The following is a 57,671-nucleotide window of genomic DNA, read 5'->3' as shown; positions in this document are numbered from 1 at the left end:
CATGGGCAAGATCGCGCGCGATCAGCATCTGCCGTCGATCGCGGGCAACCCCGAGTTCGAGTTCGTCGCCAGCGTCAGTCCGCGCGATCCGGGCGTCGAAGGAGTCGCCAACTTCAAGTCGTTGGATTCGTTGCTCGCCGACGGTCCGGCGATCGACGCGATCGCGCTCTGCACGCCGCCACAGGTGCGCTACGAGCTAGCCTCGATGGCGCTCGCCAAGCGCGTGCACGTCTTCCTCGAAAAGCCGCCCGGTGCGACGCTCGCCGAGGTCGATGCACTCGAAGCCCAGGCTGCCGAGACGGGAACGACGCTGTTCGCCGGCTGGCATTCGCGGTTCGCAGCGGGGGTCGCGCCGGCCAAGGCCTGGCTCGCCGAGCGTAAGATCGAGCGCGTATCGATTGTCTGGCGCGAGGACGTTCGCGTCTGGCATCCGGGGCAGGCGTGGATCTGGGAGCCGGGCGGTCTCGGCGTGTTCGATCCCGGCATCAACGCGCTCTCGATCGCGACCGAGATCCTGCCGCAGCCGTTCTTCCTGACGGCCGCGACGCTGTCGACGCCGGCCAACCGCGCCGCCCCGATCGCTGCCGACCTGACCTTCCGCAGCGCCTCGGGCACGCCGATCGACATGGATCTCGACTGGCGTCAGACCGGCCCGCAGAGCTGGGACATCACCGTCGAGACCGATGCCGGCACGCTCAGCCTCGCCAAGGGCGGCGCGGTGCTGACCTTGCCGAACGGCACCGTGCATAACGACGACGAGGAATATCCCGGCCTCTACACCCGCTTTGCGTCGCTGATCCGCGGTGGCCGCAGCGAAGTCGACACGACCCCGTTCACCCTCGTCGCCGACGCGTTCCTGCGCGGCACCCGCAATTCCGTGGAGGCTTTCGATGATTGAGGCAAAAATGGCCCGCACGCTGAAGGGCCTCGCCGCCGCGCTGCTGGTCTCGACCGCCGGCATCGGCACCGCGCAGACCGACGCGCCCGCCACCGCGCCCAGTTCGACCGGGGCAACTGTTACGGTCCACGCCGACACGCCCGGCCCGACCTATGATCGCCGCATCTTCACGCAGTTCGCGGAGCATCTCGGCACCGGCATCTATGGCGGGCTCTGGGTCGGTGAAAAGTCGAAGATCCCCAACGTCCGCGGTTTCCGTACCGATGTCGTCACCGCGCTGCGCGGGATCGGCGTGCCGGTCGTGCGCTGGCCGGGCGGCTGCTTCGCCGACGAATATCACTGGCGCGAAGGGATCGGTCCCAAGGCCAAGCGCCCGGTCAAGATCAACACGCATTGGGGCGGCGTGACCGAGCCCAACACGGTCGGCACGCACGAGTTCATGGATCTCGCCGGACAGCTCGGCGCCGAGCCCTATATCGCCGGCAACGTCGGCAACGGTACGCCGCAGGAAATGGCGGAGTGGGTCGAATACATGACCTCGCCCGCTGGCACGCTGGCGGACGAACGCGCGAAGAACGGCCACAAGGCGCCGTGGGCAGTGCCGTATTTCGGTGTCGGCAACGAGCTGTGGGGCTGTGGCGGCAACATGCGCGCGGAATATGCCGCCGACGTCACGCGGCGTTATGCCACCTTTATCAAGGCGCCCAAGGATACGCGCGTGATGAAGATCGCGAGCGGCGCCAACGTCGACGACTATCACTGGACCGAGACGATGGCGCGCGAGCTGGTCGGCAAGGTCGATGCGCTGTCGCTGCATTACTACACCGTCCCCGGTGGCTGGCCGCCGCGTGCGTCCGCGACCGTGTTCGACGAGCGCGGCTGGGCCGAGACGCTGTCCGAGACGCTCAAGATGGACGAGCTGATCACCAAGCATTCGGCGATCATGGACAAGGTCGATCCGAAGAAGACGATGTGGCTCGCGGTCGACGAATGGGGCACCTGGTATGCGGGCGATCCGGGCACCAACCCCGGTTTCCTGCGCCAGCAGAACACGCTGCGGGACGCGCTGGTCACCGCGATCAACCTCAACATCTTCGCCAAGCATGCCGACCGCGTGAAGATGACCGCGATCGCGCAGATGGTGAACGTGCTGCAGGCGATGATCCTGACCGACGGCAGCAAGATGGTGCTGACGCCGACCTATCACGTGTTCGCGATGTACAAGCCGTACATGGACGGCACGGTCCTGCCGATCGACATCAAGTCGCCCTGGTACAACAAGGACCAGTGGACGATGCCGTCGGTCAGCGCATCCGCCGTGCGCGGCAAGGACGGCGTGGTGCGGATCGCGCTGTCGAACCTCGATCCGAACAAGCCGACCAGCGTCGCGGCTGCGCTGCCCGGCGTGACCGCGCAAAGCGTCACCGGGCAGGTGCTCACCGCGCCGACGATGACTGCGCTCAACACCTTCGAGGCGCCCAACGCGGTCGCACCGAAGGCATTCAACGGCGCTAGCCTGAGCGGTGGAACGCTGTCGGTGACGTTGCCGCCGATGTCGGTGGTGATGCTCGAACTGAAGTGATCGTGACGCCCGCCGGAGCAACCGGCGGGCGCACCTACCGGGAGAGAGACGATGGCCGCACCGAAATGGGCGACCGGACTGATCGCGCTGACGCTCGCGAGTAGCGTGCTGGCGCAAACCGCCGATACGCCGCCTGCATTGAACGCCCGCCTGACCGGCGACATCGCCCCGGTCCACGACCCGGTGATGATCCGCGCGGGCGACACCTATTACGTCTACGGCACCGGGCTCGACGGCCAGATGCTGAGCGCACGGACGTCGCCGGATCTGGTCCACTGGACTGCCGGCACGCCGCCGTTCACGCGCCTGCCCGACTGGACGACCAAGGCGGTGCCGGGAACCAAGGGGATGTGGGCGCCGGACATTTCGCGCAGCGCAGACGGGCGGTACCGGCTCTATTATTCGGTCTCCACCTTCGGCTCGAACCGCTCGGCGATCGGCTTGGCGACCAGCCCGACGCTCGACCCCAAGGCCCCCGGCTATGGCTGGCGCGACGAGGGGCTGGTGGTGATGTCGACGCCCAAGGATGATTTCAATGCGATCGACCCGAACCACGTCCTCGATGCGCAGGGCCGCGAGTGGCTGTCGCTCGGCAGCTTCTGGACCGGTATCAAGCTGTTCGCGCTGGACCCCAAGACCGGCAAGCTGCTCGACCCCGCGGAGAAACCCCACGCGATCGCGCGCCGCCCCGCACCCGCCGGCGGACCAGCGCCGGTCGAGGCGCCGTTCATCATCGGCCATGGCGGCTATTACTGGCTGCTGGCGAGCTACGACTATTGCTGCAAGGGCGTGAACAGCACCTATTACACCGTCGTCGGCCGATCGAAGGCGATCACTGGGCCGTATCTCGGCAAGGACGGCAGCGCGATGATGCAGGGCGGGGGGACGATCTTCCTGCGCGCCGACCTGCAGGAAAAGCAGCGCTATCGCGGCCCCGGCCACCCCGGCGTGATGCACGACACCGACGGCAAGGACTATGTCGTCTACCATGCCTATGATTCCCAGACCAAAGGCACCCCGACGTTGCGCATCGCACCGATCGCCTGGGGTGCGGATGGCTGGCCAGTTGCGGAGAATCGACCATGACGATGGATTTCACACGACGGCTGTTCCTGGCCGGTGCTGGTGCTGCGACCGCTAGCGGTGCGCTCGCACGGGTCGCGGCCAAGGCGCCGGTGCCGGTCAACCCACTGGTCCGCCAGCGCGCCGATGCGCAGGTCTTCCTGCACACCGACGGCTATTATTACATGACCGGCTCGGTACCCGAATACGACCGGCTCGTGCTGCGCCGCTCGCGCACGCTGGCAGGGCTGTCGACCGCCAACGAGCGCGTGTTGTGGCGACACGAGAAGACCGGGCCGATGTCCGGCTTCCTCTGGGCACCCGAACTGCACTTGATCGACGGCCGCTGGATCATGTATTTCGCGGCAGGCCCCAGCGGCGGCGGCGAGGACGTGTTCCGCATCCGCACTTTCGCGGTGGTCTGCGACGGACCCGACGCCATGACCGGCACCTGGACCGTGCTGGGGCAATTGACGACGCCGTGGGACAGCTTCACGCTCGATTCCACCAGCTTCGTCCACCGCGGCACGCGCTATCTCGCCTGGGCACAGCGCGAGCCGGGGATCGAGACCAACAGCAACCTCTATCTCGCACCGCTCGCGACCCCGCTGACGCTGGCGGCGAAGCCCGCGCGGTTGGCGGTCCCGACGCTCGACTGGGAAATCCGCGGGTTCAAGGTCGCCGAGGCGCCTGCGCTGCTGGCGCGCAACGGCAAGCTGTTCATGACCTACTCGGCGAGCGCGACCGACGCGCGATACTGCATGGGCATGCTGACTGCGCGCGACGATGCCGACATCATGGACCCGGCAGCCTGGACGAAATCGCCGCAGCCGGTGTTCAAGTCGTCGCCCGCGCACAAGGTCTTCGGGCCCGGCCACAACAGCTTCACCGTCGACGAGCGCGGTCGCGACATCCTGGTCTATCACGCGCGCGACTATGAGGCGATCAAAGGCGATCCGCTGTTCGATCCCAACCGCCACACCCGCGTCCAGACCTTCAAGTACAAGCCCGACGGCACCCCTGACTTCGGCGAACCGGTTGCCAACGGCCCATTGCGGTGAGCGGCTTCGATCGCCGGACGTTCCTTGCCGCGGGGGCCGCAGCGGTACCCGCGGCCGCGATAGGCGCTGGCAGGAGCGCGAACTCGGAGCCGCTGGCCCCGACCCCGCCGATGGGCTGGAACAGCTGGAACAGCTTCGCGACGACGATCACCGAGGCGCAGGCGATCGAGACCGCGACGATCATGGCGGAAAAGCTGCTGCCATCGGGCTATGATATCTTCACCGTCGATATCCAGTGGTACGAGCCGGGGGCGACCAGCTACACCTACGCGACCAAGCCGACACCGGCGATGGACGGCTATGGCCGGTTGCTGCCCGCGCCAAACCGGTTTCCGTCGAGCGCCAGCGGCAAGGGCTTCCGCCCGCTCGCCGACCGGGTGCACGCGCTCGGCCTGCGGTTCGGCATCCACCTGATGCGCGGTATTCCGCGGCTGGCGGTGGAGCGCAACCTGCCCGTGTTCGGGACGAAATACCGCGCGCGCGACATCGCCGACACCGCCAGCATCTGTACCTGGAACCCGGACATGTACGGCGTCGACATGCGCAAGCCCGGCGCGCAGGCCTATTACGACAGCGTGTTCGCGCTCTACGCATCCTGGGGCGTCGACTTGGTCAAGATGGACGACATGAGCCGCCCCTATGACGCGCATGCCCCCGAGATCGAGGGCGCGCACGCCGCGATTGTCGCGACAGGCCGGCCGATCATCCTCAGCCTGTCGCCCGGCGAAACGCCGGTATCCCGCGCCGATCACGTCCGCCGCTTTGCGCAGATGTGGCGGATCAGCGACGATTTCTGGGACGAATGGCCGCTGCTCGAAGCGCAGTTCACCCGGCTGGAGAACTGGAACGCGCACCGCGTACCCGGCGGCTGGCCCGATGCGGACATGCTCCCGCTCGGGCGCCTCGCGCTCGGCGCGCGCGACACCAAGTTCACCCCCGACGAACAGCGAACGCTGATGACGCTGTGGTCGATCGCGCGCTCGCCACTGATCATGGGCGGTGATCTGCGGCACATCGATGCCGCCACGCTTGCGTTGTTGACCAATCCGGAGGTGATCGCGGTCAACCAGGCGAGCACAGACAACCAGCCCCATTTCGTCGAAGACGGCACGCGGGTCTGGTCGGCGCGCATACCCGGATCGGGTGATCGCTATGTGGCGCTGTTCAACACCGGCAAGGCGGCGAAGCCCGTCGGGATCGATCTGAGCCTGCTTGGCATCGCCGGCGAGGTGAGGGTCCGCGATCTATGGACCGGGCGTAAGCTTCCCGCGGTGGGCAGTCGTTTCGCACAACTATTGCCAGCTCATGGCGCCGGACTGTACCGGCTCGGCCGCTGATCCGCCAAGCCGCTCGGGCACAACTAGTAGGACTTATCTTGCCCGCTCATGCGAATGCTAATGGTCACGCTACCACGCTTACCCGAGCTTAAATGCGAGATATTCGCGATTATCACTTGCTGCATGTGCGCTCGCGCCATATGCAATGTCGGAGTAATAATCGCGGGTCGATAAGGCCGTGTTAGCGTTCAGGAGAGGGTTATGGCGTTGAAGCCAGTTGTCTTGTCGTCGGTGTCGGTCGTGGCCCTCGTGCTGTGCGGGCCGGCGTACAGCCAGGAAACGTCCGCCGCGGCGGCGCAGTCGCCCACCGAGCAGGGCGCGCCCGCTACCGTTGCACCCCCCGCTGAAGCAACGACCGATGCAACGATACCGTCGACCGGCGAAGACATCATCGTCACCGGCGTCCGCGCCAGCCTTTCCTCTGCACAGCAACGCAAGCAGCGGTCCGTGCAAATCGTCGACTCGATCGTCGCCGAAGATATCGGCAAGCTGCCCGACAACACCGTGTCCGATGCGTTGCAGCGCGTAACCGGCGTGCAGGTCACCCGCGGTGCCGGCGAAGCTGGCACGGTGCTGATCCGTGGCCTTCCGAACACGGCGACGCTGCTAAACGGGCGCGAGGCCTTCACCGGCACCGGCCGTGGTGTCGCACTGCAGGACATTCCGGCCGAGCTTCTGGCTGGCGTCGACGTCTACAAATCAAGCACGCCCGACCTGGTCGAGGGCGGCGTCGCCGGCGTCATCGACGTTCGACTGCGGCGTCCGTTCGACTTCAAGGGCCTCGAAGTCGCGGGCAGCGGTCGCGCGGTCTACAGCGACCAGTCGAAGAAATGGGGCTATATCGGCAGCGGGCTAATCGCCGACCGCTGGGACACGTCGATCGGTGAAATCGGCGCGATGGTCGGCGCGTCCTATAATCGTCGCAAATATCGGGATGATGTCGGCTTCAACTTCATTTCGAACCCCGGTGGCGCGAACGGTATCGGCATCCCCGACACGGTCGGCGGGCAGTATCAGAATGGCGATCGAAAGCGCACCGCATATAATGCGTCGTTGCAGTGGAAGCCGTCTTCCAACCTTGAATTCTACGCGGACGGGCTCTTTACCGAGTATAAGAACACTTCCGACACGAACTTCTTCATCGGTCTGCCTAAAGCGGGAGACGTCACCGCCACGCCGCGCGAGGACGCTCCCGGATTGGCGGGAAGCACGGTCACGCGGAACGCGTACACGCTGACCAGCAAGCAGGCGTACAAGAACAAGACGCAGACGTGGCAGGCCGATATCGGCACCAAATGGACCACCGGCAACGCGGTGCTTTCGACCGAACTGACGTACAACCACAGCCGCCTGACCGGCCGCAACGCGATCGTCGACACGTCGTTCAATGCGCCCGTGCTGAATATCGATTTCGACAATAACGGTACGCCGCTGATCGGCATCCCCGGCGTCGACCTGACCGATCCGTCGATCTACACGCTGCGGACGTTGTTCGACAATCACTCGGTCGCAACCAGCCGGCAATGGGCTTGGCGCAACGATCTGGTCTACAATATCGACGGCGGCGTCCTGTCCAACTTGAAGATCGGCACGCGCTACACCAGTCGTCGTGCCGAGTCTGAAGCGACGGCATCGATCCCGATCGCAATCGCCAATCCGGTTCTGCTCAGCAGCATCGCCGGGCTCGCGACGCTGTCGCCGGATGGTCTCATCAATGGCAAGGCGGGGATCGGTCAGTTCGCTTTGGCCGACACCGGCTTCCTGCTCGACAATACAGATCAGATCCGCAGCATTTTCGGACAACCCGCCGGCGAACGCGCCTATGATCCGAGCCTCGCCTTCTTCGACGATGAAAAGACGTACGCGTTCTACGGGCAGGTCGGCTATGCCTTCGATCTGGGGTCCGTGCATGTCGACGGCGTCGGTGGCGCCCGCGTCGTCAACACCGTCGAGACACTGGTCGGCAGCGGCGTTTCGAGCCGCAACAACTACCTGAACGTGCTGCCGAGCATCAACGCCCGGATTGCGTTGACCGAGAAGGTCCAGGTCCGTCTCGCGGCCGGCAAGACCATCACGCGGCCGGACTTCGCGCAGTTGAACCCGCTCGTCAGCTATGCGTCGAACGGCGATACCGGGGGCTCGGGCACGGCCTTTACCGGCGGCGGCGGCAACCCCGATCTTAGCCCGATCAAGTCGACGTCCTATGACGTGTCGATCGAATGGTATCCTTCGCGGACCACGTCGATCACCGCGGCGGGCTTCTACCGCGACCTGAACGGCTACATACAGACCTATTCGGAGATCGAGTCGTATCTCGGCCAGACCGCGCTCGTCAGCCGTCCGCGTAATACGGGGGATGGCACGCTGAAGGGTGTCGAGCTCGCCTATCAGCAGTTCTTCGATTTCCTGCCGGGACCGCTGAGTGGTTTCGGTGCGCAGCTGAACGGGACGTACATCGACGGCAAGACGGAGGATCCGATCAACGGTGGCCAGCAGCGGATCGTCAACGTCTCCAAATATTCGTACAACGTGATCGCGATATACGAGAAATACGGCCTGTCGGCGCGGTTGGCGTATAACTGGCGCTCCAGCTTCGTCGACAGCTACAATGCGGGCGGTGTGCAGGCCCATACGATCGTCGCGGCGCCCACCGGGCAGCTCGACTTCTCCGGCAATTATGCGCTGACCGACTGGCTGACGCTGACCGTGGATGCGACCAACCTCACTAATCGCACGTACAAGGATCGTTTCCAGGGCCTCAACGGCGCTGGTGCATATTCCAGCACGCCGCGCGATACCCGGACGTACGATCGCACGTTCCAATTCGGTGCGCGGTTCAAGTTCTAGTCTAGAGGCTGGGGGGGGAGGGGTGGAAAACCTACTCCCCACTTGCGTCGAATCCAGCAACGGCCCATTTCGCGGACAAGGAATCCCCAGAGCGGAGAACCCGAATGACCGAAACCGCCGACTATACGCCCCCCCCAATCTGGACATGGAACAAGACAGCTGAGGGTCGCTTCGCCACCATCAACCGACCAGTTGCCGGCGCTACGCATGACAAGGAATTGCCGGTTGGCAGGCACCCGCTCCAACTCTACTCGTTGGCGACGCCCAACGGGGTGAAGGTGACGGTGATGCTTGAGGAGCTGCTCGCGGCGGGGCACACGGGTGCCGAATACGACGCTTGGCTCATCAAGATCATGGATGGCGACCAGTTCAGCAGCGGGTTCGTCCAGGCCAACCCCAACTCGAAAATTCCTGCGCTGGTAGATCGCAGCAGCAACGCAACTCCAGTCCGGGTCTTCGAGTCCGGCTCAATCCTAGTCTATCTCGCCGAGAAATTTGGCGCGTTTCTGCCCACCGACCTTGCCAAGCGCACTGAGGTGCTTTCGTGGCTGTTCTGGCAAATGGGGGCGGGGCCATTGCTCGGCGGTGGGTTCGGCCATTTCTACGCCTATGCGGCGGTAAAGATCGAATATGCGATCGACCGCTTCGCGATGGAAGTGAAGCGCCAGCTCGACGTTCTCGACCGGCGTCTGGGCGAGAGCGAGTATCTCGGCGGCGACGACTATTCGATCGCCGATATGGCGGCGTGGCCTTGGTACGGCGCTCTGGTCAAGGGGGTGGTGTATGATGCTGCGGCGTTTCTCCAGGTTGATGACTACAAGAACGTGGTGCGCTGGAGCGATTTGATCGCCGCGCGGCCCGCGGTGGTGCGTGGACGGATGGTCAACCGGGTGATGGGCGATCCTTCCAGTCAGCTCCACGAACGGCACGATTCCAGTGACTTCGACACGCGTACGCAGGACAAGCTCGACGCCGCAGCGACGGGGTGACGCCGCACCCGCGAGGCTGAACGTTCGCTTTCAGATCACTCCTGCGTCGCTAGTGCCGCTAGCGTCGATCCGGCTTGTTTCGGCTTAACGTAGCGATTCAGCCAGTCCGTCATCTGCCATAACGTCTCCTCGGTCGATTCCAGCGCGCGATATCCGTGCGGCTCGTTGGGCAGGACGACGTAGCGTACCGTCGCACCGTTGCCCTTCAGCGCCGCGTACATGCGCTCGGACTGGATCGGAAAGGTGCCGCTATTGTCGTCCGCGCCGCCATGTATCAGCAGGATGGGCGCCTTGATCCGGTCGGCATAGGTGAACGGGCTCATTTCCGTATAGGTCGGCGTCGCCTGCCAATACGTCCGCTGCTCGGCCTGAAAGCCGAACGGCGTCAGCGTGCGGTTGTACGCGCCCGATCGCGCGATGCCGGCGCGGAACAGATCGGTATGCGCGAGCAGGTTGGCGGTCATGAACGCGCCGTAGCTGTGCCCGCCGACCGCCATGCGGCTGCGGTCGCCGACACCCAGTTTGACCACCGCATCGACCGCGGCCTGCGCATCCTGCTGCAACTGTTTGACGTAGGTGTCGTTGGCCTCGGCCCCGCCTTCGCCGATGATCGGCATCGAGGGATTGTCGAGAATCGCATAGCCCTGCGTGAGCAGGAACAGGTGGCTGATGCCGCGCGGGCGGACGAACCGGTTGCCCTGATCGACCGTCTGGCCGGCGACCTTCGCGTCGGTGAACTCCGCCGGATACGCCCACAGCAACGTCGGCAGCGGCCCGTCGCGTTTCACGTCATAGCCGGCGGGCAGGTACAGCGAGCCCGACAGCTGGAGTCCGTCGGCGCGGGGGTAGGTGATCGTGCGCTGCGTGACGCCGGCAAAGACCGGGGCGGGATCAACAAAGGCGGTGACGGGCTTGGCGCCGCCGCCCTTCACGCCGCGGATCATGTAGTTGGGCGCGAGCTTCGCGCTCTCGCGCCGCGTCAGGATCCGCTGTGCCTTGTCATCGAGCAGTGCGACGACCGTTTCATAATAGGGCGCCTTGGCCGTCCAGAGGCGGGTCTGCTCGCCGCCGGCGACGGGCATCGTCGCCAGGAAGGGGAAAGCCCCCGTCTTGGTCGCGCCATCGCCGGTGACGTATACCCCGCCATGATCGGGGGTGAAGCGCATCACCGGTTTGCCGGCGGCATTGTCCTCGACCATTGGATCGCCGGGATCGCCATATTGGTCCTGATAGTTGCGCGTCGATATCGTCCTCGTCTGGCCCGGCCGTGACGGGGCGACGGCCAGGCGATGCTCAGTACGCGATCGCCATTCGCGGTCGACGACCATCGCGAAGCGATCATCGCCCCACAGAATTGTTGCGTAACGGGCCGGGGTCTGCGCCAGTTCGACCGGCGCGGCATCGAACGGCGCGGGCTGCATCATCACCTTGTCGTGGAACGCGATCTTGGCGCGGGGATTACCGCCGTCCAGTGCTTCCGCCCAGACCAGCGTTGCCGGCGCATCCGACCGCCACATCGCCTCGCGCGGCCCCTTGACGGTGGCGTCGAAATCGACCGGCAAGTCATCGGCGAGCGGGCGATCGACCAACGTCTTCACCGGTTGGCCGCCGATCGTCGATACGGCGATCTCGGTCGGGAAGAAACGGGCAGGCAACAGATAGGAATAAGGCCGCTTGAGCCGCTCGGTCAGCAGGTAGCGACCGTCCGGGGAGACGCTGAAGTCGGTGATCAGGCCCGGCGTTCCGATCGGCCGCGCAGCACCGGCGAGATCGATCCGGACCAGCTGCCCGGTGAAATAGTGATCGAACAGCGCTTCGTCATGCGCATCACCAAGCAGATCCTCATAGGTTCGTGCTGCCGAGGTGCGGCCCGCGCTTTCCTGGATCACCGGGCCGGCCGGTGTGCTGCTCGCGACCGGTGCCGCGCCGCGACCGGTGGGCACGGTGTAGGCGACCAGCGCCTTGCTATCCGGCATCCAGACGAAGGGCGTGCCGAACGTGCCGTTCAGTGCCCGGGCGACCGTGCGGGCACTGCCGTCGCGCTCGGCGATCCAGAGCGACAGGCCTTCGGCGTCTTGCGCGTAGAAGGCGAGGCGGGTGCCGTCGGGCGACCAATTGGGCGAGGCGAAGCGCAATCCGGTGGGCAGCTTGACCGACACGGTCCGCCCCGAGCTTACATCCTTGAAGCTGAGCGCGTTCAACCATTGCACGCGCACTTCGGCCTGGCCGTTGGTGGCGGGATCGATGCGGTAGCCGCCCAGCCGCAAGATCGGTTTCGAAAGATTGGCGATCGACGGCAAATTCTCGCGCCCCAGGATGGCGAGCGTCCGGTGATCGGGGCTGACGGCGACCCCGGGGGTGGGCGGCGTCTCCAACGCCTTGGCAATCGCGTCGGGTGCGCGATGGTAGGTGCTGCCACCGGGCGTCTGAGAGAAGGCGGTGGTGGTGGTGAGGAGCAGGGCAATCAGACAGGCACCGGCGCGCATTCGAATTCCTTTGTCGATATCGTCCAAACCGTATGGCGCCTGAGGTCGGCAGGCTAAACGCTTAATCGAATGAAAGAACTTACGTGAGTTTCGTCAGGGGGCAAGGTGTTGCACCTGGCTTCGGAATCTCTTTTGCCTCAACGCGACCTAGCGTCAGCGCTCATGCCGCATCGCCTGGCAGTTTCGTCGAACGGCCGAACAGTTTCCACCCGAGCAGCCCGGCGACGAGCAAGCCGACGATGACCCAGGTCAGATTGCCCAGCAGGCTGGCGATCGTCTGAACCTGGTCGCTGAAGGCGCGGCCCAGCGAAACGTAGATCAGCAGCCACAGGACTTCGCCCGCGACGTCGAGAACGATGAAGCGCACCCAGGGGTATTCGGTCAGTCCGCTGGTCACGTTGATCCATGGTCCCAGTGGCCCGATCAGCCACCGGCTGAAGAAGATGCCCCAACCCGCCCATTTACGCGAATAGGCTTCGGCCTGCTCAACCTTGTCCGCTCCGCCGATCCGGGCCGTGACCGCGGCGAGCAAGGGGCGGCCGCCATATCGCCCAAAGGCGTAGCCGATCTGGTCGCCGACGATCGCTCCGGCTGCTCCGGCAAATATCACTGGCCAGAATGCGAGCTCGCCTTGTGCAACAAACGAACCCATCGCGACTAATGTCAGCGAGCTGGGGAATGGCATGCCGGCCGCAGCAAGGATCATCGCACCAAAAAGCGCGGGCAGCCCGTAGGTCGTCAGCAGTTCAAGCAGCTGGTCGGTCATTTGGCAGGCGATGGTGACGGTGAAGGTGGCGTCATGAATAGTCGCGGCGGTGGACCGGGCGGCGGGTAGGGCGGCCGCGCGTGGACGATAGCGTAGAGCAGCTTTGCCTCGATCTGGTTCATCGACCGTCCGCTGTCCCGCGCGATCCGGCCGAGCGGACGATGGTCCGGCATCGGCGGCAGGTTCAATGCCTGGTGCAGGACGTGCGGCGGAACGTGATACGAATGGGCGACATAGCCTATCGTCATCCACCGCTCGATCGGCTCGTCGCGGTGCGCATTCCAGTAGATCGCATCGCTGACCGTCCTGACCGCGTGATATCCGGTGAAGGCCAATACCGCGACGAACAGGGCAATCAGGACTTTTCGCCAACGTCGATTGTGGGTCATTCAAGCGCGATACGCGCGCAGAGTGCGACGATCAACGTGGCATGATCGATGCTCTTCGACGCCGTCCCGGCAACGCGCGGATCAGATCCGACAGACTACAGAAACACCCGCCGGCTGGGACCGCGCGCTAGCTGTTGGCACAGACATCCTCGACCTGATCAAGATATGCGGCATAGCCTTGCTCGTCCATTTCGGTACGCGGGACGAAGCGTAACGCCGCGGAGTTGATGCAATAGCGCAATCCGCCGCTGCTGCGGGGACCGTCCTTGAAGACGTGGCCGAGATGGCTGTCACCATGTGCCGAGCGCACTTCCGTGCGCGGGATCAGCATCGACCAGTCGCGCTTGGCGGTCACGTTGGTGGGTTCGATCGGCCGGGTGAAGCTGGGCCATCCGCAACCGGACTCGTATTTGTCTGCGCTGGCAAAGAGCGGCTCGCCCGAGACGATGTCGACGTAGATCCCCGCAGCCTCGTTGTGAAGCAATGCGCCGGTGCCGGGACGCTCGGTAGCATTTTGCTGTGTTACGCGGAACTGTTCCGGGGTCAGCGACGCGATGGCGGCATCGGTCTTGCGATAGCTGGTCATGAGTAAACTCCGTTGACCTGCATGTGGTGCGTCGCGCTGAAAATTCGAGGTGTCTTGCCGTGGCGCTGCTGAACGACCGGCAAAAACGTTGGAGGCCGATGCACGCTCTGGACGCCTGGCTGTAGATCACTCGTCCCCGTCGGGTGGCCGCGTGATCGCGCTCGCCTCGTGCAGTTGCTGACGATTGTTCAGCTAGTCGGAACGGAAGGAACGGTGCCCTCGAACCGCGTGTCGCCGGGGAGAGAATGGGCGAGGCTGAGATCGCCGTTGTGCCCCCGGAAGATTTGCCGGGCGAGCGCCAGACCCACGCCCGTGCCCTCGGTCTTGGTGGTGAAGAAAGGTCGGAAGATGTCGACTTGATATGCGGCGGGGATACCCGGGCCGGTGTCCGTCATCACGAACTGGGTTTGGCCGACAAGCGCGGCGACGGTGAGCGTGACCCGCGCATCGGACGAGCCGTGCAACGCCTCGGCCGCGTTCTGCAACATCGCCCAGAGTGCTGCGGTCAGTTGATCCGGGTCGGCCAGCAGATGGGCCGGTGCGTCCAGGAGGTCGGTCGTAAACGCGATCCTCGGCCATCTCGTCGTAAACAATGCCGCCAGATCGCTGACGAACCCGGCCAGAGGGATACGCTCCACCGAGGGGGCGGGCAGCTTCGCCAACGCACGGTAGCTTTCGCCGAACCGGTGCAGGCTGGCGGCGCGGCGCGCGACGGTCTCGACCGCGTCGCGTACCTTGGGCAGCATCGGGTCCGGATCGTCGAGCATCGCCACCGCGGTCTCGGCTAGCGAGGCGATCGGGGTGAGGGCGTTGACGATCTCGTGGCTCAGGACCTGGACGAGTTCGCGCAACGCGGCGGCCTCGGCGGCCTTCAGTTCGGCGTCGATGTCGATCAGCGCGCCGATCCGCGTCATCCGCCCTGCCAGCGCAAGGTCGCCGGTGGCCAGCGCGAAGCTCCGGATGTCGGTGTCGTGCCCGATCTCGATCATGGCGGTGCGGCCGGGGCGGGTGTCGGCGAGCGCGGAAACGAGCCCCTCAGGCGGATCGACGACCAGATCGCCTGCGCCGAGCAATCGCCGCGCGGCACGGTTGACGGCGCGCAACCGGCCGTCGTCGAGCGCGACCAAGGGCGCAGGCGACAGATCGAGATAGGCGTTCAGACGGCGCCGTTCCTCTTCTCCAGCAGACGGGGTCGGAATTGGTGGCGCTGGCATCGGTGAGCGCTGACCAGCGTCGACCAGGTCGAGTGCGGCGATCCAGATCGCGATCATCGCCGCGAGGAGCGCAGTGGCGTACAGACCGCGTGTGGCCGCAACCGCACCACCGGCGCCCGCCGCAGCTATCACCAGCGCGCGTACCACCGCGCGCGTCCGGTCAGAGGCCATAGCGCGCCATCCGGCGATAGAGCGCCGCGCGGGTCAGTCCGAGCTGTGCGGCGGCGCGGCTGACGTTGAAGGCATGGCGCTCGAGTGCCGCGGTGATCAGCGTTTCCTCGTTGCGCGCGAGCGACAGATCGGGGGCGAGCGATTGCGGCTCGGCGGCGCCGGGCGAACGCAGGAGGTCGCTGATCGCGTAAGTCTCGCCATTGCCGAGCAGAACCGCGCGTTCCATCATCTGGCGCAGGCCGCGGACGTTGTCGGGCCAGCGATCCGCCGCGATCGCCTGCACCGCGTCCGCATCGAGTGGTCTGAGGGGCTTGCCGTGGCGGTAGGCGAACAGCGCAAGGAAATGGCGAGCGAGCAGCGCCACATCGCCCGCGCGATCGACGAGCGGCGGGAGGGCGATTTCGATCGTCCCGACCCGGTCGAGCAGGTCTTCGCCGATAGCTACCCGAACGCCGGTGCGATCCAGTCGCGTAGTCGCGATGACCCGGATGCCGTCGAGCGCTGACAGGAGAACGCCGTTGAGCGCACGAGGCAGGCGGTCGATATGGTCGATCACCAGCAATCCGCCAGCGGCCGCCGCTGTTTGCTGGGCGATGACGGCGGCGTCCGCGGCCTCGGCGTCCACCGTGATGAGCGGCAGGGCGGCGTGGGACGAGGCCTGATGAACCAGTCGGGCTACCAGCGTCTTGCCGGTGCCCGCAGCGCCGTGGATCAGGATCGGCGCCGCGGTGGGCGCGACGCGAGCGACCAGGTCGCGGGCGCGGGTGATCCCGGCGCTTTCGCCGAGCAGAATGCCGTCGTGGACGGGCGGTGTCGCCGCTGTCTCCAGTTTCGCGCGGCGCAGCGCCAGCCCGCGTTCGACCGTGGTCAGCAGGCGCTCGTTGTTCCAGGGCTTGATCACGAAGTCGGTCGCGCCGCTGCGCATTGCCCGGACGGCGACCGCGATCCCGCTGTGCCCGGTGACGACGATGACGACGGCGCGCGCGTCTGCCGCGATCAGCCGGTCGAGCATCGCGAACCCCTCCTCGCCGGTGGTCCGTCCGCGCGCGAAGTTGAGGTCGAGCAGGATGACGTCGATCGGTTCGCCGGCGAGCAGCACCCAGGCCGCCTCCGGGTTCGCTGCGGTCGAGACGCGCATGCCGTGCCGTTCGAGCAACAACCGCGCTGCCTTGGCGATGTCGGGATCGTCGTCGATGACCAGGATATGCGATTCGGTTGACATGGCCGTCATAGTGTCCGGAAACGGACAGTTGGTACAGTCGAGTGTGCGCCTCAGCTACGGGGCGCTGAATTATGTAGCGTTAGCAGTAGCTTAGGTTCTGGTCGATCCGTCCCGTACACTGTCCGCATGATAGAGACGACCCTGCCTGGAACGGGCGCCGCGATGGACCGGCGTATCGAGCGTCCGCACGCCCGGCGGCGCAAACGTATCGTGCGCGGTGCGCTTGCAATCGCGGTGGTGGCTGCGGCGGTGTTGCTGTGGCTGCTGATGCCCGGCGCCAATGCGCTGACCGTCGACGCCGCCGCGATCCGTACCGGCGATGTCGTGCGCGCGCCGTTCCGCGATTTCGTGCCGCTCCGCGCCGAGGTGGCGCCGTTGCGCACGGTGTTCGTGACCGCGATCTCGGGCGGGCAGGTCGCCGACCTCGCCACCAGCGATGGCGCGATGGTCGCCGCCGGCACGCCGCTCGCACGTTTGTCTAATCCGTCGCTCGAACTCGACGTGGCCAGTCGCTCGGCGGAGATCGTCGGGCAGTTGAGCGCGATCAGCGGCCAGCGGCTATCGGTCCAGAACAGCCGGCAGGACGGCGCACGCGACCTGGCCGAGGCGCGCAACGCGCTGTCCAAGGCGCGGACGTTGCTCGCGCAGAAGCAGGTGCTGTTCGACAAGGGCATCATCACGCGCGCCGCGATCGATCCGGTGCGAGAGGATGTCGGCTATCAGCAGGCGCGGGTTGCTGCGCTCGATCGCGGGACGGCCGAAGCCGGTGCTACGCTGGCGGATCAGTCCTCTGGCATCGCCGCGACCGCGCGGCAGTTGCGCGAGAGCCTGGCGATGGTTCGAGCGAGTCTCTCCGCGCTGGTGCTGCGTGCGCCCGTCGCGGGACGGCTTACCGCCTTTACGTTGCAACCCGGGCAGACGCTTAAGGCCGGTGATCCGGTCGGCCAGATCGACTCCGAGGGACAGTGGAAGCTGACTGCCGATGTCGATCAATTCTATCTCGGGCGCGTCCGGGTCGGGCTCGGCGCCGCGGCCGATATCGACGGTCGGAGCTATGCGATGTCGGTCATCAAAATCCTGCCGCAGGTGACCGAAGGCCGGTTTCGCGTCGAACTCGGTTTTCGGGGGGCAGCGCCTACGGGACTGAACCGCGGCCAGACGCTCGACGTGCGGCTCGTGCTCGGCGCCGACCGTCCGGCGGTGGTCGCACCGTCGGGCGGCTGGCTCGATGCGGGTGGTACCACCGCGTTCGTGCTCGACGGGAACGCGAAGGCCGTCAGGCGGGCGATCGTCGCCGGCCGACGCAATCCTGATCAGGTCGAGATCGTCTCCGGCCTCGCGCCCGGCGAGCGGATCGTGACCACCGCGCTCGGCACCTACACCCCCTTCCAGACCCTCCTCATCCGATAGGATTAGATATGATCCAGTTACAGGACCTCAGCCGCACCTATGCCTCCGACGAGGTCGAGACGACTGCGCTCGGTGGCATCGACCTAGCGGTCGAGGCGGGCGAATTCGTCGCGATCATGGGGCCGTCGGGGTGCGGTAAATCGACGCTGCTCAACATCATCGGCACGATCGACCGGCCCACGGACGGACGGTATCTGTTCGAAGGGGCCGACATCGCGCGCGCGCGCGAAGCCGAACTCGCCAAGCTACGCCGCGACCGGCTGGGCTTCGTGTTCCAGAGCTTCAACCTGATCGACGAGCTGACGATCGCAGAGAACGTCGCGCTCGGCCTCGCCTATCGGACGATGCCCGCGCGCGAGAAGAAGGACCGCGTCGCTGCGGCGATGGACCGGGTCGGCATCGCGCACCGCCAGCGTCATCACCCGCACCAATTGTCGGGCGGCCAGCAACAGCGCGCCGCGATCGCCCGCGCGATCGTCGGCGAGCCTCGGCTGATCCTCGCCGACGAGCCGACCGGCAATCTGGATACCGAGAACGGCGCGCAGGTGATGGACATCCTTGGCCAGCTGAACGCGGAGGGCGCGACGATCGTGATGGTCACGCACAGCCCCTCGCACGCCGACATCGCCAAGCGGACGGTGCACATGCTCGACGGCCGGATTCTGTCGTCGGCGCGGCGCGCCGCCTGATGCGCCGCTCGCTGCAGATGCTCGTGCTGATGCTGCTCGTGGTGGTCCTCGCCCGCCACCTCGCAGCGACCAAGCCCGGCTCCAAGCCCGGCCCCGATACCGCAAGCGACGCCTGAAGGAGCCGCCATGTCCGCACTCACCAGCCTCTATCGTTCGCTCGCGCATCACCGCCTGTTCGCCCTGCTCAACATCGGCGGTCTCGCACTGGGGATCGCGACGTTCCTCGTCCTGTTCCTCTTCGTTCGGTTCGAGACCGGGTACGACCGGGTGCTGCCGCAGCAAGACCGGTTGTGGGTAATGGAGGAGCGCTATGTGATGCCGGGCTATCCGGCGGACACCAATCCGAACACGATGGGCAGCGAACTCAAGATCCTGCAGGCGGATTACCCGCAGCTGGTCGGCACGCGCTACATGAACATGGCGGCGACGGTGCAGCAGGGAGGGCAGGCGACGGCCGAGGATTTGGGCACGGTCGACCCGAACTTCTTCGATCTCATGCGCTTTCCCGCGGTCGAGGGGAATCCAGCGGCGACGCTCGCCGATCCGAACGGCCTGGTGGTCACGCAGAAAACCGCGCGAAAATATTTCGGGAGCCAGTCGGCGATCGGCCGGACGCTGCAACTGTCGATCGATGGGACGACCTATCCCTACAAGGTCGGGGCGGTGCTGCGCGACATGCCCGACGACGTCACCTTCAAGAGCGAGATGTTCGCGCAAATCTCACGGACTCGCTTCGGCAACGAATGGTGGGAGCACTGGGGCAGCGCGTCGCTGACCACGTTCCTGCGGTTCCCCGATGCGGTGGCAGCGCGGGCGTTCGAGGCGCAATTGCCAGCCTTTCTCGATCGCCACGCCTATGCCGGCGGCAATCTGAAGAAAGGCGAGTATTTCCAGTCGCTGCGGCCGCTGACCGCGATGCATCTGTATAGTCCGGGCGATCGCGCGATCGTCACGACCTTGGGGGCGGTCGGGCTGCTGACGCTGCTGATCGCGATCGTGAACTACGTCAATCTGGCCACCGCGCGTGCCGGGTTGCGTGCGCGCGAAGTGGCGATGCGCAAGGTGCTGGGCGGCACGCGGCGGTCGCTCATCCGCCAGTTCTTGGGCGAGGCGCTGGCGACGGTTGCTGTGGCGGCGCTGATTGGGCTCGCGCTGGCCGAGATCGCGCTGCCGTTCGTCAACGCGCTTGGTGGAACGTCGCTGGCGATCCGCTATGTCGGTTGGGACGGCGTCGTCCTGCCGCTGGTCCTGCTGGTCCTGGGCATAGCACTGGTCGCGGGGCTGTATCCCGCGTTCGTACTATCGGGGTTTCGCCCCGCCGCGGTGCTCGCCTCGACGCGCGCGCCCGGTGGTGGGCGTAGCGGCACGAGGCTGCGAAGCGCGCTCGTCGTCGTGCAGTTCGCGATCGCGATCGCATTCGCCATCGCCACCGGGGTCATGCTCAAACAGACCGAGCATATCCGTGACGCCGATCTCGGGTTTCGTCGCGACGGCTTGATGATCGTCCGCTCGCTGATGACAGGCGGGATCGATTCACCACAGCGCGCGGCGATCCTGCGCAGCCTGGCGGCGGCACCCGGCGTCACCGGCGTGACGGTCGCCAACAACGCGCCGGGCGACCAGAGCACGACCAATTTCTCGGGATATAGTCGCGCAGGAGCGTCCGGCAGCAAGATATCGTTGATGGATGTAGGCACCGGTCGCGACTATTTTCGCGTGTACGGCGCACGGCTTGTCGCGGGGCGCCTGTTCGACGCCGCGCATGCCGACGACCGCGGCCTGTTGACGACTGCCGAACGCAAGCGGGCCGGGCCCAATGTGGTGATCAACCGGACCGCGGTGACCGCATTGGGCTTCGCGTCGCCGGCCGCGGCACTGGGACAGGCGATCAACGATGGCGAGCGGGACGCGACGATCATCGGCGTGGTCGACGACCTGCGCTTCAGGAGCCCGCGCGATGCCGTCACGCCGGTCGCCTACACCTACAACACGGTCGATATCCTCTCGCCGTTTGCGGCGGTGCGCTATGCCGGCCGCGATGCGAAGACGATGATGGCGGCGCTCGAGGCGGCGTGGAAGCGCGTCGTGCCCGGCGTTCCGTTCGAGGCGCGCTCGGTCGAGGACAATCTGTACCAGCGCTATTACAAGGCGGATGCGCAACGCTCTCGACTGTTCACGATCGGCGCGGTGCTGGCGGTCCTGATCGGCTGCATCGGGCTCTACGGCCTAGCGGCGTTCGACACCGCGCGGCGGGTGAAGGAGATCGGCATCCGCAAGACGCTCGGCGCCTCGACCGCCGAGGTGTTGCGGCTGTTGATCGGGCAGTTCCTGCGCCCCGTGATCCTCGCCAACCTCGTCGCGTGGCCGCTCGCCTATGTCGCGATGCAGCGCTGGCTAGGCGGGTTCGACGACCGGATCGTGCTGTCGCCGCTATTCTTTGTCGGCGCCTCGCTCGCCGCAGTGCTGATCGCGAGCGCGACCGTCTTCGGGCAGGCCTGGCGCGTGGCCCGTGCCGAACCCGCGCGCGCGCTGCGCCACGAATAGGAGGCGATCGATGTCCTCAGCCTTCCTGACACTGTACCGTTCGCTCACCCGCCATCGGCTATACGCCATCCTCAACATCGGCGGGCTTGCGCTCGGCATCGCGGTGTTCCTGGTACTGATGCTGTTCGTCCGCTTCGAGACGAACTACGACCGCGTGCTGCCGGGATGGGAACGTGTCTGGACGATCGCGCGCACGATCCAGTTTCCCGGCAACCCCGAGGTGCAGATTCCGTCCTCGCCTACACTCTCCGGGCAATTGGCGGCGGCGTTCCCCGATCTCGTCGTGGCGCGAATGACGCCCTATGACACCGCGACGGTGCTGACCGGGAACACAAGTACCACGCGCAAACTGGCATTGGTCGACCGCGATTACTTTCGGATTTTTCCGTTTCCGGTCGTCGAGGGCGATACCGCGAGTGCGATCGCCCGCCCGGATGGGATTGTCGTCACCCAGAGCGTCGCGGAGGCGTATTTTGGCAGAGCAAGCGCCCTTGGACGGACGCTGACGGTTGCGATCGATGGAAAGGCGCGCACCTACCGGGTCGGGGCGGTGATCGCCGACCTGCCGCAGAACCAGACATACGCCAGTGTCCTGTTCGCGGAGATCCCGGTCGAACTCGCCGACGATTCCCGATCTACCAGCAATGGTGTCGTGACGTTCCTGGCACTCCCCAACACCGCGATGGCGGACCGGATAGGAGCATTCATGCGGCGCCATCCCGATCCCGCGTTCAATCCCGATGCGCGTCAGTTCCTGAAGGAAGGCATCGTGCCGCTCGCCGGGCGCCATCTGACCGGCAACGGGGTCGGCACTGTCGTCGCCGTGCTGGGCGGAGTGGGGATCGTCGCGTTGCTGCTGGCGGTGGTCAATTACGTCAATCTGGCGACAGCGCGCGCAGGGCTGAGGGCGCGGGAGATCGCGATGCGCAAGGTCGTCGGTGCGACCCGGCGGATGCTGATCGGGCAATTACTCGGCGAGGCACTGGCCGCCGTGACGCTGGCGGCGTTGATCGGGCTGGCGCTTGCCGAGATTGCGCTGCCGTTCGTCAACGCGATCGGCGGCACCGACTTGTCGATCACCTATTGGGGGGCGGGATCGATCCTGCCGCCGCTCCTGGCGACGACCGCTCTGGTGACGTTGCTGGCAGGGTTCTATCCGGCGTTCGTGATATCCCGGTTCCTGCCCGCGGGCGTGCTCGCCGCGGCCCGGACCCCCGGCGGCGATCGCGCGGGCGCAGGACTACGCAAGGCACTGGTGGTGACGCAGTTCGGCATCGCGGTCGCGCTGATGATTGGGACTGCGGTTCTGTTCGCCCAGACGCGGCACGTTCAGCAGGCGGATATCGGCTTCGGGCGAGACGGCCTGATCATGCTGAGCGGTTACGGCGACGCCGCGCTGGATCCGGGGCAACGTGCCCGGTTGCTCGACGCGATGCGCAAGACCCGCGAGGTTGCGGATATCACGACGAGCGGCGTCGTGCCCGGCGGCGGCACGTTCGCCATTGCCAAGATGAAACGCGCCGGGGCGATCGGCGAGCCGCCGATGATCGTCCAGGCCACGGTCGGCGAGCACTTCTTCGAGACCTATCGAGCCCGTCTGCTGGCCGGTCGGATCTTCGATGCGGATCGGTTCGCGCTGGACGTTGGGAATAGCGGCACCGGCAGCAAGGCCGTTGCGGGCAGGGTAGCGAACATCGTGCTCAACCGTACTGCCGCTCGGCGCTTGGGGTTCGAGCAAGCCGACGAGGCGATCGGCCAGTTCGTTTCGCTCGATGGCGCGACGGTGAGGATCGTCGGTGTGATCGCCGATATGCGCTTCGGGACACCGCGCGAGCCGGTCGAGGCGTTCGCCTATAGCTATCGGCCTGGCGGTGGCTATCGCGCCATCGTGGTGATCCGCACCTCGGCCGATCCCGCATCCCTCCTGGGACGGCTGGAAACCACGTGGCGCCGCATCGCGCCAGCGGTTCCGCCAGCAGCCACGACGGTCGACCAGAAACTGTACGACTCCTATTATCGCCAGGACGTGCAGCGGTCGCGGTTGTTCACGGCCGGCGCGGTGCTGGCGGTCGCGATCGGGTGCCTCGGGCTCTATGGCCTGGCAGCGTTCGATACCATGCGGCGGATCAAGGAGATCGGTATCCGCAAGGTGCTGGGGGCCTCGACCAGCGACGTGATGCGACTGCTGCTGGTCCAGTTCCTCAAGCCGGTCCTCCTGGCGAACGTGATCGCGTGGCCGATCGCGTGGTTCGCGATGTCGCATTGGCTGAGCGGGTTCGACGACCGTATCGACCTGTCACCCGGCTATTTCGTCGGTGCCAGCGTGCTAGCGCTCGTCATCGCGGCGGCGACGGTTGCCAGCCAGGCATGGCGGGTCGCACGAGCCGAACCCGCGCGCGCGCTGTGCCAGTTCTGATCACCGTAGCGTGAGTATGAATGAGTGCCCGAGGTCGGCGCGTGATAACCGCTTGTTCCAGGTGTTTGCCTAAAAAAAGCCGGCACGGGACGGGCGACCGCTCGCAACGTAGCGTGGCGATAGAGGCAGCGCGCTGGCTTATCCGTCGCATCGGCTGGGATGCCCTGCTAAAGCGATGTCGAGTGGGAATTTCGGGGGCGATAGCGGTGGGGGGAAGATGGCACTGGTCGATGGCGGTCGCGCTGGTGTGCCTTTCGTCGACGGCCGACGCACAGACGGCCCTCAGCTTCGACGCGGCGCAGATGCGGCTGGATCGAACGTCGCGCGCGTTGAGTGCTGCCGATCATGGTGTCGACGCGGCGAAGGCGGGCGCGGATGCGATGCGGACGCTGCACCGACCGATCGTTACCGCGTCCGCGCAGTATCTCGTGTACGAGAAAACCCTGTCGGTCGATCTCGCGGGTGCGAAGGGCAATGCGCTGGGTAACACGCAGGATTTCCTGGCGTCCTTTCCTGGCAGCGTACCACCCGCGTACCAGCAGATCGCGACCGAGATTACCGGACGGCTATCGCAAGCGCTGCCGGGGGTGTTCGATGCGATCCCCGACCAACTCAGTTACCGCTTTCGTGATGACGTGTTCAGGCCGACCGTGCAGGCGGCGATGCCGCTTTATACAGGCGGCGCAATCCCGGCGATCCAGCGCGCGGCGCGAGGCGGCGTCGCGATGGCCGAGGGACGCCGCGCGCAGGTGATCGACCTGGCACGGATCAATCTCATTCGCGCATATTTCGGGCAACAGGCGGCAGCCGGGCTGCTGGAGGCCGCCCGTCATAGCCGTGACGCCCTCGACAAGATCCTGTCGGACTCGCGCAAGCTGGAGGCGGCGGGGGTCATTCCGCATGCCCGCACGCTGGAGGTGCAGGTCGCGCGCGATACGGCCGAACGCACCTATCAGCGTGCCGACCTCTCCAGCGCGACCGCGCGCGACGAACTCGCCCGGCTGCTCGAGATTGAGGGCAGCGTGGTGCCGACCACGGCATTGTTCGTGCAGACGCGTCCGCTCGCGCCGGTCGAGACCTATCTCGGCAGCGAGGGCACGGCACCGGAGGCCCGAACCGCGGATGCCGGGCGGCAGATCGCCGACGCCGGCGTCGCGCTTGCCCGATCACGTCGTCTGCCGCAGGCCTATGCGTTCGGCGAATACAATCTCAACCGTTCGAATGCGCTGCCGATCGAGCCCGACTGGATCGCAGGCGTGGGCGTCCGCTACACCATCCTCTCGAACATCGACCGCAGGCGCACCGAGGACGCAGCGCGCGCGCAGGCCGCCGCCGCCGCGGATACCGCAGCCGAAGCGCGCCGGATCGCCACCAGCGCGACGATCCGCGCGTATAATCTCGTCGAGGGCGCCCGGCGGTCCTTCGTCCTGCTCGACAGCAGCATGGTGGCGGCGCGCGAGAACGTCCGCGTGCAGGCGGTGGCGTTTCGCGAAGGTGAGGGGACCGTGACACCGGTAATCGCCGCGCAGGCCGCACTCGATACCGCCGAGGCACAACGTATCGCGGTCGCCTATGAATACGACCTCTCGCTTGCCGGGCTGCTTGCCTCGGCAAGCCGGCTCGACGCGTTCGGCGCACACCTTGCCCAAGCCGACCAGCGCCTCACCTACGGAACCGACCGATGAGCGATCCCACCGCCCCGCCGACCCGCCGTGCGCGCGTGTTGCTCTATGTCGGCCTGCTCGTCGTGGTCGCGATCGTCGGGATGGGCTTGTGGCTTGCGAGCCGACCGGGGCCCGCGCAGATCCAGGGCATGGTCGAGGCGGACAGCGTCAACGTCGCGACGAAGGCGCTGGCGCGGGTCGATCGGTTGCTGGTCGATGAGGGCGCGCGGGTGAAGGCGGGGCAGGTTCTCGCCACGCTGTCGAGCCCGGAGCTTGGTAATGCCGAGCGTCAGGCGCAGGGCGCGCTTGATACCGCCCGCGCGCTCGATGCGGTGGCGCAGGCGGGCGTACGGAGCGAGGATGTCGGCTCGCTCCGCGCGATCTGGCAGTCGGCGCAGGCTGCGGCGGATCTCGGTGCGACGTCGAGCCGCCGTGCGGACACGCTCTATGCCGAGGGGGTGATCGCCGCCCAGCGACGCGACGAGGCGCATGCCGCGCGCGACAGCAGCCGCATGTCGGCCGAGGCGGCGCGGCTGCAATACGAGAAGGCGCTCGCCGGGCCCCGCCGCGAGGACAAGCAGGCTGCGGCGGCACAGGTACGGATCGCGCAGGCTGGGCTGTCGACGGCACGATCGCTGATGACCGAGACGCGGCTGGTATCGCCGATCGATGGCGAGGTATCGCGCAAACTGCTCCAGCCGGGCGAGATCGTCAGCCCGGTGCTGCCCGCCTACCAGGTGATCGACATCGACCATCCGCGCGTCGAGATCACCGTGCGCGAGAGCCAATATGCCGGCGTCGGTCCGGGACGCATCCTGGTCGGCCAAGTTCCGGCCCTTGCGCGCAACGTCCGGTTCCGCATCACGCATATCGCGCCCGAAGCGGCGTTCGCGACGGTGCGCGCGACGCGGCAGTCGAGCGGCTACGATGTCCGCGCGTTCGCGGTCCAGCTGCGGCCCGTCGAGCGGGTGGCGGACCTGCGGCCGGGAATGAGCGTGCTGTTCGATTGGCCGCGATGAGCGCGTTCCGGCGGGCGCTGGCCGAGGAGCTCGCGCATCTCTGGCGCGACCGGTTCGACCTTGCGCTACTGACGTTGGTACCGCTGGTGTGCCTCGTGGTGATGGGTGGCATGCTGTCGCAGGGCTCGCCGCGTGGCCTTGGCGTGGTGATCATCGACCAGGATCGCAGCGTGGCCTCCCGGTCGATCGTCCGCGCGATCGGCGCGGTCGATGCGCTGACGATCGTCGATGACGTATCCAGCCTGTCGGAAGGTTTTTCCGCGATCCGGCGCGAGCGCGCGATAGCGGTGGTCGTGCTGCCGTCCGGTCTCGGCATCGCGCGGACGGCGGCGACCCCGCGAACGATCGAGATCTTCTACCAGACCGCGTTTCTGTCGACCGGCGCGCTGACCTCGGCGCTGCTTCAGGCGACGATCACCGCGGACCTGATTCGACAGGCGCCTGCGAACTCCGGCGTGGGAGGGATCGCATTGCTCAGGGTGCCGCTGCCCGATGTGCAGGTGACGCTGCTCGGCAATCCATCCGCCAGCCTCGAATGGTATCTCGGCCTGCTGATCGGTCCGGCGATTTTGCATTTGCTGATCGCCGTGACCTGTGCCGCATCGCTCGGGCGCGAGCTGGTCGGCGGATCGATGGGCCCCTGGGCGGTTCGGGTCGGTGCCCCCGCGATGGCGGCCGCGGGGCGGCTGTTGCCGCATGTCACGATTGGTACGCTCTGGTTATGCGCGTGGCTGCTGTGGCTGACCCTGGGGCAGGGCTATGCCTTTGCCGGCGCGATCGGGCTCGTCGCGATTGGCGGGCTGTTGCTGTTCGTCGCGACCGCGGCCATCTCGACGTTGCTCATCGTACTGACCGGCGAGGTCGCCACCAGTCTGTCCGCGAGCGTGATCTATGCGGGGTCTGCGCTCGCCTATTCGGGCGCGTCGTTGCCGATCACAGGCGGTATCGCCGTCGCCCGGATCTGGAGCGCGATCCTGCCGCTTACCCATTATGTCTCGCTCGAGATGGATCAGACGATCGGCGTGGACATCGTGATTTGGGCGCAGCAGGTGGCGATCCTGGCGTTGGCCGCGCTGGTCGCGGCCGGTGGTGCGACGCTGTTGCTGCGGCGGCAGGCACACAAATCGGCATGATGTTCCGCCCAGCCTTCGAGGGAGCGCTGCTCGAAATTCTGCGGACGAGCGATCTGGTTGCGGTCGCAGTGATCTCGGTGTTGTTCTACGCCTTATATTACCCCGCACCCTACGCGCATCAGGTCGTCGAACGCTTGCCGATCGTCGTGGTCGATGCCGACCGGAGTGCCGTCTCGCGTGCGATCGTCCGCAACCTTGGGGCCGCGCACGAGATCGAGATCGCCGCGGATGTATCGGACATGGGGGCGGCGCGCGTGCTGGTGCGGAACAGGAAAGCCGAGGGCATTCTTTTGATCCCGCACGATCTCGGTTCGGCGGTGATCGAAGGGCGACCCGGCGGCGGCATCGCGGTTTGGCTCAACGGTGCGTATCTGCTCCGCGCGGAGGCGGTCGGAAAGACGGTCGGCGCAGCCATCGGTGCGACGCTCGAAGGGCACCTGTCGGGTCTCGCGAGATCGGCCGCAGTGCCCATGACACCGGTCGTCACGCGCCCGTTGTTCAACACGACCGAGGGCTATCGCGACTATATATTCCCCGCGGTCGCCAATATCATCCTGCAACAGACGCTATTGTTTTCCGTGGCGCGCCTGATAGCCGAGCGGCGACGCACTGGACGGTGGCTGCGCGGAATGTTTCTGGGCGTTTGGGCCGCGTGTACGACGATCGGGATGCTCGGCGGGCTGTTCTACTTTGGCCTGATCTACTGGCTGCAGGACATCCCGCACGGCGGCAATATCCCGGCGCTGTTGCTAACCGTGCCGCTGTTCGCCGCGACCGTGTCCGCACTCGCGCTGGCGGTCGGCAGCTTCGTGCGAAGCGGAGACGATGCGCTAAAGTTGCTCATCCCGACGTCGATCCCGTTCGTCTTCCTGTCGGGCTTCGCGTGGCCGTTGTTCGCGATGCCCGGGTGGGTTCAGGCGATCGCCTGGATGATCCCCGTCACGCCGGCAACCCACATCTTCGTGCCACTGAACCAGATGGGCGCATCGCTAGGCGAAGTTCGCGGTGCGGTTGCAATTCTGGTCGCGCAATTGGCGGTGTTCGGGTCGGTGGCGCGCTACCGATTGCGATGAATACGGCTGGTGAGGGGCAACTCAGCCATAGTTCTACCTAGCTCGTGATCCCGGACCAGCGGTAGGCTGCTGTTCCAAGGGCATCAGGTCGAGCCACATCCTCAGTTCGGATATCGCCCTGGTGTGCGTGCCTATGAAGTAACGCAGGATACGCCAGCCGTCTTTTGTATCACGCGCGCGAAGCCCCAGCATGGCGCGGGTGGGCTCCCCCAGATATATGTCCACGATTACGGGAATCTCAAACTACTTACGCTCACGCCGTTGGGACCCTGATATGTTGGCATTCGAACACGAGACATCCTCTTTCGTTTTTCACGAAGTTCGGATCGGACCGGGTGTTTCCGTCACGCAACTCGCAGCGGCTCTGCGCGTCAGCGTTCAAGACAAGCCAGATGATTCAGCATGGCGCTTCGTCAAAGTCGACGCCCGACCGCTGAGCGCGTTTGTCGCGTTTTTGGAAGGCAAGATCAACAGCGGCTATTTCTGGGTCGACGTGCCTGGTGCCGGGTGGAATGACTATGAACGCGCAGAGCATCAGCGTCGAATGGAACACGAGCGTTTGATGTGCGAGATGTTCGGAGCGCTGCAATACGACGATCAATTTTTGCGCGTCGACCTCGTGCGCGATCCTCGGTCCGGCCTCGAGCAGATACGGTTCGAAACTAGGTGAACGGCTTGGGGTACGTGCGGTTGAATCCGGGCGTGCGATGCCGGTGAGGGAAGGGCGCGTTGCGTTGCTTGAGGACGAGGAGCGCGGCGTCCCGTCAGACGCATTTCGCGAATAGGGTGACGTCTATTTGATCTATAGCTTCGAAGACGTCGCCTTCCACTGGGAGCATGTAGCGGGACGAGTTTTCCGTCGCTTCAGGGGTACGGGACGGGAGAGCGTAACCGTACATTCAATAGCTTATATACGGACGCTCTAATAGGTGGTCGGCCCGCGACCCGAGAGAAGTACGACAGTTACTAGCCTATCGTGTAGCCCAATTGACGATGCGATTGTGCTAGCTACTCCTGCGCATCAGGGACAGATCGATAAAGCGGGCGCGCCCTACATCCTGCATCCGCCCCGGGTATTGCTGGCGCAGGCGGACGATGTGCGCCGAATCACCGCGGCTCTGCATGATGTCGTCGAGGATCGCGCTGTAACGCCAGCCACGATCCGCGCCTGCTTCGGCGACGTGGTTGCCGACGCCGTGGAGGCCTCACGCGACGCGATGACGAGGACTACGACGCCTTCGTAGCGCGCTGTGCCGCAAACGAGATCGCGCGCTACGTAGAGCGCGCCGACATTGCCGACAATCTCGACCTTTCGCGCCTCCCCGTTGGCATGAGCCGGGATAAAGAGTCAGCTTGGAAATATCGAAGAGCGCTCGCGTTGCTTCAGTAGCGGATGGGCCAATCTGTCGAACCGTCGCAATTTTCGGGTAGCGCAGGTAGCGGTTGTGTCTTTCAGGCTGGATCACCTGTTTCGAGAAGAAGTGCGTGTTGCCCGATACGGAACCCGGCCATGAGCAGGACGGCCTTCATCGAGTAATATTAGACGTAAGGCCACAGGCTAAATCTCAGGTACTGCCACTCGACGGCACTGGGTATGCGCAGCTGAGGCTTGAGTTACTTACAACGCCTTTACCATATACGCAGTTATGCGAACATGATCCGCAATTCGTTATGATCGCCCACATTTGAAGCGCATGGTCGGCGGACGTGAATGCCACCCTCGAGAGTGACAGCACGCAACCGGGAGAATGCAGGGTGGATTCGAGCAATCGACGCCGCGTACAGTGTATCTATATCGTTGGTGAGAAAACCGGCCAAACGTTCAAGGAGATATCCAGGTTTGTTCTAGGCAATGCGAATTACACTATCATCAGCATTCCCGATTTCGACGAATTTGTGGGCGACATCGAAAATATCGAGCCGGGGTGCGTCGTCGTGAAGGCGAGCGCGGTGCAACTCGCGCAACTCGCTCTTGCACGAGAGGAGAGCGCTCGATCGCCGCCGTTGTCGTTGATCCTGCTGGGGGACACACTCGACGTGGCGACCGTGATCGAGGCGATGAAGGTGGCTTCGATCCAGTTTCTCGCACGCCCTTTCGATGCGTCGCATCTGCTCGCGGCGTTGGCGGAAGGGTTCGATAGCCTGGATCGGGAGTTGCAGACCACGACCGCGGATCGCGCGGGCGTCGATCAGCTGGCGTCGCTGACACCGCGCGAGCGCAACGTGTTCGAGGGGCTGATCGATGGCCTGTCGAACAAGGAGATCGCGAAGCGGTTGGCGATCAGCCACCGGACGGTCGAGGTCTACCGCGCCAATCTCGCGGTGAAGCTGCACTCCAAGAAACCGACCGATTGGGTACGGCTCAAGTTGGGGCTTTCGCCGGGAACGACAAATCGGCGGCGCGACGACACGTCGGCGGAGGAACCGGTCGTCGAAACCCCGGAGATCAGGGCGACACGTCGATCGTGATCGTGTCGCTGTAACGCCCTGACGGCATGCCTGCCACCTCGCCAACGGTGACGCGGAGTTCGAGCGCGACGCCGTCGATCGTCAGCGGCGGGGCGATTGTGCGCGACGACGGCCCCGACAGGTCGACGGGCGTTCCGTCGATCGCAAGGCCGTAGGGGATACGCGCCTTGCCTGAGTCGCTGCCGACCAGATGACCCGTGTTCGCCGATACGACGAGCAGATGCGCGACGGTGTTCGCCCGAACCTGAAGCATCGCGGTGCGCTGTTCGCCGGTGGTGAGCGTGCCGAGATCGATCGCCTGCGCCGACGTTCCGCTGGCAAAGCCACTGCTGGTCCCCGCGAAGTTCGCCTGGGCGCGGGCGATGCTGCGCAAGAGGAGCGTCGATCGCGCGGAGAAAGCGTCGGCAGCATCGGGCGTCCGGAGCATCGCCTGGACGATCCGTGAATATTCGCCGGCTGCGATGACCGAATCCTGGTCGACCAGCAGCCTCCAGACGATCGTGACGCGCGGCCGCGCGGTCGTCAGGCGGACGGTCGACAGGTCCGGGGAAAGCCCGGCCACGACGCCGTCGCCGGGCTGCACCTCGATCCGGTACACGAGCGGCCGTGTCGCGTCGCCGAACCGGATCGTGCGCAACGGTGCCGACGCATCGTCGACCAGTGCGACGGTCGCCTCGCAATCCTCACCCTCGACCAGATCGACGGTCGTTCGCAGCGATCCCTCGCCGGGGGTCATGCCGAACGGGTCGTAGGCGATGGGGCTCGCGACCAGCGTGCCGATCCGGACATCGCACGCGAACGCGGTGACGGGCATCGCCAACCCGAGCACGAGCACGGCGCCGGGAAGCCAGCGACTAAGGGCGGACTGCATGAAGCGTACCGACATCGACTATTCCCTTCGAGAGTTCGGAGACGGCAAACTCGACCGTGGCCACGGTTTCGATCGTCACGCGGTAGCGACCGGGCGAGAGATGGTCGGCCGCGAACCGGCCCGCGTCGTTGGTGAAGATCGGCCGTTTGCCGAACGCCTGGTCGCCGATCTTCTCGATGACGCCGGAGTAGTTCGACACCGGCCCGCTGGCGGTGACGATGAACCCCATCGCGATCCGCGACGCCGCCGATCCGACCGCGACCCGGTAGCCCGACGCGGAGCCCGGAAAGGCGAGCAATTGCCCGTCGCCCAGATCATAGCCGGCGGGCAGCGGATCGACGTCGTAGATGTCGAGGATCGGGCTGAACACCCGGTTGAGCGGCACCAGCGGCGCGCCAAGCCAATCCTGTCGGCCGACCACGTAACCCGCCTCGTCCTTGATCGTGACCGCCGCGCCGTCGAGCGTGGCGTGTCGATCGAAGATCGCGAAATTGCCGACGCCGGGGCGACCGATCGAGACCTTGCCGTCGGCGAAACCGAGAAAGGTCGATGCCCGCAGCCGCGTCTCGCGCGCGCCGATGCCGGTCGGCGAGCGGGAATATTGCAGATCCTGCTCGATCGACGCGATGAACCGGTTGCCGAAATAGCGCGCATCGCCGGATATGCCCGCACGCTCGTCGCTGCGACCGAGCTGGATTCGGCCTGACAAGTCGCCGACTTGGTCGATCGGGCTCCGGCTGGCCTCGATCACCCCGGTATTCTGGCGGGTGTCGATGCGCGCTGCGATCGTATCGCGTCGCCCGGTGCGCATCGACAGGCCGAGCAGGCCTTGCGGATGCCAGCCGCCCGGCAGGTTACGCTCGACGCCCAGGGTGGCCGTCCAGACGAAGCGACCGCGCGTGAGATAGCCGTTCAGGTCGAGGCCCTGCCGTCCGGTGTTGCTGCGCGTGCTGCCGTAGCTTGCGATCGCGGCGAGCCCGTAATTGCCGCGTCGCCAGTCGGCACGGGCATCGACATGCCAGCGCTCGTCGTTGATCCGTCCGTCGCGATCGAAGGGCGACGAGAAGTCCTTGCTGTAGCGGCTCGACAGGACCGTAAAATTCCAGGTGTCGCGGTCGAGCGTCAGCGTCTGGAGCCAGTCTATGCTGAACGCCGTCCCCTGCTTTCCGTCGAACTGGCTGGTGCTGGCCTGGCCACGGAACAGCCCGATCGGCGTGCCGACCACGCCTTCCCCGCTGACCTGCCAATTGCCGTCCGCATATTGCCCGCCCGTGCCGAGCGTGAAGCGGTTGGCGAAGCCGTGCCGGATATAGCCGGTCGCGGTCATCGGACCGCCATAGCGTCGCTCGCCATTCTCCTGCCGGCCGAGCGCGGCGCCGAAATCGGTGAGCCCGCCCGCCAGCATCGCGGTCGCGGTGAAGAAGGCTGCCGATGCCACCTCGTGACGGCCAAGATCGTCCTCGACGATCAGCCGGACGTCGTTAGCGCCGAACTGCGAAGACAGATCGGTCAGCTGGTAGCGGCCCGGATCAAGGCGCAGGCGGCGCGTCTCGACGCCGTTGGTCTCGACGATGATCGTCGATGGCCGGTCGAGCGTCACACCGCCGCGCCCCGAGGGACGGATATTCTCGAACGGCCGGATTCCCTGATAGTCGCGCGCAACCGCGATGCCGAGGATCGTGTTGCTGCCCTGGAAGCCCGTGATGCGCGGCGTCAGCTCTCCTGCTGCGTAGCGGATAGCCGAGTCGAAATCGTCATAGGTCAGCCGCGTCACTGCTCGATCGAACCCGTAATGCCCGCCGTCATGCTCGGCGAGGACACCGCCCGACCGGAGGGTGACGCCTGGAAACGCGCCGAACGTGACGAACCCGTCCGCTGTCACGCGCAACGGCGACCGTCCGCGGTCGGGCCCGCTGTCGATGAAACCCTGATCGATCGCCAACCCGACACCGCCCGCAAGCCGCGCCTGCTGCATGTATCGCGACGGATCGGGACGAACGTCGCCGCGCATGCTGAGCGACTGGAGCGCGAGCGCGCTCGCCGGCACGGTAACGGCGACCTCGAGCGTTGCTGGATCGTAGCGGACACTGATCGGCGGGACGTCGAGCGCGTCGAAGCGTGCCCGGAGAGCCGGTCCGACTTTTGCCTTCAGCTTGGCGAACAGCGGGGCGTCGATGCTGGGCCCAAGCAGCGCCAACAGGCGGACGGCGTCGATATCGCCATTGCCCGCCGTATCGACGCGAACGCCGATCTCACCAACCAGGCGCCCGTTCACGAGTAACGGCGCGTCGAGGTCGACGAGGCCGCGCGGAACCAACGGCGGTGTCACCAGGGGAGGTGTCACCAGGGGGGGTGTCGTTGGAGGCGATATTGCCGAGGGCGGCAGTATCGCAGGCCGGACATCCTGAGGGACGGTGGGGGGAACGCGCCCGTTCTCCTGCCGGGCCTCACCGGCGCCAGCGACGGCATCGTCGGCCGCAACCAACGCAGCGACGTCCAGCGTCGCGAACGGGAAAACGGCTGCACCCGCGGCCGAACCGTAGGACAGTGCGCACAGGCAGGCCGCCGATCGCCTTATGTGCCGTCGGGCACGCCAAGGGGACCGTCGTGCGCGATCATAGCCCGCGGCCACCTCGCTCCTCCGGAAGAGCGCCGATGATGAGCTGGGCGGGTCCCTTGATCGTGTCGACAAGGGACATTTCACGCGATGCGCCAGGCATCACGAAGACGGCGTCGCCGTAGCGGATCTGGTCGAGCGCGAGCGGTTCGACCTTGTCACCGCGTTTCAATTGCCAACTGTATAATGTCAGGTCCGCGACACCGGCGCCGCTGTTGGTCATTCGTCCGTGCAGCGCGCCGTCCTTTCCGAGCACGAGATCGCCGGTCATCGCCAGCGCGGGCTTCAGCGAGTCCGGCTGGACGATCGCGGTGGTGTTGAAATTGAGCGACATCGCCAAGTGGCTTTGCATCGCCGCCGCTGCGTCCTGCTTGACCATCTCGGTGGAATTGGTCTGCTTCACGCGGAGGACGAAGACCTTGCCCTTGTCCATCGTCGGCGCACCGACATAGCGTACCTGCATCAGCTGCGACTTGTCGCCGGCGATGCTGGCTTGCGGCGGAAAGATCAGGAAATCATTGGGCGCCGGGGTAAAGGCCCGCTTGCCGGTTTCGTCGACCGTAACCGAGAACGGCTGGAGCTCGACGTTGAGGACTTCGGCGCGGGTATTGGTCACCGTGATCCGGGCCGTCGATCGCGCGCCGCTAGGCGTCAGCGTGTAGATCATCGGTTGTACGCTGTAGGCGAAGGCGAGCGTCGAGGTTAGGGCCGTAAGGGCGAGGCTGGCGATGACGCGGCGCGATGTTCTCAGCACGATGTTTCCCCCCGGAAAAAAAAGGAGGTGGACGCCACCGGATTGCAGCGTCCACCCCAGTAGTATCAGCCGACCGTCACATCCCAGCTCTCGCTATATGCACCAGCGAGGAAGGGCAGCGTCTGCAGCGTGACCGAGAAGTTGCCCGGCAGGCCGTTGGCGACGGTCGCATCCGGTGCGCCGATACCCGACGAAATCGCTGCGCTGGTCATGTTGACGTTGTTGAACGGCAGGAGGTTGCCGTCGAGATCGAGCGTCAGGTTGTAATGGACCTGCGACGAGGACGGACCCGCGAAATAGCCGTTGGCGGCATCGACGGTGATCGCCTTGTTGCCGGCCTTGTTGCAGGTGACCAGCACGCCAGCGATGTTCTGCAACGTCTGATGCGAAGGATCGAACGAACGTGCGGTCATGTCGACCTTGCAGACCGGCGCGATCGTGCCCGTCGTGGTCAACGTAGCAGCGCTGGCAACACCGGCAAATGCGGTGGAAGCAACGATGGCGATGGAGAGAACCTTAAATCCGTTCATGATAAATTCCCGTGCTGTTGATCGACTGGATCGCCGATAATCTTTGTCTACACACTAGCCTTCATTCACAAATCGTTCAGTTGAATAGGTCTGATCGACTATCGCTATGGTGTAATTTGCGTTGAACATGCACCGACAGCGACAAGGCTATTCTTTGTGCCTGGGGTGCTCCGCTGACATTCATCTTTGCATAGATCGATCGTAAATGGGCCCGTACCGTGTTCACGGAGATGTTGAGCGTACGCGATATCTCCTTCGGGCAGACCGCGTCGGCCACCCCCTGGAACACTGGCAGTTCGGACGGCGTCAGGCCGAACATCGCGCCCGCAATGCTTGCGTCGATCAGTGCGCGCGAACTGATATCGTCGAGCGTGACCAGCAACACCCAGGATCCGTCGACGATCGTCTTGAGAATCGTCACCGCGACCCAGCGTGATACGCCGAAAGGCAGGATCAACGCCGCCACCGCCTCGTCGCGCGACAGCGCGAGCGCCGCCTGCTGCTGGAACAATCGGTTCGACGCAGGTTCGGCAAAGCGCAGGCGGTGGCCGACATGCGGAGCGACCATGCCGACATCGAGCAATCGCTGTCCCGCCTGGTTCGTTCGCTGCAACCGCAGCGCATCGTCGAGCACCAGCCGGGCCTGCGCATCGAGTTCGAACCAGGCCACGCTCCAACGCTGTGCAAGTGCGCTCGGGCTGGGCCGCGATAGCATATCCATTCTGTCGATGACGCTCATAGGACCCCTTGGAATGTGCCGCTGTCAGAGTTGCAGATATTCCGTGCTTCGATCTCGGGATGAATGCGTCTTGTCGATCGCCCACCCTCTCCTACCCCTACATCCAACCAATCTAACCGAAGTTAAAGTACGTACGGCAACTTAGGTAATGCCCCTTACGTACTAGTCCTTAGTCGATCTTGATGTTGGCTAGTCGGGGAAGCTGCCGGATGATGACCCAACGGATTCTTGAATATTGACGACGCGGTCGAGCGATACTTCAATAAAATCCGAGGGATGGGGATAATTGCGAGATGCACGCGGATTGCGAGCGCGAACCGATCACGTTTCCCGAACGCATCCAGAGTTTTGGCTTTCTGCTTGCGGTGACCAACAACTGGGTGATCGAGAGGGCATCGGCGAACCTGTCCCAGTTTCTCGAGATGGAGGCCAAGTCCGCGATCGGCATGCTTCTCGACCGCGTGATCCCGCAGCCGGCGATGCATCACCTGCGATACCGCGTTGCGATGCCCGGCGCCGGCCGGGGGATCGACCGGATCTTCGGCTTGCGCTTGAGGCCGGGGGGCGATCTTTACGACCTGGCGTTTCACCTGAGCGGCAATCTCCTGATCATCGAAGGCGAGCCCTGCGGGAGCGACCAGCCGGCCAGTGCGGCGACCCTGGTGCGTTCGATGATGGGGCAAGTTCAGTCGCAGGCTACAGTCGATTCGCTCTACATCGACGCCGCGCGCCAAGTCCGCGCGATCACCGGCTTCGACCGCGCACTCATCTATAGGATTGACGACGACGGTACCGGGCAGGTGATCGCCGAGTCCGCAAAGGCCGATGTCGATCCGCTGCTGGGACTGCACTTCCCCGCGACCGACATCCCCAGCCAGGCGCAAAGCCTGTATCTCCGCAACCCGTTCCGGATCATCGCGAACGTCGCTTCGACACCCGTCGCACTGGTCTCGTCGGGCTCTGGCCGGACTGCGCCGCCGCCGCCCCTCGATCTGACGCTGGCAATCACCCGCGCGGTATCACCGGTCCATATCGAGTATCTGCGGAACATGGGCGTCGCGGCCTCCTTGTCGATCTCGATCATCGTAGACAACACGCTCTGGGGCCTGTTCGCCTGCCACCATTTCACGCCGCGGTTGCCGAGTTTCGTCATGCGCAGCGCCGCCGAACTCTTCGGCGCGATGTTCTCGCTGACGCTGGAGAACCGGCTGCATGCCAGCGCCGCCGCGGACGATGCACGCAACCGTATCGCGATCGAGGAGATTGCCGCCGCGGCAACGGCAGACCCGACGCGGCTGGCCGATCCCACGTGGTTGAGCACGACGATTGCGAAGGTCATAGACTGCGACGGCATTGCGCTGACGAACAACGGCGCGCTCACCACTGCCGGGACAGTGCCCGACAAGGCTGCAATCATGACGCTGGTCGAAAGCCTCGACAGGGCGGATATCGACCGCGTCTGCGCGACGGACTGTCTTGGCCATTCTGAGCGAGCGGCGGGCGTGCTCGCCATTCCCATCGCCCGGTCGCCTCGCGACTATCTATTGCTGTTCCGGCAGGCGCGCGCCGAAGAGAAGCGCTGGGGCGGCGATCCAGATCCTGTCGTCGTCGTCAACATAGGCGAACCACCCAACGCAGCGAGCTTGCCGCATCCCAGAACCAGTTTCAGTCCGCTCGTACGTGGCAACCTCGGTCAGTCTTCGTCGTTCACCGATGGCGATTGCCGTGCCGCGGAGATGATCCGAACGGCATTCGACCGCATCCTTCTGAAGCTGCTGGTAACCAAGACCAATCATGCCGAGCAAGGATCCGCGCGACAGGACATGGTGATCGCCGAACTCAACCACCGGGTCCGCAATATCCTGACGCTGATCCGCGGCTTGATCGGCCAGACCGCGATCGACGGTATCGGCACCGAGGATTACGTCGCGGCGCTTGGCGGTCGCGTCCAGGCCCTGGCGCGCGCGCACGATCACGCGACGCGAGGCGATGGCGTCTCCGGCACGCTGATCGCGTTGCTGGACGACGAGATCGCCGCGTTCGTACCGACCCGGCGCGATCGGTTTCAGATGTTCGGACCCGCCGTTCGGTTCGACGCGCAGGCGCTGGCGACATTGGCGCTCGTCATCCACGAACTCGTCACGAACAGCGTCAAGCACGGTGCGTTCTCGACCAGCGGGACGGTCGAGCTGCACATCACCAACGATAGCGACGGCGTGCGCATGGCGTGGCGCGAACGCCAGGGTCCGACGCCCTCCGAGCCAAGGGAGCGAGGGTTCGGTTCGGTCATCATCGAACGCATGATCCCGTTCGACCTGCAAGGTCTCGCACGGACCCGCTATCCGCCCGCAGGGTTCGAAGCCGACTTTTTCGTGCCCGCAGCCCATGTCGTGGCGGAGCCCGAAATGCTGGTAGCGATTCCGATAGGAGCGGCATCGCCCGACGCACCGTCAGAACGCCCCCTGGCAGGACTATCCGTGCTCCTGCTCGAGGATAACATGATCGTGGCGCTCGAGGCGGAGGACCTGCTTCATCAACTGGGTGCCGCGAACGTAGAGATCGCAGCCGACCTGATCGGCGCCGAGAAAGCAATCGATCGCGGCGGCGTCGACATCGTCATGCTCGATATCGGCATAGGCGATCTCAACAGCGCACCTCTGGCACGCCGCCTCTCCAGCGTGTCGATCGCCTTCTTCTTCGCCAGCGGCTACGACGAACGCCCCGGCCTGGCGTCAGAATTTGCAGATATACCGATCGTCGGAAAGCCGTACAGCCTTACCAATCTGCGGATGGCGGCCACCCAGTCCCTGATGAGATAGTTAATTAAGGCCAGAACCCGTAAAATATTTTAAGAGTCATTTGCAATTCAGAACCGCTCGCAACTGACGATATTTGATCTATCGATCGAATCGGATCAATAATTGTTCGACTAGTATTTACCTTGTTAACGTTTTTATCGTTACTTGGATCTAATGCTTATTCGCTTACCCCGCGATAAAAGTTCGAGCGGGCGATTTCAAAATGCGAGACTTAGGCCCCCTTTACCCGGCTTCGATTGGTTGCGCCGTGCGATGGTCGCCTGGCTGGCCTGCGGGATGTTATGCGCGTTCACCGTCATCCCGGCGCGCGCGGCTGACCGCTGGACCGGTCTCGCATCCACCGTGTTCCGTAATTACGGGCGTGACCAGGGTATGCCGCATCTCGTCGCCACCGCATTGGCGCAAGGACGTGATGGCTTCATCTGGATCGGCACGCAAGGCGGTCTGGCACGGTGGGATGGCTATCGGTTCAAGGCGTACACCGCCAATCGCGCCATACGCGGAAGTCTGCCTGACAACTGGATCCAGACGCTGCATGTCGATCCGGCGGGTCGCCTTTGGATAGGGACGGCCTCCGGGCAACTTGCCCGGTACGATCCCGTGCATGATCGCTTCGATACCATCGGATTGGGTGTTGGTGCGGCTCAGATCCACATCGGATCTATCGTCGACGATGGGAGCGGGGGGCTCTGGATCAGAACCGACGACGAGCTGCGCGGCCTCGATGCACGCGGGAAACTGGTAAGCGTCTTGCGTGGCGGGATGCACGGATTGCCCAGGGTACGGATCCAAGCGGTACTGCGCGATCGAGGTGGCGCGCTCTGGGTCGGCACGGCAGCGGGGTTGGCGCGCCGAAACGCCGGGGCATCCGTTTTCGTATCCGTGGTGCTGGCCGACACTAGACCTGGTGTCTCGGCGTTGTTCGAAGATGACGGCGGTCGCCTTTGGATCGGTACGGTCCGCAATGGCCTGTTCGTGATCAACCGTCGGAACGATGTCCCTCACCGGATCGGCGCTGACGTCAACCTGCTGCAGACCTCGATCTCGGCCATCCAGACGGCTGGTCCTCATCAAATATGGGCGGCACTCCGCGGTTCGGGTATCCTGTCCATCGACACGCGGTCGGGCTTGGCGACGGTCATCCAGCACGACCGCACCGTGCCGACCAGTCTCGCGCACGATGATGTCTGGGCTCTGTTACGGGACACTACCGGTGGCATGTGGGTCGGAGGTACGGGGGGGCTCAGCTATCACCCGCCGAATTCCGGGCTGATCACCACCATCTTCGGCGCGCAGCAACGACCCGGCGCATTGAGCGCAAGCGATGTCATGTCGATCCTCACCACGCGCGATGGTCACATATGGCTGGGCTACATGGACGGGGGGATCGACGTGATCGATCCCCGACGCGGCCGGATCGCAGCGCTACGACCAAGCCGCACGCTGCCAGACCGATCTCTCCCACAGGAGACCGTGTTTGCCATGGTCGAGGGCGATCACGGAGAGGTCTATATCGGCACGCGTCGAGGCCTGTATGCGTCGCCCCTGTCGGTGCGCACCGTCCGGCTGCTCAAGCTGAAGGGCCATAATTCCGACTTCGCGGTCAACGCACTGCTCTATAATGCGGGCGTATTGTGGGTCGGCAGCGAATATGAAGGCTTGTGGGGCGTCGTGCCGGGCCAGCGCGCCGGCACGACAAACCGGATCGTCTTCGCACCCTCGGATGCAGCGAAGTTGACGAATCTGCATGTCAGCGTCCTTGCCCGCGGCGGTGGGCAGGATCTGTGGGTTGGCACGCGCGACGGTCTCAACCGCTTCGACCTGTCCACGCACCGTATCGAACGGATACTACCTGACCCCATCGATCCGCGCGGACTGCCGGCGGGGTTCGTTGCAACGCTGCAACTCGATCGCGCGGGACGGTTATGGGTCGGTACGTTCGGCGGCGGTCTTGCTGTTTCAGCGGGGCGGGATGGTCGCGGACGACTGCGCTTCCGCCGCTTTGGATTGTCCGATGGACTCCCCCACCTCAACGTCGACAGTTTGGCACTCGACGGCGGGGGCACGCTATGGGCTGGTACCGACGACGGGTTGGCCCGGATCGACCCACACAGCTTGGCGATCCACGCGATGAAGCCAGCCGATGGCGCCGTGCTCAGGGATTACTTCGTCGGGGCCCGCACGACTACCCCCGCTGGTGAAGTCTTGTTTGGTGCCAAGGACGGCTTCACGATCGTCCGTCCCGGCAAGGCCTTGGTCTCGCGCTTGGTGCCCCGCATCGTCATCACCGATCTGCGCGTCGGTGGAGTCCCGGTGCCAGTCGGGCCTTACAACGAAACCGGCACGCCTGCTCAGCTCGTCCTGACACCCGAGGCGAACAGACTGACGGTCGAGTTCTCGGCGCTTGACTTCATGACACCCGAACAGAACCGCTTTGCCTACCGGCTTGAAGGGTTCGACAGCCGTTGGACGGAGACGGATGCGACCCGTCGGCTGGCGACGTACACGAACCTGCCACCGGGCGACTACACGCTGCGGCTACGAGCGTCTGATCGCGATGGTATCTGGACCGAGCGGCCAATGCCGTTGCGGCTCAGCGTGTTGCCGGCGTGGCACCAAAGTCTGTGGTTCCGTCTCATGCTGGCAGCCTTACTCGCGCTGACGATCATCGCCCTCGTCCGCGGGCGGACGGCTCACCTGCGCCGACGGCAACGGGAACTCGAACGTCAGATCGTCGATCGGACTGGTGATCTCAGCGCGGCCAACGAACGCCTGACCCAGCTCGCGCAGATCGATACCCTGACGGGCTGCGCGAATCGTCGTCACTTCCTCGATCGTGCCGACGAGTTGATCCAGCTGGCCGGCCGCCACGACCTTCCGCTGAGTCTGGCGGTGCTCGACCTCGACAATTTCAAGCACGTCAACGACACGTGGGGCCACCCTGGCGGCGATGCCGTGCTGGGTGCCGCCGGGCAAATACTGCGCCAGCATGTGCGCCTGAGCGATCATCTCGGACGGATCGGGGGCGAGGAATTCGCGCTACTCATGCCGCATACCACAACCGCGGGCGCACACTTGTTGGCTGACCGCGTACGGTACGCTTTAAGCGACGCGGTCGTTACCGTCGAAGGCGGCGCGATCCAGGTCACCGCCAGCTTTGGCATAGCCGAATTGCGCGCCGGCGAGGATTATGACGCGCTCTACGGCCGGGCGGATGCCGCACTGTACGCAGCAAAAAGCGCGGGACGAAATCGGGTGGAAATCAGCATCTGACACGTCAAATCAGTAGGATCAAAGAGATGAGTGTTGTGGATCGCCGATACGTCAATGGGCCCCCGATTTTCGCTTTTATCGTTGGCTACGTTCGGGGCGTTCCCTAGGTCGTCGCGAACGTTCGACCGGACAGCGGCCTGTTTGACGTTAGGGGGACGGGAGAGGTGTTGTCGTCGACTTACCGTGAGGCGAGGGCGCCGTCCAACCGAACGCTGCAAAACCCTACTGACGCTGTCGTGCTTGTCGGCGTCTAGGCAGTGTCGCGGTATGCAGAGTACGGCCTACTCGACCACCCGCCTAAAGCCGTCTTCTGGGAAAAAGCCGAACTCGCGTAAATGATGGTCGACGAAGCGTTGCGAGATCAGTTGTATCTAACGACACTCGCATTTCGAAGAGACGATCTTTGAACAAGCGGTGAACCTGGCGCCACTAAAATGTGACCGCAGCGATCAAGATACTGAAGCAAGACCGGGCGGTGATTCTACCGCGGGGACGCCATTGGTGCGCTCGCTTGTGCCAATGGTGTAAATAGCTGATAAAAATAAGCTAGATGATAGGCTCAGGTGATAATCTGGCTGGGGCGGCAGGGTTCGAACCTGCGCATGGCGGCATCAAAAGCCGCTGCCTTACCACTTGGCGACGCCCCAACAGAGGCGGCCTTATAGCGGGGCAGCGGCGTGTGAAAAGCCCTTGCGGACGTCAATCCGCGAGATGGTGCAGCCAGTTGTTCTCGTCGGGTGCGGTGCCGCGCTGGATCGAGACGAGCGCGTCGCGCATCCGCATCGTCAACGCCCCCGGAGCGCCGTCGCCGATCGTGAAGCGGCCCTCGGGGCTCGCGACGGTGCCGATCGGCGTGACCACGGCCGCGGTGCCGCAGGCGAACGCCTCGACCAGACGACCGCTCGCCGCGTCGGCGCGCCACTGGTCGATGGTGTAGCCTTCCTCGCGGACCGTAATGCCGTTCGCGCGTGCGAGCGTCAGGATCGAGTCGCGGGTGATGCCGGGCAGGATCGTGCCGGTAAGGGCAGGGGTCGCCATGCTGCCGTCGTCGAACACGAAGAAGATGTTCATGCCGCCGAGTTCCTCGACCCAGCGCCGTTCGGCCGCATCGAGGAAGACGACCTGGTCGCAGCCGTTGCGGATCGCCTCGGACTGCGCGAGCAGGCTCGCGGCGTAGTTGCCGCCGCACTTTGCCGCCCCGGTGCCGCCCTGAGCAGCGCGCGTGTATTGCTGGCTGACCCAGATCGACACGGTGGGGGCGCCGCCCTTGAAGTAGGCGCCGACCGACGAGGCTAGCACCATGTACAGATACTCGGCGGATGGCTTCACGCCGAGGAACACTTCGGACGCGAACATGAACGGGCGCAGGTACAGCGCGCCGCCATCGCTCTCCGGGATCCAGTTCGCATCGGTCTTTACGAGGCGCTCAACCGATTCGAGGAACAGCTCGGTCGGCAGCTCGGGCATCGCGAGGCGCCGTGCCGAATCCTGGAAGCGGCGCGCATTCGCCTCCGGACGGAACAGCGCGGTGCCGCCGTCGGCGAGTCGATACGCCTTCATCCCCTCGAAGATCTCCTGCGCGTAATGCAGCACCGACGACGCCGGATCGATCGTCAGCGGCGCGCGTGCGGTGATCCGCGCGTCATGCCAGCCCTCGGTCTCGCTGTAGCGGATCATCGCCATGTGATCGGTGAAGACCCGTCCGAATCCGGGATCGATCAGCCGCTTCGCCCGCTCGTTCGCCTCGACCGGAGTCGCGTTCGGCTCATGGCGGAAGGCGGAAGACGGCGTAAAAGCTGGAACGGACATCGAAAATCTCTCTCGTTGCGGGTTGCCGACGACTACGGGCGATGTCTAAACCGGTCAACATGTCTGCCACAGCTTCGTCCGCCTCACCCCTGTTCCTTCGCGAACCCGAACTCCGCCGCGGCATGGAGCTGCTGTACTTCGGCTATAGCCACCTGACCCGATCGATCGACCAGGGTCTCGCCGAAGAAGGGCTGGGGCGCGCGCACCACCGCGCACTGTATTTCATCGCGCGAAAGCCCGACATGACGGTGAGCGAACTGCTGTCGCTGCTGGCGATCACCAAGCAGTCGCTGGGACGCGTGCTGAACGAACTCGCCGACCGCAAGCTGGTCGAGACGCGGCCGGGCGAGCGTGACCGACGGCAGCGGTTGCTGCGGCTTACGGCGGAAGGATCGGTCATGGAGCGCGAGCTGTTCGAGGCGGCACGGATCCGGATGGCAGAGGCGTATGCGAGCGCGGGACAAAGCGCGGTGTCAGGGTTCTGGGCGGTACTCGAGGGACTGGTGCCGGAGGCGGACCGTTCGCAGGTGTTCGGCCTGCGCGGTTAGGTGATCCGCCGGAAGGCAGGCGGGCTCACGCGGGACGATTTGGCGTTGACGTCGGCGCAAGGACTGTGGCACTCGGCCGGTCATCGAGAGCCGGTGCAACACCCGGACCGAAAGGCGTAGATCGCCGTTAGCGGGTGTAGCTCAATGGTAGAGCTTTTGCTTCCCAAGCAAGTGACGAGGGTTCGATTCCCTTCACCCGCTCCAACGCAGACAGCAGTGCGGTATACCTTCTGACCGGTAGCCTATATATCCGACCGCGGCGGGGTAGCATGCAGCCGGCGTTGCCTAGCAGCGTCAGGTTATAGGTCTTTGGGTTCCGTGGACGTGTCGCTGGGGTCGTACCATCCGAGCGCCCGCGAAATCTGCATCGCGGTTCGTTTCAGCGCGACCAGCGCTTCATCTGCGGCGATATGCGGCGTTTCATCGATCACCTCCAGGAAAGGGATCGTCAGCGCCGCGACGACGTGCCCGTCATAGCCGAAGATCGGGCAGCTCATGTCGGAAACGCCCGCCATGCGATTGCTTTTGCTCAATTCATACCCGCGTTCCTGGATCGCGGCGAGGTGCGCGTCGAGGTTGCTGCGCGTCTTGCCTGGCACCTCGGCTGTCGTCTCGTCCAGGATCGCGGTGCGCGCATCCTCGCGCATAAATGCGAGCAGGACATGCCCCGAGCAGTTCGTCGCAAGCGCGATGCTGGTGCCCAGCCGTACGGCGAAACCGGTCGGACCGGGACTTTCCTGGCGCAGTACGATCAGGCCGCGCACACCACTGAGCACAACCAGATGGCAGGATTGCATCGCGATCGTCGCCAAGGCGTGCATCAGCGGCGCTGCGACATGCGTCAGTTCTTGTGCGGGCGTGGCACGGTGCGCGGTTTCAAGCAGCTGGTAGGTCACGCGGTAGCGGTCGCTGGTAGGGTCCTTGTGCAGCCACCCACGCCGATCGAGTACCACAATCACGCGGAACAGCTCGCTGATCGATCGCGACAGACGGTTCGCGATATCGGTGACCGTCAGACCGCCTGGCTCGCGCGCAAGCAGTTCGACGATGTCGATCGCCTTTTCCAGCGCAGGCGCGGAATAGACGCGCGGGCCGGCGGTGTTCGTATCTGGCTTGGGCGGTGGCGGTGGAGCGGACATGGCGGGGCGATCGTAATTGTGAGCGTGGACCTTATGCCGCAAGCGCCGCGGCTCGGCACAACAATCTTTCATATCTGAAAGTTGCTGGCGGGGGCGTTGGCTTGCTAGGGGACGTCGTACGCCGCGATTTCGGGATCGATGTGCACAATATGGGAGATGCCGCATGACGATCGCCTCGACGCTCGATTTCCGCGAGGCTGCGCGTAAGCGACTGCCGCGGTTCCTGTTCGAGTATGCCGATGGCGGTTCCTATGCGGAGGCGACGCTCGCGCGTAACGTCAGCGACCTCTCGGGGATCGCGCTGCGGCAGCGGGTGTTGCGCGATGTTTCCAATCTCGATCTGTCGACGACGCTGTTCGGCCAGCATCAGGCGTTGCCGGTCGGGCTTGGGCCGGTCGGGATCGCGGGCATGTACCATCGCCGCGGCGAGACGCAGGCGGCGCGGGCGGCGCATGCCGCGGGCGTGCCGTTCTGCCTGTCGACGGTGTCGCTGTGCTCGCTCGGCGAGGTGGTGAAGGCGGCGCCGACGGGGCCGACTTGGTTCCAGCTCTACGTCATCCGCGACCGGGCGTTCATGCGCGATCTGCTTGCCACGGCGAAGGCGGAGGGCGCGAAGGCGCTGGTGTTCACGGTCGACATGCCGGTGCCGGGCGCGCGCTACCGCGATCAGCACTCGGGGATGTCGGGGCCGCGCGCGCCGCTGCGGCGGATGTTGCAGGCGATGGGCCGACCCGGCTGGGCGTGGGACGTGGGCTTGCACGGGCGGCCACACCAGCTCGGCAATCTGGAGCCGGTGCTGGGCAAGGCGAGCGGGCTGAACGATTACATGGGCTGGCTTGGCAGCAATTTCGATCCGTCGATCGCATGGAAAGACCTCGAATGGATCCGCGAAGGCTGGGATGGGCCGCTGATCATCAAGGGCATCCTCGACCCCGACGACGCGCGCGAGGCGGCGGCGATCGGTGCGGATGGGATCGTCGTGTCGAACCATGGCGGACGGCAGCTCGACGGCGTGTTGTCGAGCGCGGCGGCGCTGCCGGCGATCGCGGAGGCGGTGAAGGGACAGCTTACGGTGCTGGCGGACTCCGGCGTGCGGTCGGGGCTCGACGTCGTACGGATGCTGGCGCTGGGGGCGGACGGCGTGTTGCTCGGCCGGGCGTGGCTGTATGCGCTGGCGGCGCGGGGCGAGGCGGGGGTGACCCAGTTGTTGACGCTGATCGAGCGCGAGATGCGCGTGGCGATGGCGCTGACGGGGGTGCGGTCGATTGCGGAGATCGACCGGAGTATTCTGGTCTAGTCTTCCAACCTAGTGACAAGCATGATTCCCCGCGAAGGCGGGGACCCAGACTGGGCTCCCGCCTTCGCGGGAGAACAAGGAGGTGCGCGGCGCGCTTTGCCGCTCAGTGGATCGTCGGCTGAAGCGCCTCACCCGACAGCGTCCGCCCGGCCTTCATCGCGAACGCCAGCACCACCAGAAAGCACACGGCCGGCACGAGCATCGCAGTATCGATCCCGGCGAGGTCGGAGATATGCCCCATCAGCCCGGTCAGCACCGCGCCGCCGATGATCGCCATGATGATCAGTGAGGCGCCCGCGCGACGGAGCGGACCGAGTCCATCCATGCCGAGCGCGAAGATCGTCGGGAACTGGATCGACATGAACAGGCTGGCGAGCACCAGCGCGTACAGCCCGACCTGCCCGCCGACGAGACCCGCGACGGCGGCGAGCACGGCACTGACCACCGCGAAGATCGCGAGCAGACGAGGGGGCGCGATCCGGCCCATCAGAGCGGTACCGGCGAAGCGGCCGATCCCGAACAGCACGAGGCTGGCGAAGAGGTAATCCGCGGCATCGTGCTCGGCCATGCCCGGGACGTTCGCCTGCGCATAACGGATCGTATAGCTCCAGATGCCGACCTGCGCGCCGACGTAGAAGAACTGCGTCACCGTCGCGAAGATCAGCCGCGGGTGGCGGAAAACGTCGACGAACCGCGAGGGTGCGCCGACGGTCTCTTCGGCGCGGTGCTCTGGAAAGCGGATCACCGCGGCGGCGACCGCGAACAGCAGCACGACGAGGCCGATCACCAGATAGGGCGTCTGCACCGCGACGACTTCGCTGCGATAGAAGGCCTCGCGCGCCGCCGGGCTCATCGCCGCGACCGCGCTCTCGTCGTGGACGATCGCAGACAGGATGAAATACTTGCCGATCAGCACGCCCGCGACGGTGCCGACCGGGTTCGCCGCCTGCGCCCAGTTGAGCCGCTTGGCCGCGGTCGTCGGGTCGCCGAGTTCGGTCATCAGCGGGTTCGCCGACGTCTCGAGGAATGCCAGCCCGCACGCGATCACGAACAGCGCAGCGAGGAAATACAGATACTCCCCGTAATGCGCCGCGGGATAGAAGAGCAGCGCACCCGCCGCATACAACACCAGCCCGGTGACGATCGCAGTCTTGTAGCCCTTTGCCCGAGTCACCAGCGCTGCCGGCACCGCGAGCAGGAAATAGCCCATGTAGAAGGCCTGCTGTACGAAGCTGGTCTGGAAGTCGGTGAGCGTGAACGCCTTCTTGAACTGCGCGATCAGGATGTCGTTGAGGTTGTTCGCCATCCCCCAGAGGAAGAACAGCGCGACCGTCAGCACGATCGCCGGCACATATTTCCTGTCGGCGGTCGTTCCGCTCATGATCCACTCCTGATTATGTTTTTTGTTAGTCTATCGCGCGGTCGAGATGCGTGTAGCCGCCATCGACGTAGAGCCATTGCCCGGTGGTGTGGCTCGCCCGGTCGGAGAGCAGGAACACGACCGTGTCCGCGATCTCGCGGTCTTCGGTCATGCGGTGACCGAGCGGAATGCGCGCGACGATGCCGTCGAGCTTCTCCGCCGGATTGTCGAAACTGTCGATCCAGCGCTGGTACAGCGGCGTCATCACCTCGGCCGGGATCACCGCGTTGACGCGGATCCCGTCGCCGCGCAGCGCCACCGCCCATTCGCGGGTCAGCGCAAGCTGCGCGCCCTTCGCGGCGGCGTACGCGCTGGTATCGCCCTGACCTGTGACCGCGGTCTTCGACGAAATGTTGACGATCGCGCCGTGTGATTTCCGTAGATGCGGCACCGCGTGATGCGCCATCGCGAAATAATGGACGAGGTTCTGGTCGAGCGAGGCGCGGAACTCCGCCGGCGTCCGGTCGAGCCCGATATTGTCGTTGGCGCCGGCGTTGTTCACCAGCCCGTCGATCCGGCCATAGCGCGCGACCGCCGCTTCGACAGCCGCTGCGCACGCGTCGTCGTCGGACAATTCGGTCGCGACGAACAGATGGTCGGCCACGAAGTGCTCCGGCGCGCTCCGTGACACGATCACCGGGATCGCGCCTTCCTCGGCCAACCCGCGCGCGATGGCGAGGCCGATACCGGCCCCGCCACCCGTGACGATCACGACCTTGCCGTCGAGCCCGAGCTTCACCCGGCGAACCGATAGTCGATCAGCGACTGCGGCTTCATCTCGATCGAATAGCCCGGCAGCGCCGGCGGCATGTAGGCCGCGTCGCGGATCACGCAGGGGTCGACGAAATGCTCGTGGAGATGGTCGACATACTCGATCACGCGCCCCTCCTTGGTCCCGGAGAAGCATAGATAGTCGATCATCGAGAGATGCTGGACATATTCGCACAGCCCGACGCCGCCGGCGTGTGGGCACACCGGCAGGTCGTACCGCGCGGCTAGCAGCAGCACCGCCAGCACTTCGTTGACCCCGCCCAGACGGCAGCTGTCGATCTGCACGACGTCGATCGCGCCCGCCGCCATGAACTGTTTGAACATGATCCGGTTCTGGCACATCTCGCCGGTCGCGACCTTCACCTCGCCGATCGCGTCACGGATCGCCTGGTGCCCCAGGATATCGTCGGGGCTGGTCGGTTCCTCGATGAACCAGGGTTTGGCGAAGGCGAGCGCGTTGACCCATTCGATCGCCTGCGGGACGTCCCACACCTGGTTCGCGTCGATCATCAGCTTGCGGTCGGGCCCGAGCACTTCGCGCGCGATCGTCAGGCGACGGATGTCGTCCTCCAGATCGCGACCGACCTTCAGCTTGATATAGTCGAAACCCGCGTCGACCGCTTCCTGCGCGAGCCTGCGCAACTTCTCGTCTGGATAGCCGAGCCAGCCCGCGGATGTAGTGTAGCAGGGGAAGCCGGTCGCCTCGAGATCGGCAATCCGCTCGGCCTTGCCCTCCGCGCGCTTCGTCAGCAGCGTGAGCGCTTTGTCGGGCGTGATCGCGTCGGTCAGGTACCGGAAGTCGATCGTGCGGACCAATTCCTCCGGCGTCATGTCCGCGACGAGCCGCCAGACGGGCTTGCCGACCGCCTTCGCCCACAAATCCCAGATCGCGTTGACCACTGCGCCGGTCGCGAGGTGGATCGCACCCTTGTCGGGGCCGATCCAGCGCAACTGGCTGTCGCCGGTCAGGTGTCGCCACATCCGCCCCGGATTCTCGATGATCCAGTCGAGGTCGAGCCCGATGACGAGATGCCGCATTGCCTCGATCGCGGCGACGCAGATGTCGTTGCCGCGGCCGATCGTGAAGGTCAGGCCGTGACCCTCAAGACCGTCCGTATCCGTGTCGAGCACGACATAGGCGGCCGAGTAATCCGGATCGGGGTTCATCGCATCGGACCCGTCGAGCCCCGCGCTGGTCGGGAAACGAAGGTCGATCGTCCGCAGGCCGGTGATGGTTGTCACGCGGCGGCGACCATCGTCTGAGTCTGCTCGCCGAGCCCATCGATGCCGAGCCGCACCGTCTGACCCGCACGCAGATAGACCGGCGGCTTCTGGCCGAGACCGACGCCCGCAGGCGTGCCGGTCGAGATGATGTCGCCCGCCTCCAGCGTGCAGAAGTCGCTGAGGTACGAGACGATCGTCGCGACGTCGAAGATCATGTTGGCGGTCGTTCCGTCCTGATAGCGATGGCCGTCGACTTCGAGCCACAGGCCCAGCTTTTGGGGATCGCCGACCTCGTCCGCGGTGACGAGCCAGGGACCGATCGGGCCGAACGTATCGCAGCCCTTGCCCTTGTCCCACGTGCCGCCACGCTCGAGCTGGAACGCACGCTCGGACACGTCGTGGACGGCGCAATAGCCGGCAACGTGCGACAGTGCGTCTTCCTTGGCGATGTGGCGGCCGGGTGTACCGATGACGACGCCGAGTTCGACCTCCCAGTCGGTCTTTTCCGAGCCGCGCGGGATCTCGACATCGTCGTTCGGACCCTGGATCGCGCTGGTCCACTTGCCGAACACGACCGGCTCGGCGGGGAGGGCCATGTTGCTCTCGGCGGCGTGGTCCGAATAATTCAGGCCGATGCAGATGAACTTGCCGGTGCGCGTGACGCACGGCCCGATCCGGGGGGCGCCCTCGACCTTGGGCAGGGTCGTGACGTCGAGCGCGGCGATCTTCGCGAGGCCCTCGGGCGACAGCAACTTGCCGGCGATATCGCCGAGGTCCGCAGGCAGCGCGCGGATCGCGCCGTCCTGATCGAGGATGCCGGGCTTTTCCTGGCCGCGCGGGCCGTAACGTAATAACTTCATGCGGAATTCCTTTAGTTGACCCAGCCGCCGTCGATCACGTGGACCGCGCCGGTGGTGAAGCTCGATTCGTCGCTGGCGAGATACAGGAACAGCGCGGCGATCTCTTCGGCGCAGCCCAGCCGGCCCATCGGCTGGCGTGCGACGAACGCGGCGTCGGCCTCGCTGACCGAAATGCCCTGAGTCCCTGCTTGCGAGACGATGCGTTCGCGCAGGGAAGGGGTCTCGATCGTGCCTGGGCACACGCAGTTGCAGCGAATTCCGCGACCGACGAAATCGGCCGCCACGGCCTTGGTCAGCCCGACAACGGCTGCCTTCGATGCGCCGTAGGCGTAGCGGTTTGGGATGCCCTTCACGCTCGATGCGATGCTGCTCATGTTGATGATCGCACCGCCGCCGCGCGCGAGCATGCCGGGCAGGAACGCGCGGGTCATGCGGTGCATCGCGTAGACGTTGAGGTTGAACGACAGCATCCAGTCGTCGTCACTGCCCTGGAGAATATCGCCCGCCGCGACGAAGCCGGCGACGTTGGCGAGAATGTCGATGTCGCCGATCATGGCGGGCAGCGCGGCGATCGCGCTGGCGTCGAGCAGGTCGACGACCAGACGTTCGACGCCGTCGATCACCTGCAGCGCATCGCCGTCGCGATCGAGTGCGAAGACCCGCGCGCCCTCGTCGCGGAAGCGTTCTGCGGTAGCGCGGCCGATGCCTTGTGCCGCCGCGGTCACTACCGCGGTCTTGCCGGACAGTCTCATTCCATCTCCTGCGCGTCGTTGTGCGTTTTGCCGGTTTTATTAGTCAAAGTAACTTTTGAAAAGGGGCGGCGGCGCTATTGTCGCGAGAGTACGCCGTATCGAAGGAATTTCCGTGACGTATCGCATCGTGACCGCGCTCGACCTCGTCGACGACGCAGACCTGATCGCCGCCTACCGCGAACGCCACGCGCCGGGCGCCGTGTGGCCGGAGGTCGTGCGCGACATCGTCCAGCGGGGGTATCGAGAGATGGAGATCTGGCACGTCGCCGACCGGCTCGTGATGATCGCCGAGGTCGAGAACGATTTTCCGCGCGCAGCCGACCCGGCGTTGCAGCCGGTCGTCGCGTCCTGGGAGACGGCGATGGACGTGTATCAGAAGCCGATCGACGCGACCGGGCCGAAATGGGCGGTGATGGAGCGGATCTTCTCGCTCGCCGATCAGACCGCCGGCTGATCGTTTTCCCGGTTGATGTCGTTAGGGCGTGAGCGTCACAAAGCTGTCCATTACGCGCTTGCGGCCCGACTGTTCGAAATCGATCTCCAGCTTGTTGCCTTCGATCTCGGCGATCAGCCCGTAGCCGAACTTCTGGTGGAACACGCGCATGCCCAGCGAGAGGTCGTCACGGCCCTTGTTGCCGAGGCTGATCGCGCTCGACCGGCTTTCGACGACGCGGGCGGGTTTGGTGGAGAAGGTGCTGCCGGTACCCGACGCGCGTTGCCAGCCGGGGCCGCGGCCAGTGCCGCGTGCAACGTCGGCGAACGGATCGGCGCGGTCGGACCAGTTGGCCTGCCACAGGCTGGCGCCGCCCGACATCGTGGTTTCCGTGTCGATGTGTTCGGCGGGGAGTTCGGCCACGAAGCGCGAGGGTATCGAGGAGTTCCACTGGCCGTAGATGCGACGATTGGCGGCGTGGATGATGACCGCAAGCCGGCGTGCGCGCGTGATCGCGACATAGGCGAGGCGGCGTTCCTCTTCGAGGCTCTTTACGCCGCCTTCGTCCAGGGAACGCTGCGACGGGAACAGGCCTTCCTCCCAGCCGACCAGGAACACGGTGTCGTATTCGAGGCCCTTGGCGGCGTGGATGGTCATGATCGTGACCTGTGGATCCTGTGCCCCGCCCTCGTTGTCCATCACCAGCGACACGTGTTCGAGGAACGCACCGAGCGAGTCGTATTCCTCCATCGCGCGGACGAGTTCGCTGAGGTTCTCCAGCCGCCCGGTCGCCTCGACCGACTTTTCGGCCTGATACATCGCGGTGTAGCCGCTCTCGTCGAGCAACTGCCGCGCAAGTTCGGCATGCGGCAGGTTGGTCGCCATGTCGCGCCAGCGGGCGATGTCGCCGACCAGTCGTCCGAGCGACTTCTTCGCCGCGCCGGTCAGTTCGTCGGTGTCGAGGATACGGGCTGCGGCGGTGGTCAGCGGTGTGCCGGTGGCGCGCGCGAGCTGATGGATGCGCGCGACCGCCTTGTCGCCGAGCCCGCGCTTGGGGACGTTGACGATGCGTTCGAAGGCGAGGTCGTCCGCCGGCTGATTGACCACGCGCAGATACGCCAGCGCGTCGCGGATTTCGGCGCGTTCGTAGAAGCGGAAGCCGCCGACGATCTTGTACGGCATGCCGATCGCGATGAAGCGGTCCTCGAACTCGCGCGTCTGGTGCTGCGCGCGGACCAGGATCGCGACCTCGTCCAAGGATTTGCCGGAGCGCCGGACGATGTCGATTTCCTCGCCGACGCGGCGCGCTTCCTCGGGGCCGTCCCAGACGCCGATGACCTTGACCTTCTCGCCGACGTCGCGCTCGGTCCAGAGCTGCTTGCCGAGCCGCCCGCCATTGTTGGCGATCACGCCCGACGCCGCGCCGAGGATGTGCGGCGTGCTGCGGTAATTCTGTTCGAGGCGGATGACCTTCGCGCCGGGAAAGTCGCGCTCGAACTTCAGGATGTTCTCGACCTGCGCACCGCGCCACGAATAGATCGACTGGTCGTCGTCGCCGACGCAGGCGATGTTCTTGCGCTCCTGCGCGAGCAGCCGCAGCCAGAGATATTGCGACGAGTTGGTGTCCTGATACTCGTCGACCATGATGTATTTGAAGCGCTGCTGATACTGCGCGAGCACGTCGCGGTGCGTCTTCAGGATCACCAGCATGTGGAGCAGCAGGTCGCCGAAATCGCACGCGTTGAGCGCAATCAGCCGCGCCTGATATTGCTGGTACAACTCGCCGCCGCGGCCGTTGGCGTAGCGCTCGGCCTCGCCCGCATCGATATCGGCGGGGACAAGACCCTTGTTCTTCCACTGGTCGATCAGCCCGGCGAGGCTGCGCGTCGGAAAGCGCTTCTCGTCGATGTCGGCGGCAAGGATCAGCTGTTTCAACAACCGCAACTGGTCGTCGGTATCGAGGATCGTGAAGTTCGATTGCAGCCCGACCAGTTCGGCGTGGCGGCGCAGCATCTTGGCGGCGATCGCGTGGAACGTGCCGAGCCACGGCATCCCCTCGACGGCGTCACCGACCAGACGACCGACCCGCTCGCGCATCTCGCGCGCGGCCTTGTTGGTGAAGGTGACGCTGAGGATTTCGGACGGCCACGCCTTCTTGGTGAAGATCAGGTGCGCGAGGCGGGCAGTGAGCGCCGCGGTCTTGCCGGTGCCGGCGCCGGCAATGATCAGCACGGGCCCGTCGGTGGTCAGCACCGCCTCGCGCTGCGGCGGGTTGAGACCGCGCAGATAGGGAGGCTCTGCTTGCGGCGCGGACGTTTGGGCGATCTGGTTCACCGGTGAACAGGTAGGGAACGGGGGGCGATGGGGCAAGCGGGTATGGCTTGCGCGGTTCGACGATACGTGGAACAAGTTGAGAACATAGAGGGAGGCGGGCATGCTGGCGGGACGATGTCATTGCGGAGCGATCAGCTATGTCGCGGAGGGCGAGCCCGAGCATCACGCGCTATGCCATTGCGGCGATTGCCGGCGAAGCGCGGGTGCGCCGATGGTAGGCTGGATCGCATTCAGGTCCGAGCAGGTGACCATCTCGGGCGATCCGGTGACGTATGAGTCGTCGGCGAGCGGTCGGCGTCAATTCTGCGCACGGTGCGGGACGGGACTGTTCTATACCAATGCCGAGTATCTGCCGGGGATCATTGACGTCCAATCCTGTACGCTGGACGATCCCGAGGCGGTCGCGCCGGGTGCGCAAATCCAGGTGGCCGACCGATTGGCGTGGATGGCGGATGTGGCCGCTCTGCCTGCGTTCGAGCGATATCCGGGGATGTGACCTAACGCCTCATCTAGAGTTTCGGCGCGTCGTCGGACCGTCGTCGGACCGTCGTCGGACCGTCGTCAAACCGTCGCGCGAGCGTAACGAACCACGGGTAGGGGATGCGCAGCGACGTGGTTCGTCGTCGGAGATGCCGCACTCAGAAAGGTCTCCCGACGCGCTGGCGCCGTCGCCCGCGGGCATAGCCTTGCGGACCGCAGGACCATTTGAGGAACATCATCATGAAGCTTTTCATCAGCGTCGCTTCGGCGGCGATCGTCGGCGCTTGCCTGTTTTCCACGGGTGCTTCCGCGAGTTCCGGGCGCGACCCGGTATCGGTGCGCGTGTCGCGCGCCGGGCTCGACCTGACCAGCGATGTCGGGCGCACCGCGTTCCAGCGCCGGCTGCATTCTGCGATCACGAGCGCTTGCCAGTCACACGGTGCCGGCCTCGCGGCGCTTGCCGACGCGCAGCAGTGCCGCAAGGAAATGACCGCGGATGCGGACGTGAAGATGGCCACATTGTTCGGCCGCAATGGCATGCAGCTCGCGAGCATCGGTGAAGCTCGGTGAATTAACTCACTCACGTCCGACGAAGTCGGTTCCGCACAATCCTACCCTGCAAGGGGGAGGTGGCGCGAAGCGACGGAGGGGGAGGACACGGAACGCACGTTGTCCTCTGCCTCCCCCTCCGTCTGGCGAGGGCCAGCCACCTCCCCCTGGTGGGGGAGGATCGTTAAGGCGACGTCCCAAATAGGGTCGAACGATAGCTTGATTTACATCTGTCATAAGATTGTCATCGTAAGGGCCGACTGCACATTCCTATGGCAACCTCCACATTTGCACCCGATGCGGTGACGGCTGATTCGGGCGCTACCGCTGCGCCGCATACCGGTCCCAAGCTCGATCATTCGCTGCACCCGGCGGGGCGGTGGATCTTCCTCGCCGTGCTGATCGGCGGGCTTGCCTATGCCGGGTTCAGCATCGCCTTCGATACCGCGCAGGTCGGCGAGAGCTTGGCGGGCGGAGCGTTCGCGTTTCTTGCGCTGGCGCTGCTGATCGCGCTCGGGTTCGAGTTCGTGAACGGGTTCCACGATACCGCCAACGCGGTCGCAACCGTCATCTACACGCACTCGATGCCCGCGCCGGTCGCGGTCGTGTGGTCGGGATTCTTCAACTTCCTCGGCGTGATGCTCTCCTCGGGTGCGGTGGCGTATTCGATCGTCACGTTGCTGCCGGTCGACCTGATCCTCAACGTCGGCAGCGTCGGCGGGTTCGCGATGATCTTCGCGCTGCTGCTTGCGGCGATCCTGTGGAACCTCGCGACCTGGGCGGTCGGGCTGCCCAATTCGTCGAGCCATGCGCTGATCGGCTCGATCCTAGGCGTCGGCCTTGCCAACCAGATCATCAATGGTGGCGGCGCGGACGGCACGTCGGGCGTCGACATGGTGCAGGTCTGGAAGGTTCTCTCCGCGCTGGCGTTCAGCCCGATCGTCGGGTTCGTCGGCGCGCTGCTGCTGTTGCTCGTGATGAAGCGGTTCCTGCGCGACAAGAAGCTGTACGAGGCGCCCGAGGGCCAGACGCCGCCACCGCGCGGCATCCGTGCGTTGCTGATCGGCACCTGCACCGCGGTCAGCTTCGCGCATGGCAGCAATGACGGGCAGAAGGGGATGGGGCTGATCATGCTCATCCTGATCGGCTGCGCGCCGACCGCCTATGCGCTGAACCGGACGATGCCCGAGAGCGCGATGCCGGCGTTCGTGCAGTCGGCGCAGGCTGCATCGGCCGCCTACCGCGCGCATGCCGACGGCGAACCCGCCGACGTCACGACCTCGCGCGCTCAGGTGACCAAGGCGCTGAAGACCAAGCATGTCGCCGACCCGGTCATCTATGGCGCGCTGGCAACGTTGTCGGACGACGTGTCGAGCAGGATCGCAAGCTATGGATCGCTGGGCAAGGTGCCTGCCGCGGCGACGC

45 protein-coding genes, 2 tRNA genes and 1 pseudogene (2 of these 48 only partly in view) are annotated in these 57,671 nt (G+C 65.2%); 28 read left to right on the top strand and 20 right to left on the bottom strand.

Translation table 11 applies throughout. The features are described from left to right. The 7 genes and pseudogenes from O6X71_RS16240 to yghU form a co-directional block, all read left to right on the top strand. Positions 1-898, top strand: partial view of a Gfo/Idh/MocA family protein gene (locus tag O6X71_RS16240; protein ID WP_353466755.1) — the 3' portion only. Its footprint begins 44 nt before the window's first position; the window shows 898 of its 942 coding nt (coding positions 45-942); its start codon lies off the left edge, out of view; the stop codon is at positions 896-898. 7 nt (positions 899-905) lie between these two features. Beyond that, entirely contained in the window at positions 906-2,480 is a 1,575-nt protein-coding gene (locus O6X71_RS16235) for an alpha-N-arabinofuranosidase (protein ID WP_353466789.1), read from the top strand. 51 nt (positions 2,481-2,531) lie between these two features. Then, a complete protein-coding gene (locus tag O6X71_RS16230) occupies positions 2,532-3,566 on the top strand; it encodes an arabinan endo-1,5-alpha-L-arabinosidase (RefSeq protein WP_353466754.1) in 1,035 nt (344 codons plus the stop codon). Next, a pseudogene (locus O6X71_RS16225) lies at positions 3,563-4,597 on the top strand (glycoside hydrolase family 43 protein); the annotation flags it as partial. The gene O6X71_RS16230 and the pseudogene O6X71_RS16225, both read left to right, overlap by 4 nt. Before the next feature lie 116 nt (positions 4,598-4,713). Next, the gene (locus tag O6X71_RS16220; RefSeq protein WP_353466788.1) at positions 4,714-5,940 is read left to right on the top strand and encodes a glycoside hydrolase family 27 protein; all 1,227 of its coding nucleotides are present in this window, start codon (positions 4,714-4,716) and stop codon (positions 5,938-5,940) included. Between the two features lie 201 nt (positions 5,941-6,141). Further along, a complete protein-coding gene (locus tag O6X71_RS16215; RefSeq protein WP_353466753.1) occupies positions 6,142-8,787 on the top strand; it encodes a TonB-dependent receptor in 2,646 nt (881 codons plus the stop codon). Between the two features lie 104 nt (positions 8,788-8,891). Further along, entirely contained in the window at positions 8,892-9,776 is an 885-nt protein-coding gene (yghU, locus tag O6X71_RS16210) for a glutathione-dependent disulfide-bond oxidoreductase (RefSeq protein ID WP_353466752.1), read from the top strand. Positions 9,777-9,811: 35 nt separating this feature from the next. Here yghU and O6X71_RS16205 read toward each other — a convergent pair whose 3' ends face one another. The 6 genes from O6X71_RS16205 to O6X71_RS16180 all read right to left on the bottom strand — a co-directional run bounded on the left by O6X71_RS16205 (position 9,812) and on the right by O6X71_RS16180 (position 16,610). Next, positions 9,812-12,262 carry a S9 family peptidase gene (locus O6X71_RS16205; protein WP_353466751.1) on the bottom strand — a complete coding sequence of 817 codons (2,451 nt, stop codon included), beginning with the start codon at positions 12,260-12,262 and terminating at the stop codon, positions 9,812-9,814. Between the two features lie 160 nt (positions 12,263-12,422). Further along, positions 12,423-13,028: a DedA family protein gene (locus O6X71_RS16200; RefSeq protein ID WP_353466749.1), complete on the bottom strand. Its 606-nt coding sequence runs from the start codon at positions 13,026-13,028 to the stop codon at positions 12,423-12,425. Further along, complete coding sequence (locus O6X71_RS16195) at positions 13,025-13,417, bottom strand: hypothetical protein (RefSeq protein WP_353466748.1); 393 nt, start codon at positions 13,415-13,417, stop codon at positions 13,025-13,027. Before O6X71_RS16195 ends, O6X71_RS16200 begins: the two co-directional genes overlap by 4 nt. Before the next feature lie 127 nt (positions 13,418-13,544). Next, entirely contained in the window at positions 13,545-14,003 is a 459-nt protein-coding gene (gene msrB / locus O6X71_RS16190; RefSeq protein WP_353466747.1) for a peptide-methionine (R)-S-oxide reductase MsrB, read from the bottom strand. Between the two features lie 188 nt (positions 14,004-14,191). Further along, entirely contained in the window at positions 14,192-15,388 is a 1,197-nt protein-coding gene (locus tag O6X71_RS16185; RefSeq protein ID WP_353466746.1) for a sensor histidine kinase, read from the bottom strand. Continuing rightward, positions 15,378-16,610 (bottom strand): sigma-54-dependent transcriptional regulator, encoded by a 1,233-nt coding sequence (locus O6X71_RS16180; protein ID WP_353466745.1) that lies wholly within the window; start codon positions 16,608-16,610, stop codon positions 15,378-15,380. The genes O6X71_RS16185 and O6X71_RS16180 overlap by 11 nt, the downstream gene beginning before the upstream one ends. Before the next feature lie 126 nt (positions 16,611-16,736). On the opposite strand from O6X71_RS16180, the gene O6X71_RS16175 reads away from it, so the two are divergent. The 12 genes from O6X71_RS16175 (at position 16,737) to O6X71_RS16125 (ending at position 31,027) form a co-directional block, all read left to right on the top strand. Further along, on the top strand, positions 16,737-18,020 hold the full coding sequence (locus O6X71_RS16175; RefSeq protein WP_353466744.1) for an efflux RND transporter periplasmic adaptor subunit: 1,284 nt from the start codon (positions 16,737-16,739) through the stop codon (positions 18,018-18,020). An 8-nt stretch (positions 18,021-18,028) separates the two neighbouring features. Further along, positions 18,029-18,709 (top strand): ABC transporter ATP-binding protein, encoded by a 681-nt coding sequence (locus O6X71_RS16170; protein WP_353466743.1) that lies wholly within the window; start codon positions 18,029-18,031, stop codon positions 18,707-18,709. 126 nt (positions 18,710-18,835) lie between these two features. After that, complete coding sequence (locus O6X71_RS16165; RefSeq protein WP_353466742.1) at positions 18,836-21,253, top strand: ABC transporter permease; 2,418 nt, start codon at positions 18,836-18,838, stop codon at positions 21,251-21,253. A 10-nt stretch (positions 21,254-21,263) separates the two neighbouring features. Next, entirely contained in the window at positions 21,264-23,669 is a 2,406-nt protein-coding gene (locus O6X71_RS16160) for an ABC transporter permease (protein ID WP_353466741.1), read from the top strand. Positions 23,670-23,899: 230 nt separating this feature from the next. Continuing rightward, a complete protein-coding gene (locus O6X71_RS16155) occupies positions 23,900-25,354 on the top strand; it encodes a TolC family protein (protein WP_353466740.1) in 1,455 nt (484 codons plus the stop codon). Further along, the gene (locus O6X71_RS16150; RefSeq protein WP_353466739.1) at positions 25,351-26,352 is read left to right on the top strand and encodes an HlyD family secretion protein; all 1,002 of its coding nucleotides are present in this window, start codon (positions 25,351-25,353) and stop codon (positions 26,350-26,352) included. The genes O6X71_RS16155 and O6X71_RS16150 overlap by 4 nt, the downstream gene beginning before the upstream one ends. After that, entirely contained in the window at positions 26,349-27,485 is a 1,137-nt protein-coding gene (locus O6X71_RS16145) for an ABC transporter permease (RefSeq protein ID WP_353466738.1), read from the top strand. Before O6X71_RS16150 ends, O6X71_RS16145 begins: the two co-directional genes overlap by 4 nt. Continuing rightward, positions 27,482-28,558, top strand: coding sequence for an ABC transporter permease (locus O6X71_RS16140; RefSeq protein WP_353466736.1), 1,077 nt, complete (start codon positions 27,482-27,484; stop codon positions 28,556-28,558). The genes O6X71_RS16145 and O6X71_RS16140 overlap by 4 nt, the downstream gene beginning before the upstream one ends. Before the next feature lie 274 nt (positions 28,559-28,832). Next, positions 28,833-29,228, top strand: a complete 396-nt coding sequence (locus tag O6X71_RS16135; RefSeq protein ID WP_353466735.1) for a hypothetical protein — start codon at positions 28,833-28,835, stop codon at positions 29,226-29,228. 127 nt (positions 29,229-29,355) lie between these two features. After that, positions 29,356-29,484 (top strand): hypothetical protein, encoded by a 129-nt coding sequence (locus O6X71_RS20975; RefSeq protein ID WP_435368501.1) that lies wholly within the window; start codon positions 29,356-29,358, stop codon positions 29,482-29,484. Between the two features lie 75 nt (positions 29,485-29,559). After that, positions 29,560-29,802, top strand: coding sequence for an HD domain-containing protein (locus O6X71_RS16130; RefSeq protein ID WP_353466733.1), 243 nt, complete (start codon positions 29,560-29,562; stop codon positions 29,800-29,802). A 463-nt stretch (positions 29,803-30,265) separates the two neighbouring features. Next, a complete protein-coding gene (locus O6X71_RS16125) occupies positions 30,266-31,027 on the top strand; it encodes a response regulator transcription factor (RefSeq protein WP_353466732.1) in 762 nt (253 codons plus the stop codon). Here O6X71_RS16125 and O6X71_RS16120 read toward each other — a convergent pair. The 5 genes from O6X71_RS16120 to O6X71_RS16100 form a co-directional block, all read right to left on the bottom strand. Further along, positions 31,005-31,913, bottom strand: a complete 909-nt coding sequence (locus tag O6X71_RS16120) for a hypothetical protein (RefSeq protein ID WP_353466731.1) — start codon at positions 31,911-31,913, stop codon at positions 31,005-31,007. The genes O6X71_RS16125 and O6X71_RS16120 overlap by 23 nt on opposite strands. Beyond that, positions 31,882-34,242: a fimbria/pilus outer membrane usher protein gene (locus O6X71_RS16115; RefSeq protein WP_353466730.1), complete on the bottom strand. Its 2,361-nt coding sequence runs from the start codon at positions 34,240-34,242 to the stop codon at positions 31,882-31,884. Before O6X71_RS16115 ends, O6X71_RS16120 begins: the two co-directional genes overlap by 32 nt. A gap of 271 nt (positions 34,243-34,513) precedes the next feature. Then, on the bottom strand, positions 34,514-35,269 hold the full coding sequence (locus O6X71_RS16110; RefSeq protein ID WP_353466729.1) for a fimbria/pilus periplasmic chaperone: 756 nt from the start codon (positions 35,267-35,269) through the stop codon (positions 34,514-34,516). 65 nt (positions 35,270-35,334) lie between these two features. Next, the gene (locus O6X71_RS16105) at positions 35,335-35,799 is read right to left on the bottom strand and encodes a hypothetical protein (RefSeq protein ID WP_253070256.1); all 465 of its coding nucleotides are present in this window, start codon (positions 35,797-35,799) and stop codon (positions 35,335-35,337) included. 76 nt (positions 35,800-35,875) lie between these two features. Continuing rightward, positions 35,876-36,514 (bottom strand): helix-turn-helix transcriptional regulator, encoded by a 639-nt coding sequence (locus tag O6X71_RS16100; protein WP_353466728.1) that lies wholly within the window; start codon positions 36,512-36,514, stop codon positions 35,876-35,878. A gap of 317 nt (positions 36,515-36,831) precedes the next feature. On the opposite strand from O6X71_RS16100, the gene O6X71_RS16095 reads away from it, so the two are divergent. Both O6X71_RS16095 and O6X71_RS16090 read left to right on the top strand, forming a co-directional pair. Next, on the top strand, positions 36,832-39,357 hold the full coding sequence (locus tag O6X71_RS16095; RefSeq protein ID WP_353466727.1) for an HWE histidine kinase domain-containing protein: 2,526 nt from the start codon (positions 36,832-36,834) through the stop codon (positions 39,355-39,357). Between the two features lie 252 nt (positions 39,358-39,609). Further along, positions 39,610-42,630 (top strand): diguanylate cyclase, encoded by a 3,021-nt coding sequence (locus O6X71_RS16090; protein ID WP_353466726.1) that lies wholly within the window; start codon positions 39,610-39,612, stop codon positions 42,628-42,630. Between the two features lie 572 nt (positions 42,631-43,202). On the opposite strand, the gene O6X71_RS16085 is transcribed toward O6X71_RS16090, so the two are convergent. After that, a tRNA-Gln gene (locus O6X71_RS16085) sits at positions 43,203-43,277 on the bottom strand. Between the two features lie 52 nt (positions 43,278-43,329). Then, a complete protein-coding gene (locus O6X71_RS16080; protein WP_056062788.1) occupies positions 43,330-44,439 on the bottom strand; it encodes a branched-chain amino acid aminotransferase in 1,110 nt (369 codons plus the stop codon). Between the two features lie 59 nt (positions 44,440-44,498). Here O6X71_RS16080 and O6X71_RS16075 point away from each other — a divergent pair, with 59 nt between their 5' ends. Further along, positions 44,499-44,987 carry a MarR family transcriptional regulator gene (locus tag O6X71_RS16075; protein WP_353466725.1) on the top strand — a complete coding sequence of 163 codons (489 nt, stop codon included), beginning with the start codon at positions 44,499-44,501 and terminating at the stop codon, positions 44,985-44,987. 130 nt (positions 44,988-45,117) lie between these two features. Continuing rightward, positions 45,118-45,191 (top strand) — tRNA-Gly (locus O6X71_RS16070). Between the two features lie 95 nt (positions 45,192-45,286). Here O6X71_RS16070 and O6X71_RS16065 read toward each other — a convergent pair. Further along, positions 45,287-46,126 carry an IclR family transcriptional regulator gene (locus tag O6X71_RS16065; RefSeq protein ID WP_353466724.1) on the bottom strand — a complete coding sequence of 280 codons (840 nt, stop codon included), beginning with the start codon at positions 46,124-46,126 and terminating at the stop codon, positions 45,287-45,289. 163 nt (positions 46,127-46,289) lie between these two features. Here O6X71_RS16065 and lldD point away from each other — a divergent pair, with 163 nt between their 5' ends. Continuing rightward, the gene (gene lldD / locus O6X71_RS16060; RefSeq protein WP_353466723.1) at positions 46,290-47,423 is read left to right on the top strand and encodes an FMN-dependent L-lactate dehydrogenase LldD; all 1,134 of its coding nucleotides are present in this window, start codon (positions 46,290-46,292) and stop codon (positions 47,421-47,423) included. Between the two features lie 103 nt (positions 47,424-47,526). Here the strand turns inward: lldD and fucP are convergent, their stop codons facing one another. Genes fucP through O6X71_RS16035 form a run of 5 tightly spaced genes read right to left on the bottom strand, consistent with a single transcriptional unit; the run spans position 47,527 to position 52,450 of the window. Beyond that, positions 47,527-48,804 carry an L-fucose:H+ symporter permease gene (gene fucP / locus O6X71_RS16055; RefSeq protein WP_353466722.1) on the bottom strand — a complete coding sequence of 426 codons (1,278 nt, stop codon included), beginning with the start codon at positions 48,802-48,804 and terminating at the stop codon, positions 47,527-47,529. A gap of 25 nt (positions 48,805-48,829) precedes the next feature. After that, the gene (locus tag O6X71_RS16050) at positions 48,830-49,582 is read right to left on the bottom strand and encodes an SDR family oxidoreductase (protein WP_353466721.1); all 753 of its coding nucleotides are present in this window, start codon (positions 49,580-49,582) and stop codon (positions 48,830-48,832) included. Continuing rightward, on the bottom strand, positions 49,579-50,856 hold the full coding sequence (locus tag O6X71_RS16045) for an L-fuconate dehydratase (RefSeq protein WP_353466720.1): 1,278 nt from the start codon (positions 50,854-50,856) through the stop codon (positions 49,579-49,581). Before O6X71_RS16045 ends, O6X71_RS16050 begins: the two co-directional genes overlap by 4 nt. After that, positions 50,853-51,698 (bottom strand): fumarylacetoacetate hydrolase family protein, encoded by an 846-nt coding sequence (locus O6X71_RS16040; RefSeq protein ID WP_353466719.1) that lies wholly within the window; start codon positions 51,696-51,698, stop codon positions 50,853-50,855. Before O6X71_RS16040 ends, O6X71_RS16045 begins: the two co-directional genes overlap by 4 nt. An 11-nt stretch (positions 51,699-51,709) precedes the next feature. Continuing rightward, positions 51,710-52,450, bottom strand: a complete 741-nt coding sequence (locus O6X71_RS16035; RefSeq protein ID WP_353466718.1) for an SDR family oxidoreductase — start codon at positions 52,448-52,450, stop codon at positions 51,710-51,712. A 112-nt stretch (positions 52,451-52,562) separates the two neighbouring features. On the opposite strand from O6X71_RS16035, the gene O6X71_RS16030 reads away from it, so the two are divergent. Then, positions 52,563-52,904 carry an L-rhamnose mutarotase gene (locus O6X71_RS16030; protein WP_353466716.1) on the top strand — a complete coding sequence of 114 codons (342 nt, stop codon included), beginning with the start codon at positions 52,563-52,565 and terminating at the stop codon, positions 52,902-52,904. Between the two features lie 21 nt (positions 52,905-52,925). On the opposite strand, the gene O6X71_RS16025 is transcribed toward O6X71_RS16030, so the two are convergent. Beyond that, positions 52,926-55,208: an ATP-dependent helicase gene (locus O6X71_RS16025; RefSeq protein ID WP_353466787.1), complete on the bottom strand. Its 2,283-nt coding sequence runs from the start codon at positions 55,206-55,208 to the stop codon at positions 52,926-52,928. A 109-nt stretch (positions 55,209-55,317) separates the two neighbouring features. Here O6X71_RS16025 and O6X71_RS16020 point away from each other — a divergent pair, with 109 nt between their 5' ends. The 3 genes from O6X71_RS16020 to O6X71_RS16010 all read left to right on the top strand — a co-directional run. After that, the gene (locus tag O6X71_RS16020; RefSeq protein WP_353466715.1) at positions 55,318-55,713 is read left to right on the top strand and encodes a GFA family protein; all 396 of its coding nucleotides are present in this window, start codon (positions 55,318-55,320) and stop codon (positions 55,711-55,713) included. Positions 55,714-55,937: 224 nt separating this feature from the next. Beyond that, positions 55,938-56,267, top strand: a complete 330-nt coding sequence (locus tag O6X71_RS16015; protein ID WP_353466713.1) for a UrcA family protein — start codon at positions 55,938-55,940, stop codon at positions 56,265-56,267. 251 nt (positions 56,268-56,518) lie between these two features. Next, positions 56,519-57,671: the 5' portion of an inorganic phosphate transporter gene (locus O6X71_RS16010; protein WP_353466712.1), read on the top strand. Its footprint extends 515 nt past the window's final position; the window shows 1,153 of its 1,668 coding nt (coding positions 1-1,153); its start codon is at positions 56,519-56,521; its stop codon lies beyond the right edge, outside the window.

Origin of the sequence: Sphingomonas faeni (assembly GCF_040407505.1) — a bacterium.
Taxonomy (GTDB): Bacteria; Pseudomonadota; Alphaproteobacteria; order Sphingomonadales; family Sphingomonadaceae; genus Sphingomonas; species Sphingomonas faeni_E.
Note: the sequence above shows the minus strand (reverse complement) of the source record. Positions and strands in the feature narration are given on the sequence as shown.

Bases quoted from the DNA above. Each gene is read 5' to 3' on its own strand.
- O6X71_RS16155 (WP_353466740.1), top strand. From the start codon at position 23,900: ATGGCGGTCGCGCTGGTGTGCCTTTCGTCGACGGCCGACGCACAGACG.
- msrB (WP_353466747.1), bottom strand. From the start codon at position 14,003: ATGACCAGCTATCGCAAGACCGATGCCGCCATCGCGTCGCTGACCCCG.
- O6X71_RS16165 (WP_353466742.1), top strand. From the start codon at position 18,836: ATGTCCGCACTCACCAGCCTCTATCGTTCGCTCGCGCATCACCGCCTG.
- O6X71_RS16220 (WP_353466788.1), top strand. From the start codon at position 4,714: ATGGGCTGGAACAGCTGGAACAGCTTCGCGACGACGATCACCGAGGCG.
- O6X71_RS16120 (WP_353466731.1), bottom strand. From the start codon at position 31,913: ATGTCGGTACGCTTCATGCAGTCCGCCCTTAGTCGCTGGCTTCCCGGC.
- O6X71_RS16040 (WP_353466719.1), bottom strand. From the start codon at position 51,698: ATGAAGTTATTACGTTACGGCCCGCGCGGCCAGGAAAAGCCCGGCATC.
- yghU (WP_353466752.1), top strand. From the start codon at position 8,892: ATGACCGAAACCGCCGACTATACGCCCCCCCCAATCTGGACATGGAAC.
- O6X71_RS16140 (WP_353466736.1), top strand. From the start codon at position 27,482: ATGATGTTCCGCCCAGCCTTCGAGGGAGCGCTGCTCGAAATTCTGCGG.
- O6X71_RS16175 (WP_353466744.1), top strand. From the start codon at position 16,737: ATGATAGAGACGACCCTGCCTGGAACGGGCGCCGCGATGGACCGGCGT.
- O6X71_RS16065 (WP_353466724.1), bottom strand. From the start codon at position 46,126: ATGTCCGCTCCACCGCCACCGCCCAAGCCAGATACGAACACCGCCGGC.
- O6X71_RS16150 (WP_353466739.1), top strand. From the start codon at position 25,351: ATGAGCGATCCCACCGCCCCGCCGACCCGCCGTGCGCGCGTGTTGCTC.
- O6X71_RS16080 (WP_056062788.1), bottom strand. From the start codon at position 44,439: ATGTCCGTTCCAGCTTTTACGCCGTCTTCCGCCTTCCGCCATGAGCCG.
- O6X71_RS16170 (WP_353466743.1), top strand. From the start codon at position 18,029: ATGATCCAGTTACAGGACCTCAGCCGCACCTATGCCTCCGACGAGGTC.
- O6X71_RS16035 (WP_353466718.1), bottom strand. From the start codon at position 52,450: ATGAGACTGTCCGGCAAGACCGCGGTAGTGACCGCGGCGGCACAAGGC.
- O6X71_RS16230 (WP_353466754.1), top strand. From the start codon at position 2,532: ATGGCCGCACCGAAATGGGCGACCGGACTGATCGCGCTGACGCTCGCG.
- O6X71_RS16215 (WP_353466753.1), top strand. From the start codon at position 6,142: ATGGCGTTGAAGCCAGTTGTCTTGTCGTCGGTGTCGGTCGTGGCCCTC.
- fucP (WP_353466722.1), bottom strand. From the start codon at position 48,804: ATGAGCGGAACGACCGCCGACAGGAAATATGTGCCGGCGATCGTGCTG.
- O6X71_RS16100 (WP_353466728.1), bottom strand. From the start codon at position 36,514: ATGCTATCGCGGCCCAGCCCGAGCGCACTTGCACAGCGTTGGAGCGTG.
- O6X71_RS16205 (WP_353466751.1), bottom strand. From the start codon at position 12,262: ATGCGCGCCGGTGCCTGTCTGATTGCCCTGCTCCTCACCACCACCACC.
- lldD (WP_353466723.1), top strand. From the start codon at position 46,290: ATGACGATCGCCTCGACGCTCGATTTCCGCGAGGCTGCGCGTAAGCGA.
- O6X71_RS16015 (WP_353466713.1), top strand. From the start codon at position 55,938: ATGAAGCTTTTCATCAGCGTCGCTTCGGCGGCGATCGTCGGCGCTTGC.
- O6X71_RS16090 (WP_353466726.1), top strand. From the start codon at position 39,610: ATGGTCGCCTGGCTGGCCTGCGGGATGTTATGCGCGTTCACCGTCATC.
- O6X71_RS16235 (WP_353466789.1), top strand. From the start codon at position 906: ATGGCCCGCACGCTGAAGGGCCTCGCCGCCGCGCTGCTGGTCTCGACC.
- O6X71_RS16075 (WP_353466725.1), top strand. From the start codon at position 44,499: ATGTCTGCCACAGCTTCGTCCGCCTCACCCCTGTTCCTTCGCGAACCC.
- O6X71_RS16095 (WP_353466727.1), top strand. From the start codon at position 36,832: ATGCACGCGGATTGCGAGCGCGAACCGATCACGTTTCCCGAACGCATC.
- O6X71_RS16105 (WP_253070256.1), bottom strand. From the start codon at position 35,799: ATGAACGGATTTAAGGTTCTCTCCATCGCCATCGTTGCTTCCACCGCA.
- O6X71_RS16135 (WP_353466735.1), top strand. From the start codon at position 28,833: ATGTTGGCATTCGAACACGAGACATCCTCTTTCGTTTTTCACGAAGTT.
- O6X71_RS16145 (WP_353466738.1), top strand. From the start codon at position 26,349: ATGAGCGCGTTCCGGCGGGCGCTGGCCGAGGAGCTCGCGCATCTCTGG.
- O6X71_RS16195 (WP_353466748.1), bottom strand. From the start codon at position 13,417: ATGACCCACAATCGACGTTGGCGAAAAGTCCTGATTGCCCTGTTCGTC.
- O6X71_RS16200 (WP_353466749.1), bottom strand. From the start codon at position 13,028: ATGACCGACCAGCTGCTTGAACTGCTGACGACCTACGGGCTGCCCGCG.
- O6X71_RS16180 (WP_353466745.1), bottom strand. From the start codon at position 16,610: ATGTCAACCGAATCGCATATCCTGGTCATCGACGACGATCCCGACATC.
- O6X71_RS16160 (WP_353466741.1), top strand. From the start codon at position 21,264: ATGTCCTCAGCCTTCCTGACACTGTACCGTTCGCTCACCCGCCATCGG.
- O6X71_RS16020 (WP_353466715.1), top strand. From the start codon at position 55,318: ATGCTGGCGGGACGATGTCATTGCGGAGCGATCAGCTATGTCGCGGAG.
- O6X71_RS16185 (WP_353466746.1), bottom strand. From the start codon at position 15,388: ATGGCCTCTGACCGGACGCGCGCGGTGGTACGCGCGCTGGTGATAGCT.